Annotated in this window: 40 protein-coding genes; 26 read left to right on the top strand and 14 right to left on the bottom strand. The window is 61.8% G+C overall.

Annotation, left to right across the window (positions count from 1 at the left end; genetic code table 11):
- Positions 1-526: 526 nt before the first annotated feature.
- Positions 527-1675: an aldose epimerase family protein gene (locus tag ACTD9P_RS17790; RefSeq protein WP_438868723.1), complete on the bottom strand. Its 1149-nt coding sequence runs from the start codon at positions 1673-1675 to the stop codon at positions 527-529.
- Between the two features lie 138 nt (positions 1676-1813).
- Between ACTD9P_RS17790 and ACTD9P_RS17795 the strand changes: the two genes are divergently transcribed.
- Positions 1814-2581, top strand: coding sequence for an SDR family NAD(P)-dependent oxidoreductase (locus ACTD9P_RS17795; protein WP_438868724.1), 768 nt, complete (start codon positions 1814-1816; stop codon positions 2579-2581).
- Positions 2582-2586: 5 nt separating this feature from the next.
- Here ACTD9P_RS17795 and ACTD9P_RS17800 read toward each other — a convergent pair whose 3' ends face one another.
- Genes ACTD9P_RS17800 through ACTD9P_RS17810 form a run of 3 tightly spaced genes read right to left on the bottom strand, consistent with a single transcriptional unit; the run spans position 2587 to position 4616 of the window.
- The gene (locus ACTD9P_RS17800) at positions 2587-3189 is read right to left on the bottom strand and encodes a glutathione S-transferase (RefSeq protein ID WP_438868725.1); all 603 of its coding nucleotides are present in this window, start codon (positions 3187-3189) and stop codon (positions 2587-2589) included.
- Positions 3190-3219: 30 nt separating this feature from the next.
- Complete coding sequence (gene mug / locus ACTD9P_RS17805; protein ID WP_438868726.1) at positions 3220-3753, bottom strand: G/U mismatch-specific DNA glycosylase; 534 nt, start codon at positions 3751-3753, stop codon at positions 3220-3222.
- On the bottom strand, positions 3750-4616 hold the full coding sequence (locus tag ACTD9P_RS17810) for a LysR substrate-binding domain-containing protein (protein WP_438868727.1): 867 nt from the start codon (positions 4614-4616) through the stop codon (positions 3750-3752). Before ACTD9P_RS17810 ends, mug begins: the two co-directional genes overlap by 4 nt.
- A 134-nt stretch (positions 4617-4750) precedes the next feature.
- On the opposite strand from ACTD9P_RS17810, the gene ACTD9P_RS17815 reads away from it, so the two are divergent.
- From ACTD9P_RS17815 to ACTD9P_RS17830, 4 genes are read left to right on the top strand one after another with little or no spacing between them, the layout of a single operon-like run.
- Positions 4751-5803, top strand: coding sequence for an agmatine deiminase family protein (locus ACTD9P_RS17815; protein ID WP_438868728.1), 1053 nt, complete (start codon positions 4751-4753; stop codon positions 5801-5803).
- 4 nt (positions 5804-5807) lie between these two features.
- Complete coding sequence (gene aguB, locus ACTD9P_RS17820; RefSeq protein WP_438868729.1) at positions 5808-6689, top strand: N-carbamoylputrescine amidase; 882 nt, start codon at positions 5808-5810, stop codon at positions 6687-6689.
- Positions 6686-7768 (top strand): extracellular solute-binding protein, encoded by a 1083-nt coding sequence (locus ACTD9P_RS17825; RefSeq protein WP_438868730.1) that lies wholly within the window; start codon positions 6686-6688, stop codon positions 7766-7768. The genes aguB and ACTD9P_RS17825 overlap by 4 nt, the downstream gene beginning before the upstream one ends.
- A gap of 8 nt (positions 7769-7776) precedes the next feature.
- Positions 7777-8877 carry an agmatine deiminase family protein gene (locus ACTD9P_RS17830; RefSeq protein WP_438868731.1) on the top strand — a complete coding sequence of 367 codons (1101 nt, stop codon included), beginning with the start codon at positions 7777-7779 and terminating at the stop codon, positions 8875-8877.
- Here the strand turns inward: ACTD9P_RS17830 and ACTD9P_RS17835 are convergent.
- A complete protein-coding gene (locus ACTD9P_RS17835) occupies positions 8874-9344 on the bottom strand; it encodes a MarR family winged helix-turn-helix transcriptional regulator (RefSeq protein WP_256666241.1) in 471 nt (156 codons plus the stop codon). The two genes, ACTD9P_RS17830 and ACTD9P_RS17835, sit on opposite strands and share 4 nt — an antisense overlap.
- 275 nt (positions 9345-9619) lie before the next feature.
- Between ACTD9P_RS17835 and ACTD9P_RS17840 the strand changes: the two genes are divergently transcribed.
- From ACTD9P_RS17840 to yghU, 4 genes are read left to right on the top strand one after another with little or no spacing between them, the layout of a single operon-like run.
- A complete protein-coding gene (locus tag ACTD9P_RS17840; RefSeq protein ID WP_438868732.1) occupies positions 9620-12799 on the top strand; it encodes an efflux RND transporter permease subunit in 3180 nt (1059 codons plus the stop codon).
- 1 nt (position 12800) lies between these two features.
- Positions 12801-13970 (top strand): efflux RND transporter periplasmic adaptor subunit, encoded by a 1170-nt coding sequence (locus tag ACTD9P_RS17845; RefSeq protein ID WP_200434131.1) that lies wholly within the window; start codon positions 12801-12803, stop codon positions 13968-13970.
- Positions 13963-15408: an efflux transporter outer membrane subunit gene (locus ACTD9P_RS17850; RefSeq protein ID WP_438868733.1), complete on the top strand. Its 1446-nt coding sequence runs from the start codon at positions 13963-13965 to the stop codon at positions 15406-15408. Before ACTD9P_RS17845 ends, ACTD9P_RS17850 begins: the two co-directional genes overlap by 8 nt.
- A gap of 2 nt (positions 15409-15410) precedes the next feature.
- Complete coding sequence (gene yghU / locus ACTD9P_RS17855; RefSeq protein WP_438868734.1) at positions 15411-16247, top strand: glutathione-dependent disulfide-bond oxidoreductase; 837 nt, start codon at positions 15411-15413, stop codon at positions 16245-16247.
- A 221-nt stretch (positions 16248-16468) separates the two neighbouring features.
- Here yghU and ACTD9P_RS17860 read toward each other — a convergent pair whose 3' ends face one another.
- Positions 16469-17518, bottom strand: a complete 1050-nt coding sequence (locus tag ACTD9P_RS17860; protein WP_438868735.1) for a LacI family DNA-binding transcriptional regulator — start codon at positions 17516-17518, stop codon at positions 16469-16471.
- 161 nt (positions 17519-17679) lie between these two features.
- Here ACTD9P_RS17860 and ACTD9P_RS17865 point away from each other — a divergent pair, with 161 nt between their 5' ends.
- From ACTD9P_RS17865 to ACTD9P_RS17885, 5 genes are all read left to right on the top strand, one after another.
- Entirely contained in the window at positions 17680-18765 is a 1086-nt protein-coding gene (locus ACTD9P_RS17865) for a fatty acid desaturase family protein (protein ID WP_438868736.1), read from the top strand.
- Positions 18766-18880: 115 nt separating this feature from the next.
- Positions 18881-19201: a MocE family 2Fe-2S type ferredoxin gene (locus tag ACTD9P_RS17870; RefSeq protein WP_017134582.1), complete on the top strand. Its 321-nt coding sequence runs from the start codon at positions 18881-18883 to the stop codon at positions 19199-19201.
- A 2-nt stretch (positions 19202-19203) separates the two neighbouring features.
- A complete protein-coding gene (locus ACTD9P_RS17875; RefSeq protein WP_438868737.1) occupies positions 19204-20403 on the top strand; it encodes an NAD(P)/FAD-dependent oxidoreductase in 1200 nt (399 codons plus the stop codon).
- Between the two features lies 1 nt (position 20404).
- Complete coding sequence (locus ACTD9P_RS17880) at positions 20405-21220, top strand: sugar phosphate isomerase/epimerase family protein (protein ID WP_438868738.1); 816 nt, start codon at positions 20405-20407, stop codon at positions 21218-21220.
- A 53-nt stretch (positions 21221-21273) separates the two neighbouring features.
- Entirely contained in the window at positions 21274-22236 is a 963-nt protein-coding gene (locus tag ACTD9P_RS17885) for a Dyp-type peroxidase (protein ID WP_438868739.1), read from the top strand.
- On the opposite strand, the gene ACTD9P_RS17890 is transcribed toward ACTD9P_RS17885, so the two are convergent.
- Entirely contained in the window at positions 22233-23105 is an 873-nt protein-coding gene (locus ACTD9P_RS17890) for an undecaprenyl-diphosphate phosphatase (protein ID WP_065932133.1), read from the bottom strand. The two genes, ACTD9P_RS17885 and ACTD9P_RS17890, sit on opposite strands and share 4 nt — an antisense overlap.
- A 179-nt stretch (positions 23106-23284) precedes the next feature.
- On the opposite strand from ACTD9P_RS17890, the gene ACTD9P_RS17895 reads away from it, so the two are divergent.
- The gene (locus tag ACTD9P_RS17895; protein ID WP_438868740.1) at positions 23285-23791 is read left to right on the top strand and encodes a GNAT family N-acetyltransferase; all 507 of its coding nucleotides are present in this window, start codon (positions 23285-23287) and stop codon (positions 23789-23791) included.
- Here ACTD9P_RS17895 and ACTD9P_RS17900 read toward each other — a convergent pair.
- Positions 23769-24713: a GlxA family transcriptional regulator gene (locus tag ACTD9P_RS17900; protein ID WP_438868756.1), complete on the bottom strand. Its 945-nt coding sequence runs from the start codon at positions 24711-24713 to the stop codon at positions 23769-23771. The genes ACTD9P_RS17895 and ACTD9P_RS17900 overlap by 23 nt on opposite strands.
- 186 nt (positions 24714-24899) lie before the next feature.
- On the opposite strand from ACTD9P_RS17900, the gene ACTD9P_RS17905 reads away from it, so the two are divergent.
- The 3 genes from ACTD9P_RS17905 to ACTD9P_RS17915 all read left to right on the top strand — a co-directional run bounded on the left by ACTD9P_RS17905 (position 24900) and on the right by ACTD9P_RS17915 (position 27386).
- Positions 24900-25508 carry a TetR/AcrR family transcriptional regulator gene (locus ACTD9P_RS17905; RefSeq protein WP_438868741.1) on the top strand — a complete coding sequence of 203 codons (609 nt, stop codon included), beginning with the start codon at positions 24900-24902 and terminating at the stop codon, positions 25506-25508.
- Positions 25505-26182: a type 1 glutamine amidotransferase domain-containing protein gene (locus ACTD9P_RS17910; RefSeq protein ID WP_438868742.1), complete on the top strand. Its 678-nt coding sequence runs from the start codon at positions 25505-25507 to the stop codon at positions 26180-26182. The genes ACTD9P_RS17905 and ACTD9P_RS17910 overlap by 4 nt, the downstream gene beginning before the upstream one ends.
- Positions 26183-26261: 79 nt before the next feature.
- Positions 26262-27386 (top strand): alkene reductase, encoded by a 1125-nt coding sequence (locus tag ACTD9P_RS17915; protein ID WP_438868743.1) that lies wholly within the window; start codon positions 26262-26264, stop codon positions 27384-27386.
- Positions 27387-27851: 465 nt separating this feature from the next.
- On the opposite strand, the gene ACTD9P_RS17920 is transcribed toward ACTD9P_RS17915, so the two are convergent.
- Positions 27852-28850 (bottom strand): NAD(P)H-quinone oxidoreductase, encoded by a 999-nt coding sequence (locus ACTD9P_RS17920; RefSeq protein WP_438868744.1) that lies wholly within the window; start codon positions 28848-28850, stop codon positions 27852-27854.
- 186 nt (positions 28851-29036) lie between these two features.
- Here ACTD9P_RS17920 and ACTD9P_RS17925 point away from each other — a divergent pair, with 186 nt between their 5' ends.
- Positions 29037-29417, top strand: coding sequence for a DoxX family protein (locus tag ACTD9P_RS17925; protein ID WP_438868745.1), 381 nt, complete (start codon positions 29037-29039; stop codon positions 29415-29417).
- A gap of 61 nt (positions 29418-29478) precedes the next feature.
- Here ACTD9P_RS17925 and ACTD9P_RS17930 read toward each other — a convergent pair whose 3' ends face one another.
- The 4 genes from ACTD9P_RS17930 to ACTD9P_RS17945 all read right to left on the bottom strand — a co-directional run bounded on the left by ACTD9P_RS17930 (position 29479) and on the right by ACTD9P_RS17945 (position 33387).
- On the bottom strand, positions 29479-30297 hold the full coding sequence (locus tag ACTD9P_RS17930; RefSeq protein WP_438868746.1) for an alpha/beta fold hydrolase: 819 nt from the start codon (positions 30295-30297) through the stop codon (positions 29479-29481).
- An 88-nt stretch (positions 30298-30385) separates the two neighbouring features.
- Complete coding sequence (locus ACTD9P_RS17935; RefSeq protein WP_438868747.1) at positions 30386-31777, bottom strand: alginate export family protein; 1392 nt, start codon at positions 31775-31777, stop codon at positions 30386-30388.
- Positions 31774-32667, bottom strand: a complete 894-nt coding sequence (locus ACTD9P_RS17940) for a VOC family protein (protein ID WP_438868748.1) — start codon at positions 32665-32667, stop codon at positions 31774-31776. Before ACTD9P_RS17940 ends, ACTD9P_RS17935 begins: the two co-directional genes overlap by 4 nt.
- 147 nt (positions 32668-32814) lie before the next feature.
- Positions 32815-33387 carry a LuxR C-terminal-related transcriptional regulator gene (locus ACTD9P_RS17945; RefSeq protein WP_138815063.1) on the bottom strand — a complete coding sequence of 191 codons (573 nt, stop codon included), beginning with the start codon at positions 33385-33387 and terminating at the stop codon, positions 32815-32817.
- 130 nt (positions 33388-33517) lie between these two features.
- Here ACTD9P_RS17945 and ACTD9P_RS17950 point away from each other — a divergent pair, with 130 nt between their 5' ends.
- Genes ACTD9P_RS17950 through ACTD9P_RS17960 form a run of 3 tightly spaced genes read left to right on the top strand, consistent with a single transcriptional unit; the run spans position 33518 to position 37599 of the window.
- A complete protein-coding gene (locus ACTD9P_RS17950) occupies positions 33518-34696 on the top strand; it encodes an acetyl-CoA acetyltransferase (RefSeq protein ID WP_438868749.1) in 1179 nt (392 codons plus the stop codon).
- A gap of 3 nt (positions 34697-34699) precedes the next feature.
- On the top strand, positions 34700-36235 hold the full coding sequence (locus tag ACTD9P_RS17955) for a class I adenylate-forming enzyme family protein (RefSeq protein WP_438868750.1): 1536 nt from the start codon (positions 34700-34702) through the stop codon (positions 36233-36235).
- A gap of 38 nt (positions 36236-36273) precedes the next feature.
- On the top strand, positions 36274-37599 hold the full coding sequence (locus tag ACTD9P_RS17960; protein WP_438868751.1) for an MFS transporter: 1326 nt from the start codon (positions 36274-36276) through the stop codon (positions 37597-37599).
- 4 nt (positions 37600-37603) lie between these two features.
- Here the strand turns inward: ACTD9P_RS17960 and ACTD9P_RS17965 are convergent, their stop codons facing one another.
- A complete protein-coding gene (locus tag ACTD9P_RS17965; protein ID WP_438868752.1) occupies positions 37604-37915 on the bottom strand; it encodes a hypothetical protein in 312 nt (103 codons plus the stop codon).
- 202 nt (positions 37916-38117) lie between these two features.
- Between ACTD9P_RS17965 and ACTD9P_RS17970 the strand changes: the two genes are divergently transcribed.
- From ACTD9P_RS17970 to ACTD9P_RS17985, 4 genes are all read left to right on the top strand, one after another.
- Complete coding sequence (locus tag ACTD9P_RS17970; protein ID WP_438868753.1) at positions 38118-38774, top strand: secretin and TonB N-terminal domain-containing protein; 657 nt, start codon at positions 38118-38120, stop codon at positions 38772-38774.
- Positions 38771-39316 carry an RNA polymerase sigma factor gene (locus ACTD9P_RS17975; protein WP_438868754.1) on the top strand — a complete coding sequence of 182 codons (546 nt, stop codon included), beginning with the start codon at positions 38771-38773 and terminating at the stop codon, positions 39314-39316. The genes ACTD9P_RS17970 and ACTD9P_RS17975 overlap by 4 nt, the downstream gene beginning before the upstream one ends.
- Positions 39317-39353: 37 nt before the next feature.
- Positions 39354-40280, top strand: coding sequence for a FecR family protein (locus ACTD9P_RS17980; protein ID WP_438868755.1), 927 nt, complete (start codon positions 39354-39356; stop codon positions 40278-40280).
- 152 nt (positions 40281-40432) lie between these two features.
- A complete protein-coding gene (locus ACTD9P_RS17985) occupies positions 40433-40687 on the top strand; it encodes a hypothetical protein (RefSeq protein ID WP_219267436.1) in 255 nt (84 codons plus the stop codon).
- Positions 40688-40973: the final 286 nt, after the last annotated feature.

A 40973-nucleotide genomic window follows, 5' to 3' on the forward strand; every position in this document is an offset into this window, starting at 1 on the left:
GCGGTGGGTCAGTCAATTTATCTGTCACTGATACACCGCATTCGCGAGCAAGCCCGCTCCCACAGTTGACCGCATGCAGTTTTGAATATGAGGTCGGCTGCGGATTTTCAGGCTGAAGAGCTGCTTTTCTGTGGGAGCTGGCTTTGCTGTTGCTGTTGCTGTTGCTGTTGCTCTGGCCCTTACATCCTTTTCGATGACGAAGTCAGCGGTCTTTTGATCTGCGCTTTTGATCTTGATCTGAAATCGCCCCGTCAAACACGATGGCCGGAATCTGACAGGGATTTGGGGGCTAAACCGGCAGGGATGCCGGTTTAGCCGCGCTGGGCCAAGGATGGCCCATCGCGGCGGCCCCCCAAATCACTGGCGGATTGCGGGCATGCCGAGCCTAAGCGAGGCACCGAGTGTTGGGGCGAAGACTTTTTGGTTACTTTTGTGTCCTTGCGAAAGTGACCCGCTGTAAGAGCGGAACCAATAGAAGCCGTTACCGCAGCAACGGATATGTACTCAGCAACCCCGGCACCAACACTCAGTCGGCAGAAAACTTGAGCACAGTATTCTGGCTATAGCTCTGCCCAGGATTCAACCGAGTCGAAGCAAACTTGGGCTGGTTGGGCGCATCAGGAAAATGCTGAGTCTCCAGGGTAAAAGCACTCCAGTGCTGATACGTCTTGCCCGCCTTGCCCTTCACCGTGCCATCGAGAAAGTTGCTGGTGTAGAACTGCACCCCAGGCTCGCTGGTATAGAGCTGCAAACGCCGGCCAGACGCAGGGTCGTGTACTTCGGCGGCGAGTTGCTTGATATCGCCCTGGGTGTCAAGCGCCCAGTTAAAGTCAAACCCACCTTGTTTCGGCTCGGCAAATTTGAGCTGCGGATGCTCGTCCTTGATGTGCTGGCCGATCGGCGTGGGTTTGAGAAAGTCCATCGGCGTGTCCTTGACCGGTGCCAGCTCGCCGGTCGGAATCAGGGTGGCATTCACCGGTGTGTAATGGCTGGCATGCAAGGTCGCGACCTGCTTGAGAATGTCGCCGTTGCCCGCGCCTGCCAGGTTGAAATAGCTGTGGTTGGTGAGGTTGAGCACGGTGGGTTTGTCGGTGCTGGCTTTGTAGTCGATATGCAGTTCGTTGTTATCGTTGAGGCTGTAGGTGACCTCGGTTTTAAGGTTGCCAGGGAAGCCCATTTCACCGTCCTTGGACAGGTAGCTGAGCTTGACGCCGACCGAGTCCTTGCCTTTGACGGGTTCGGCTTTCCACACCTGCTTGTCAAACCCCTGGGCGCCGCCGTGCAGTGAGTTGGGCCCGTCGTTGAGCGGCACCTGATAGCGTTTGCCATCAAGTTCAAACGCACCGCCCGCCAGGCGGTTGCCGAAGCGCCCGATGGTCGCGCCAAAAAAGGCCGTGCCGCTCTGATAGCCCTGCACGTCATCAAAACCCAGTACTACGTCATCGACCTTGCCGTTTTTATCCGGCACTTTGAGTGACTGCAACACGCCGCCGTAGGTGATCACCGTGGCTTGCATGCCGTGGCTGTTGCGCAAGATGTACTGCTCGACGGCGGTGCCGTCATTGGTTTTACCGAAGGGTTTGTGCTCGCTGGTGAGACCCGCAGCCTGGGTGCCGCCGCTGGCAATCAGCAGGGACAAGGCGAGGCCGGAAAGCAGGTGACGAGGGTGCTTCATGGTCGAACTTCCTTTTGTTGTTTTCAGTGGAATAGTTCTACTAATGTGCGATATTTTGTCGCTGCAGCAGCAGATTTATAGCCTTTTACTGCCTGTTTGCAAAATAAAATAAGACTAATTAAGTGAGGCAACCTTTATATGACCACTCAGCAGGCTGTTTACCCCGACCTTGAGGGTAAGACCGTTCTGGTTTCCGGTGGTGCCTCAGGCATCGGCGAATTCCTGGTGCGCGCGTTCGCCGCACAGGGTTCCAAGGTGGGTTTTGTGGATCGAGCGCAAAGCCAGGGCGAGCGGCTGGCCGCGCTGTTGTATTCCCAGGGCTACAAGGTTGAATTCGTGTGTTGCGACATCACCGATGAAATCGCCTACAAGGCGGCGATTGAGCGCTTTGAACATTCGCTGGGGCCAATCACCGTACTGGTCAATAACGCGGCCAACGACGTGCGTCACACCCTGGAAGAAGTCGATTCGGCGATGTTCGACAGGCTGATCGCGGTCAACCTCAAGCACGCATTCTTTGCCGCCAAGGCCGTGGTGCCGATGATGAAACGCGCCGGTGGCGGGGCGATTATCAACCTGGGCTCGGTGGGGTGGATGATGGCGTCTGCCGGTTACCCGGTGTACGCCGCCAGCAAGGCGGCGGCCCATGGCATGACCCGCGCCCTGGCACGTGAGTTGGGGCCCAGCCATATCCGCGTGAACACCCTGGTGCCCGGCTGGGTCATGACCGACAAACAACTGGCGATGTGGGTCGATGATGCGGCCAAGGAACTGATCAGCCGCAGCCAGTGCCTGCCCGGCAGCGTGCTGCCCGAACACATCGCCAATATGGCGTTGTTTCTCGCCTCGGATGCCTCGGCAATGTGTTCGGCGCAGAACTTTATTGTGGATGGCGGCTGGGTCTAGGCCTGTTAATCGATGGGGTAGCGCTTGAACGCCGGGTGCTGTTCCAGCCGGTCGGCGTGACGTTGCAGGTTAGGGAAGGCCTTGTGGTCGAGCACCGACGGCAGTTTTAACTGGGTGAACGACCACGCAACTGCCGTGGTCAGCGCAGCCTGGGTCAGCGGCCCGTCGGTGGGTTGGGCCAAGTGTTTTTCCAGCAACGAATAGGCGGCCAGCAGTTGCCCGGTCACCCGCTCGATCCACGGTGCATGGAGTTTTTCTGCCGGGCGCAGATGATGCTCATACACGATCTGCACAGTTTTCTCGCAGGCCGCCAGGGCCAGCCCGAGCACGTGCAGCTCCTGGGCGCGGGCGCCGGCCGCTTGCGCCAGCAGCTTCTTGTCGGCGCGGGCCTGGGCTTCAAAAAAGTCCAGGATCAGGCTGGAATCCATCAGCAGTGTGCCGTCATCCAGCACCAGGGTCGGCGCTTTGACCACCGGGTTGATCGCGTGGAACTGCTCGAAGGTGCTGAACACCGATACCGACTGATGTTCAAACGCTACGCCGTACAGGTCCAGGGAAATTGCCACGCGGCGTACGTAAGGCGAGTCCAGCATGCCTACCAGTTTCATGAAGCCTCCGTTGCTCTCAGGTGAATGCTCTCAGGAGATTAAGGGCACTTGATTGCTCTGTGCAATGGCTTCGCGCAGTTGCTGATAGGCATCCACTAACTGCTCCAGGCTGAACGCCAAATTGCGCCCGCTGGGGTTGGGCAGTATCCATACCGCTGCGCCGCCCAATAACAGCGGCTGCAGCCCCCAGGCAACCTCGCGCTGGCCGGACACGGCGCTATAACCGACCTTGCCCAGAAAGGCCACGAAGCGTGGCTGCCAGCGGCGGATTTTCTGCTCAAACGCAACCGCTGCGTCGTTGAATTCATGCCGCGCCAATTCCCCCGCGCTCGCCGTCGGACGCTCCACCAGTGTGGTCAGGCCGCAGTGGTAGTCGAGCAAGGTGCGCCCCTCTTCGGGGTGAATTTCATGGGGTGTGAAACCGGCCAGGTGCAACGTGCGCCAGAAGCGGTTGCTGCGGTTGGCGAAGTGCAGGCCCAAGGCGGCGGAGCCTTTGCCGGGGTTGATGCCGCAGAACACTACGTTCAAGTGTTCGGTGAGGATGTCTTCGAGTCTGTCGCTCATGTCGGGTCTACCTGCAAACGCATCAGCAGCCATTCGGTAAAGCTGCGGGCCAGTGGGTCGTTTTCACTGTCACGGTGGGTCAACAGCGCCCAACCGGGACCGCGAATGGTGGCTTCGACCAGCGGCGTGAGCAAACCATCGGCCTGGGCCTGGCGGCTCAGCAGTTGGCTGACCAGGCCGATGCCCAGCCCGCTGCACACGGCATCGAGCAGTAAACCTGGATCGGAAAAATTCAGCCCCTGGTCCTGTTGGCCCACATCAATGCCGGCCTCCACGGCCCAATGGCTCCAGTCCATCTCTCGCTCGCCGTGCAAGGTGGTGCGCTGCGCCGCAGGCACAGACAGCAGCTTGGGATGGCACGCCGGAAACAGGCGGTCGGCATGCAGCACCTTGAAGCTGCATTCGGCCTGGGAACTGATGTCGTCACGTACGGCCAGGTCGATGGTCTGGCTGGCCATGTCAGGCACTTCATCGGTGCTGAAGATCCACAGGTCTACCTCCGGGTGCCGCTGACGAAAGTCCGCCAGGCGTGGCAGCAGCCAGTGGCGAGCAAAGGTCGGCGTGGTGTTGAGCACCAGTTGATTGGGTTTGCGGTACTGCCCCAGGCGCCGCACGCCCACCGCCAGTTGTTGCAGCAGCGCCTGGGTGGTGCTGAGGAAGTCATAACCTGCGTCGGTGAGGCTCACGCTGCGCCCGCTGCGTAAAAACAGCGGCTGCTCCAGGTAAGCCTCCAGGCTGCGGATCTGCTGGCTGATCGCCGATTGGGTCAGGTGCAGTTCTTCGGCAGCCTTGTGGAAACTGCCCAGGCGGGCGGCGGCTTCAAAGCCGCGCAGGGTGCCGAGGGGCGGCCAATGGTTAAGCATATCGATAAGCTCCGCTAATCAGTTTTCTACAAAATCCATCGTTTGTTTGGCCTTTGCAGCCTGCGTAGCATGTACGCCAAGACTCCGTGGGCAGTTTTCACTGAACACAATGACTTAACTCAAAGGTGCTTGTCATGCAGCGTAGTGAAATTTTAAGCAGTGGTTGGAGTATGCCCGCGGAGTGGTCCCATCATGTGGCGACCTGGATGGTCTGGCCGCATAACCAGGCGCTGTGGGAAAGCACTTGGGGTGTGACTTTGGCATTGGTGCAGCAGGATTTTGCGCGGGTCGCCAATGCCATCGCACGTTTTGAGCCAGTAAAAATGATTGTCGACCCTTCGGCAATCGCCAGTGCCAAAGCCCTGTGTGGCCCTGGCATCGAGTTGATCGCTGAGGCCGTCAATGACAGCTGGTGCCGCGATTCCGGTCCCACCTTTATTTGTCACCCGCAACAGGGTGCGGCGGGTGTGAGCTGGCGCTTCAACGCCTGGGGCGGCAAGTCGGCCCATGATTTGGACGAAAGCCTGGCGCGCCGGGTGCTCAATCACCTGGGGCTGGAGTGCTTAGGCACGCCGCTGAGCAATGAAGGCGGCGCGATCCATGTGGACGGCGAGGGCACCTTGATCACCACCGAATCGGTGCTGCTCAACCCCAACCGCAATCCCGATATGACCAAGGCCGAGATAGAAGAGGTCTTCGCGCGCCTGCTGGGGATCAAAAAGACTATCTGGCTGCCCGGCGACCCGGATTACGTCACTGGCGACATGACCGACGGCCACGTCGACGGCCTGTGTGCCTTCGCCCGCCCTGGCGTGCTGCTGGTGGATGCCACCCACGATCACCACTCGACCTACGCCCAAGTGGTACGCGAAAACCGTCGCGCCCTGGAACTGGCCACTGACGCCCAAGGCCGGCGTTTCGAGCTGATCGAACTGTATGAGGCCACCGACGCAGTGGACACCGATGCAGAAGTGTTTTGTGCCTCCTATACCAACTTCTACATCGCCAACGGCGCAATCATCATGCCGGCCTACGGCATTGAGGCTGATCAGGTTGCGGCCGAGGTGTTGGCCCAGGCGTTCCCGGGCCGTGAAATCGTGCCGGTGCAGATCAACCACCTGGCCCACGGCGGCGGCGGGGTGCATTGCATCACCCAACAGCAACCGGCCTGGCCGTTAAAGGGGTAATGCCATGACTGTATTGACGATTGCTACTACCCAGATGCCGTGTACCTGGGACTTGCCGGGTAACCTCGACCGCGCCGAGCGGTTGGTGCGCGATGCCGCCGCACAGGGCGCCCAGGTCATCCTGCTGCAGGAGCTGTTCGCCACGCCGTATTTCTGCATCGAGCAGCATCACAAACATTTGGCACTGGCCGAGGAGTATCAGCACAGCCACGTGCTCAAGCGTTTCGCCGCATTGGCCAAGGAACTGGGCGTGGTGCTGCCGCTGAGCTGGTTCGAAAAGGCCGGTAATGCCTACTTCAATTCCCTGAGTGTGGCCGATGCCGATGGGCAGTTGTTGGGCGTGTACCGCAAGACCCATATCCCCAACGCCATCGGCTACCAGGAGAAGGAATATTTCAGCCCCGGCGACACCGGTTTTCGCGTCTGGGACACGGCGTTCGGGCGCTTGGGTGTCGGTATCTGCTGGGACCAGTGGTTCCCCGAAACCGCGCGCTGCCTGGCGTTGCAGGGTGCTGAAGTGTTGTTGTTCCCCACGGCCATCGGCTCGGAACCCGGCTGCGCGGCGCTCGACTCCCGTGACCACTGGCAAATGAGCATGCGCGGTCACGCCGCCGCCAACCTGGTGCCGGTAGTGGCGGCCAACCGCGTAGGCCGTGAAGTGGCGACAACGGATGCGAACCTGCAAATGGATTTCTATGGCTCGTCGTTTATCTGCGACCACAAAGGCAAGCTGCTGGTCGAAGCGGATCGCGAATCCACTGGCGTACTCGTGCACTCCCTGGACCTGTCTGCGATGCGCGAAGATCGCCTGACCTGGGGCATCTTCCGCGACCGCCGCCCGCACATGTATGACGCACTGCTGACCCTGGACGGACGCCCATCATGAGACTGCTTTTGAGCTGTGCCCTGATCCTCGCCAGCGCCTGCGCCACGGCCGATGACAAGACGCTGAAACTCTATAACTGGGCGGACTATTTTGCGCCGGACACCTTGGCGGCCTTCACCGCCGAGACCGGCATCAAGGTGATCTACGACGTGATGGACGGCAGCGAAACCCTGGAAGCCAAGTTGATGGCCGGCGGCCGCGGCTACGACCTGATCTTCCCCGGCGACACCGTGGCCGAGCGCCTGATGCGCGCCGGCAGCCTGCAACCGCTGGACCCTGCCAAGCTGACTGCGCTGGATGATATCGAGCCGGGTTTGCAGAAGTTGCGCAGCCACTACGTCAACTCGAACAAAGCCACGGTGCCCTACACCTGGGGCACCATCGGCCTGACCTACAACACTGCACAGATAAAGCAGCGCTTGCCGAACGCGCCGGTCAACAGCCTCGACCTGCTGTTCAAGCCCGAATTTGCCGCCAAGTTCGCCGACTGTGGCATTTCGCTGATCGATTCACCGGATGAAGTGCTGGCCGTGGTGCTCAACTACCTGGGGCGCGACCCGCGCAGTGCCAAACGTGAAGACCTGGCCGCCGCCAGTGACTTGCTGCTCAAGCTGCGCCCCTACATCCGCAAGTTCCAGTCGCAACCGGTGACCGACTTGGTCAACGGTGATTTGTGCCTGTCTCTCGGCTACAGCGGTGACATGACCCAAGCCCAGCGCGCCGCCGATGCGGCCGGCAAATCGGTGACCTTTGGTTATCACATCCCTCGCGAGGGCACCACGGTATGGATGGATACCATGGCCATTCCCGTCGACGCCCAGCACCCGGAATACGCCTATGCCTTTATCAACTTCGTGATGCGCCCGCAGAACATGGCCGCCATCAGCAACTTCACCGGCTACCCTACGGCCAACGCCAAGGCCCGCCCGGCGGTGGAGGCAGCCATGCGTGATAACCCGCAAATTTACCCGGATGCAGCCACCTTCGAGCGGTTGATTGCCGGCAAAGACATCCCCCAGGCGGATATGCGTGCGCGCATGCGCATGTGGACTAAATTCAAGACAGCGACCACCAAGTAGAGAACCCCATGCCAACCCGTCGAACCTTCCTCAAACAAACCAGCGTGGTCTGTGCCATGACCCTACTCACCACTCACGTGCGCGCCGCCGTGAAAGGCCGGTTCTACATGCCCGACGAGGGCGAGAAACACCGCCAGGCTTTTATCGCCTTTGGCGCCCAGGACGCTATCTGGGAAGACTTTACCGCTGATGTGCAAGCGGCCCTGGGCCGTATCGCCCAGGCGATTGCCAACTATGAGCCGGTCACCGTGTTCTGTCGCGAAGACGAGCGCGCATTGGCGGAAAAACACTGCGGCACGCGCAATATCACCTTTGTCGAAACCGAGCTGGACGATATCTGGATGCGCGACACCGGCGCCAATTTCGTCATTGATGGCACCGGTGGCGAAGGCGCAGTGGATTTCAACTTCAATGGCTGGGGCAACAAACAACAACATGCCGATGACGCGCAGTTGGCGGCGCTGGTGGCCGAAGAAACCGGCGCGCGCCACATTCGCAGTGAGCTGGTGGGCGAGGGTGGGGCAATCGAAGTGGATGGCCTGGGCACCGGCATCATGACCGAAAGCAGTTGGATCAACCGCAACCGCAACCCCGACTGGAGCAAGGCCGACGTGGAGGCCGAACTTAAGGAACGCCTGGGGCTGCGCAAGATCATCTGGCTGCCGGGCATCAAGGGCAAGGACATCACCGACGCCCACGTGGATTTCTATGCGCGGTTCGTCGCGCCCGGTGTGGTGCTGGCCAACCTCGATACCGACCCGCAGTCCTACGATCACAAGGTCACCTTGGCGCACCTGGAAATCCTCAAGAACGCCACTGACGCCGACGGCCGCCCGTTGCAGGTGCACACCGTATCGCCGCCGCTGAACCCGCGCAAAAGCAAGTTCAGCAAGGGTAACGAGGACTTCGCCGCCGGCTATATCAATTATTTTGTGATCAACGGCGCGGTAATTGCGCCCGAATTCGGCGACCCGGTGGCGGATCGCAAGGCATTGGACTTGCTGTCCCGGCTCTACCCGAGCCGCAAAGTGCTGCAGCTCAATATCGATGCGATTGCCGCGGGCGGCGGTGGCATCCATTGCGTCACCAACCACCAACCGATGGCTTAGGCGTCCTTGGCCAACAGCGTACGGGCAAATTCGTCGGAGGCGATAAAGTCCAGGGTTTGACGCAGTTGCGCTGCTGCTTCGCGGCCGAATGCCTGATCGAAGCGTTCGGCCATTTGCGTCGAAATACGCTTGGCCGCCACGTGCGTGCGCTTGCCGTGTTCGGTCAGCAACACGCGTCGGGTACGCCGGTCGAGTTCGTCCACGCGCAGCTCCACCAGGCCGTCACGTACCAGCGGTTTGAGCGTGTGGCCCAAGGCGGACAAATCCATCACCAGAGTTTGTGCCAGCTCGCCCATTTTTGGCGTGCCGGCCTTGGCGATACGGTTGAGCAGCGCGTATTGCGTGGCTTTAAGCCCGCAGGGCGCGAATGCTTCGTCATAGATCTGGCCCAGGCGGCGCGAGGTGCGGCGCACGGCACCGTTGACGCAGGCACTGGGGCTCTCGGAGCAAGGCGGGGCAGATTTCAAGGGCAGATACTCTCTGATACAAAACACGACGCGGCTGATTATGCCTGCGCGACCTGTCAGGACAAGGCCTTTCGGACCGAACTGACGTTCCAGATGAAGACTGAGACAGCTTGAAACAAATTAGTTGCGTATGCCACTAAGTTCGATATCGTGGCATATGCCTCTTTGTGACCTGGATGTCGTTACAAAATCCCCAGGCAGTGCATGGGGCGAGGCGGGAAAACGGCATGGCGAAGCCTGCTTGACCGACCAATCTCCTGTCTGGATCACCTCCTATGCTCAACCTCGTGCGCATCGCCTTGCTGCGCCCCTATACCTTTTTGGTATTGGCCATTTTCATCCTGATTGTCGGGCCGCTGGCGGCCTGGCGCACGCCGACCGACATCTTCCCGGAAATCCGCATTCCGGTGATTGCGGTGATCTGGCAGTACACCGGTTTGCCGCCGGACCAGATGGCGGGGCGCATCACCTCGCCGTTCGAGCGGGTGCTGACCACCACCGTGAACGACATTCGCCATATCGAAGCGCAGTCGATGAACGGCTACGGGATTGTGAAGATCTTCTTCCAGCCCGGCGTCAACATCAGTACCGCCAACGCCCAGGTGACGTCGGTGTCCCAGGCGATCCTGCGGCAATTGCCGCCCAGCACCGTGCCGCCGCTGGTGCTCAACTACAGCGCCTCCACTGTGCCGATTGTGCAGCTTGCACTCTCTGGGCCGGGGCTGAGCGAACAGCGCCTGGGTGATATCGGCCTGAACCAGGTGCGCCTGATGCTCACCAGCGTGCCCGGCGCGGCCCTGCCATACCCGTTTGGCGGCAAGAGCCGTCAGGTGCAGATCGACCTCGATTCGGCGCGCATGCAAGCCCGTGGCCTGTCGGCGCAGGACGTCGCCACCGCCCTGGCCACGCAGAACCTGATCACCCCGGTAGGCACCCAGAAGATCGGCAGCTACGAATTCAACCTGCAACTGAACAACTCGCCGTCGGACTTCCATGACCTGGAAAACCTGCCGATCAAAACCGCCGACGGCACCACCGTGCTGATCCGTGACGTGGCCACCGTGCGCGACGGCAACCCGCCGCAAACCAACATCGTGCATGTGAACGGCAACCGCTCGGTGCTGCTGCCGGTGCTCAAGACCGGTTCGGCGTCGACCTTGGGCGTGATCGCCGGCATTAAGGAAAAACTTGCCGAGAACAAGGCTGCGTTGCCGCCCAACTTGAATATCGATTTGATCGGCGACCAGTCGCTGTTCGTGCGCTCGGCCATCAGCGGCGTGGCCCGTGAAGGCTTGATCGCGGCGGCGCTGACCAGCCTGATGATTTTGCTGTTCCTCGGCAGTTGGCGTTCGACGGTGATCATTGCCACCTCGATCCCCTTGGCGATCCTGGCCTCGATAGCCACGCTTTCGGCGCTGGGCGAAACCCTGAATATCATGACCCTTGGCGGTCTGGCGCTGGCCGTCGGTATTCTGGTGGATGACGCCACGGTGACCATCGAGAACATCAACTGGCACCTGGAGCAGGGCAAGCCGGTGCAGACGGCAATCCTCGACGGTGCGGCGCAGATCGTGACACCGGCGTTTGTCTCGCTGCTGTGTATCTGCATCGTGTTTGTGCCGATGTTCTTCCTTGATGGTGTGGCGCGCTTCCTGTTCGTGCCGATGGCCGAAGCGGTGATCTTCGCCATGATCGCCTCGTTCCTGCTGTCGCGGACCCTGGTGCCGACGTTGGCCAACTACCTGCTCAAGCCGCATCTACACGGCGACGACGGGCACGCACCGTCGCGCAACCCGCTGGTGAATTTCCAGCGCGGTTTCGAGAAGCGTTTTGAGGCCTTCCGCGAGCGTTACCACAGCGTATTGCACAGCGCCTTGCACCATCGTCGCGCGGTAGTGATCGGCCTGCTGGCGTTCGTCGCCGTGTCGTTTGCGTTGGTGCCGTTCCTGGGCCGCAACTTCTTCCCCGAGGTCGATTCCGGGCTGATCCTGTTGCACGTCCGCGCTCCGGTGGGCACACGGGTGGAGAGTAATGCGCACCTGATCGCCGACATCGAAAACGCGATTCGGCGCAAAGTCCCGGCCCAGGAACTCAAGGCCTTGGTCGACAACATCGGCCTGTCCATCAGCGGTATCAACGTGGTGTACAACAACACCGGCACCGTGGGTTCCCAGGACGCCGATATCCAGATCAGCCTCAACGAGGGCCACCGCCCGACGGCCGAGTACATGCGCCAATTGCGCGAAAGCCTGCCACGGGAATTCCCCAGCGCGGTGTTCTCGTTCCCGGCCTCGGACATTGTCGGGCAGATCCTCAACTTCGGTTCGTCAGCACCGATCGACCTGCAAATCACCGGCAATAACCTGGCGGGCAACTTCACCTATGCCAGCGCGTTGCTGCGTGATATTCGCCGGGTGCCGGGGGTGGTGGATGCGCGCATCCAGCAGTCGCGGCAATTGCCGACATTCAATATCGACGTGGACCGCACCCGTGCGCAGTTGGTCGGCCTCACCGAACGGGATGTGACCAACAGCCTGGTGGTCAACTTGGCGGGCTCCAGCCAGGTGGCGCCGACATTCTGGTTGAACCCGGCCAACGGCATTTCCTACCCGATCGTGATGCAAACCCCGCAATACAACCTGGACAGCCTCGCCGCGTTGCACAACTTGCCGTTGAGCGGCAGCAATGGTGCGGCCACCGACCAGACCTTGGGCGGCCTGGCGAATATCCAGCGCAGCCATAGCAGTTCGGTGTTCAGCCAGTCGGATATCCAGCCGGTGGTTGAGGTGCTGACCGCGATTCAGGACCGGGACTTGGGTGGCGTCGCCGCCGATATCCAGAAAATCATCGCGGCCCATGCCGGTGAAGTGCCGACCGGCTCCAAGGTGATTTTGCAGGGCCAGGTGCAGACCATGAACGCGGCCTTCAGTGGCTTGCTGTTCGGCCTGTTGGGCGCGGTGGTGCTGATCTACCTGCTGATCGTAGTCAACTTCCAGTCCTGGGCCGACCCGTTTGTGATCATCACCGCGTTGCCGGCGGCATTGGCGGGCATTGTGTGGATGCTGTTTGTCACGCATACGCCGCTGTCGGTGCCCGCCTTGACGGGGGCGATCATGTGCATGGGCGTGGCCACCGCCAACGCCATCCTGGTAGTGAGCTTCTGCCGTGAGCGCCTGGCTGTGCATGGCGATGCCGTGCAGGCCGCGTTGGAGGCCGGTTTCACGCGGCTGCGGCCGGTGTTGATGACCGCCATATCGATGATCATCGGCATGGCGCCCATGGCCCTGGGCCTGGGCGAGGGCGGTGAGCAGAACGCGCCGCTCGGGCGTGCGGTGATCGGCGGCCTGGCGTTTGCCACCATCGCTACGTTGATTCTGGTTCCGTTGATTTTCAGTCTGGTCCACGGGCGTCGCCAACGCGCCACGCTGGCGACTACCGTTTCCCAAGGGGTTTGACATGTCCGTTTCCATTGCTGAAAAAAAGTCGTCCCGTGGCCTGCTGTGGCTGATCGTGGGCGCGGTGACGGTCGTAGTCATCGTCGGTGTCGGCCTGAGCGTGCGTGCCAGTCAATCGCGGGATCTCAAGACCTGGACCGACGCGCAGGCGCTGCCCAGCGTCAACCTGGTCAAGCCGGTGGTGCAAGCGCAAGGCCCGGTACTCAACTTGCCGGGGCGTATGGAAGCCTATTCGCGCGCGTCGATTTTTGCCCGGGTCAATGGCTACCTGAAATCCTGGAATGTCGACATCGGCTCGCGCGTCAAAGCCGGCCAGGTATTGGCCGAAATCGACACCCCGGAACTCGACCAGCAACTGCTGCAAGCCCGCGCCACCCTGGCCTCGGCCCAGGCCGATGAACACCTGGCCGAAACCACCGCCAAACGCTGGCAGGCGATGCTGGCGACCGACTCGGTGTCGCGTCAGGACGTCGACGAGCGCACCGGCGACCTGACCGCCAAACAGGCCAAAGTGACAGCGGCCAAAGCCAATGTCGAACAGTTGGTGGCGACCAAGGGCTTCCAGCATCTGGTCGCGCCGTTTGCCGGTGTGGTCACCGCGCGCAGTACCGACGTGGGCGCGTTGATCAGCGCTGGCGGCGCCGCCGGCAAAGAGCTGTTTGCGGTGGCCGACGTCAGCCGCCTGCGTGTGTATGTGCAAGTGCCGCAGACCTTCTCGCCACAGATTCGCGAAGGCACCACGGCGCGCCTGAGTGTGCCGGAGTATCGCGGCGAAACCTTCACCGGCAAGGTGATCGCCACCGCCGATGCGGTCAACGCCGCGTCCGGCAGCACCTTGGTGCAACTGCTGGTGGACAACCCCGGCGGCCGCCTGTTGCCCGGTGGCTACACCAGCGTGCAGTTTGATTTGCCGGTGCAGGCCGACGTGCTGCGCGTACCGTCCAGTGCCCTGGTGTTCGATGACAAGGGTATGCGCGTCGCCACCCTCGACAGCCAGGACCATGTGCACTTCAAGACCGTTACCATCGCCCGTGACTTTGGCGACAGCGTGGAAATCGCCAGCGGCCTGCAAGCGGCCGACCGCGTGATCGATACGCCGCCGGATGGCCTGGCCGATGATGACTCGGTGCAGTTGGCTGCCGCTTCCGCCGAGGCCAAACCCCATGGCTAAGCGCAACCTGCTGGGCCTGCTCGTCACCTTGAGCCTGGGCGCCTGTTCGCTGGCGCCGCCGCTCAATGTGCCGCCAACACCCATCGCCGCGCAGTTTCACACCCAAGGCCCGTGGACCGTCGGTGCGCCCAACGACCAGGCCAACCGTGACGGCTGGTGGCGCATCTACAACGACCCACAACTGGACGCGATGCAGCAGCAGTTGCTGAAAAATAACCCGGACTTGAGCGCGGCACTCGCGCATTACCAGCAGTCCCAGGGGTTCCTGGCCCAGGACCGTTCGGGGCTGTTCCCCAAGCTCTCAGCCATCGGCAGCGGCCAGCGTATTCGCCAGTCGGACACCAAACCGCTGCGCTCGGCCACTTCGCCGGACGTTTACAATTCCGCCACGCTGGGGCTTGAGGTGGACTATGAAGTCGACCTGTGGGGCCGCGTGCGTGACACGGTTGCGGCCGGCACCAGCGACTCGGAGGCGGCCAAGGCCGACCTGGCGTCGGTGCGCCTGAGCCTGCAAGCGCAACTGGCCGACAGCTATATCCGCCTGCGTGGAATCGACTGGCAGAACCAACTGCTGGAGCAGACCCGCGACGCCTACACCAAAGCCCTGAGCCTGACCGAAGGTTTGCACGGCGGCGGCATTGTCTCCGGGCTGGACGTGGCGCGGGCGCGCACGCAGCTGTCGACGGTCAAGTCCCAACTCAACCAGAGCCTGGTTCAACGGGCGGTGCTGGAACATTCGATTGCGGCGATGCTGGGGGAGTCGGCATCGACCTATACCGTCGCCGTGAATGTGGCGCCGATTGCCTTGCCCAACGTGCCCACCGGCGTGCCGTCGAGCCTGCTGCAACGCCGCCCGGATATCGCCGCTGCCGAGCGCCGCATCGCGTCGGCCAATGCGCGTATCGGCGTAGCCAAGGCCGCGTGGTTCCCGCAGATCACCTTGAGCGCCCAGGGCGGTTATCAGAGTGATGAGTTTGCGCGTTTGCTCAGCGCGCCGAACCTGTTCTGGGCCATCGGCCCGTCGCTGGTCGGCACGCTCTTTGATGGCGGCGCGCGTCAGGCCCAGGTCGATATCGCCAAGGCCGCCACCGACGAAGCCGCCGCCAAATACCGCGGCGTGGTGCTGGGTGCTTTCGAGCAAGTGGAAGACAACCTGTCGCAGATCGCGGGCCTGGGCAGTGCCCTGGATGACCAGCGTGACGCGGCCGCCGCCGCGCAATACGCCGAAGACCTGTCGACCTCGCGTTATCGCCAGGGCGCCGTGGCCTATCTGGATGTGGTGACCGCGCAAGTGGCGGCGCTGGAAGCCAAGCGCAGTGTCCTGCAACTGCAAACCCAGCAATTAAGCGCTAATGTGGGCCTGATCAAGGCGCTGGGTGGCGGATGGAACGTGGCCCAACTGGCTGCATCGAACAGTATTGAAACCAAGGAGAAGTGAGTATGAGCGACTACGTACCCCCGAAGGTATGGACCTGGGACACCGAAAGTGGCGGCACTTTCGCCAGCATCAACCGGCCCATTGCCGGTGCGACCCATGAGAAAGAGTTGCCGGTCGGCAAACACCCGTTGCAGCTGTATTCCCTGGCCACACCCAATGGCCAGAAGGTCACCATCCTGCTCGAAGAACTGCTGGCCCTGGGGCACACCGGCGCGGAATATGACGCGTGGCTGATCAAGATCGGCGACGGCGACCAGTTCGGCAGCGGCTTTGTGGCAGTCAACCCCAACTCCAAGATCCCGGCCTTGATGGACCACAGTGGTGACACGCCGATTCGGGTATTCGAGTCGGGCGCGATCCTGCAATACCTGGCCGAGAAGTTCGGCGCGTTCTTCCCCACCGAGCCTGCTGCACGGGCCGAGTGTTTGTCGTGGCTGTTCTGGCAGATGGGCAGTGCGCCGTACCTGGGCGGCGGCTTCGGGCATTTTTACGCCTATGCGCCGAGCAAGATGGAATACCCGATCAACCGCTTTGCGATGGAAACCAAGCGTCAACTGGACGTGCTCGACCAGCGCCTGGCGGTGAGTGAATACATTGCAGGCGATGAGTACACCATTGCCGATATCGCGATCTGGCCCTGGTATGGCGGCTTGGTCAAAGGCCGTTTGTATGGGGCGTCAGCGGAGTTTTTGTCGGTGCACGAGTACAAGCATGTACTGCGCTGGGCCGAGGCGATTGAAGCCCGCCCGGCGGTGCAGCGTGGGCGGCGGGTGAACCGGGTGTCCGGGGCACCTGAGGAGCAACTGGCTGAGCGCCACAACGCCACCGACCTGGACTGAAACCCGGTCAACCTGTGGGAGCGGGCTTGCGCGCGAATGCGGTGGGTCAGTTGTGAAATTGGCGACTGACACTCCGCTTTCGCGAGCAAGCCCGCTCCCACATTTGGATCTGCATAGTTTTCCCAACTATTTGTAGCGCTGCTCAAACGGCACCCACACGTTGCGCTGGCTGAGGCGGTTGAAACACACCGATTTGGACTGAAACCCGGTCAAACTGTGTCTCAGTTGGACAGGTTCTCCGAGGTGACGATCTGCAGTGGTATATGCACTCTGTGCCGCAGTGAGTCAAACACCTCGGCCGTCTGCAATTGCACCAGCAATTCGATCAACGCCGTCGCCGTCTGCCTAGGCTGCGAGTCCATCACCACATCAATCAAACCCCGGCTCAGTGCCTCACGCGACAACGCGGTGGACTCCTGCAAAATGCAGCACAGCGCCGGCCGTTTGGGCAACTGCGCCAGGGCATTGATTACGCCGTCACCACCGCCGCCCACCACGCACAGGCCGCGCAGGTCGGTATGACGGGTGAGCAGGTCGAGGGTGGCTTCTTCAGTGATGTCGCTGTTGTCCAGGTTGATCAGCGGCTCCAATGGCTTGAGGCCCGGCGCATGCTCGGCCAGGTAGCTGTGCAAGCCCTCCACCCGCGCCTGGTGGCCGAGAAAACGATGGCCGCCCAACAGGATGCCGACGCTGCCTTTGCGTGCGCCGCAGGTGCGCGCCAGCAACCAGCCCATAGTGCGCCCGACCACGTGGTTATCCTGGCCCACATACGGCTCCAGGGCGTGTTCGTGAATATCCGACAGCAGAGCGACCACCGGCACGCCTGCTTCGCGAACCTGCGCCAGTGTGGCGTTGATCAACGGGTGGGCGAAGCTGACGACTGCCAGCGCGTCGCATTGCACCGCCAGTTGCTCGATTTGCGCAGCGATGGCGCTGGGTGTGCGGTCGAGAATGTACTCGAACTGGCAAGTGAGGTTGGCCGTGGCGTGATGCTGCGCGGCCTGGCTGATCGACGCTGCCAGGTTGGCGTAAAACGCTTGGGCGGTACCCAGCAGCAGGATGCCGAAACGGTAGGTGGGGCGCCGCTCACGAATGCGCTGGCCGATCAGCCGTGCGGCAAAATAACCCACGGCTTCAGCGGCCTGGAATACCTGCTCGGCAGTCTGCGGATTCACCGGCGCACGCGCGTTGAGCACACGGTCGACGGTGGCCACGCTCAAGCCTGCCTGGGCGGCGACAGTGGCGATGGTCGGGCGTTTATTATTGTTCATGACAGGCCTCTCAAGCGTCTTGATAGAAAACTATCAAGCCTCGCTGGGCCTGGATGATAGCTTGATAGGGAATGGATTCAAGGCCTTGAGGCGGATTTATCCGCGCTCTATGGTTTGTTCGCAAAGCACCTGTTACCCAACGCTTGCGGAGAACAATAACAATGCCTGAACACACCGCTCACCGCGCTCGGCGCGACTACAGCCTCACCGGCCCTGAAGCTGCCCGCGCCGCTGAAAAGGGCCTGGTCTCGGCCAGTTGGTATCAATCGCCGATCTCGCGAAAACGCATGAAAGAACTGATGCAGCGCCGCGACGGTCCGGCGTTGCTCGATACGGCCCTGTGGGTGTCGGCGCTGCTGGTTACGGGTTTTGGCGGCTACTGGTTCTGGGGCTCGTGGGCCTGTGTGCCATTCTTTATGGCTTACGGCGTGCTCTACGGCACCGCGTCCAACCCGCGCTGGCATGAGACCGGCCACGGCACCGCCTTCAAGACTCGCTGGATGAATGATGGGCTGTATCAGGTGGCAAGTTTCATGTGCATCTTCGAACCGCATGTATGGCGCTGGAGCCATGCGCGGCACCACACCGACACCATCGTGGTCGGGCGTGACCCGGAGATCGTCGAGCCGCGCCCGCCAAGCCTGTTGATGATGGGCCTGAGCCTGTTCAACCTGCCGCTGGCCTGGAAAACCTTCAGCGGCGTGGCACGCCATGCGATCGGCAAGATGAGCGCCCAGGAACAGGACTTCATCCCCGAATCCGAATGGCCCAAAGTGTTCCGTGCTGCGCGGATCTGGGTCGGCATTTATGCGCTGGTGATCGGCACCGCGTTGTACCTGCACAGTTGGCTGCCACTGATGCTGGTGGGCCTGCCGAGCCTTTACGGCGCCTGGCTCGGCTACCTGTTCGGTCTCACCCAGCATGTGGGCCTGGCCGAGGACGTACTGGACCATCGCAGCAACTGCCGCACCATCTACATGAATCGCGTGCTGCGCTTTATCTACATGGACATGAACTACCACCTCGAACACCACATGTACCCGATGGTGCCGTACCACGCGTTGGCGCAATTGCACGAAGAGATCCGCAGCGACTGCCCGCCGCCGTACGCGAATATTTTTGCGGCGTACAGGGAGATCCTGCCGACGATCTGGAAGCAGCGCAGCGACCCGACCTACTTCGTGCAGCGCCCCACTCACAGTGGCGAGCGAGCTTGCTCGCGCTGGGCTGCGCAGCAGCCCCAATAAAAACCACCGCATTCTTTCCGACACCACTCGACTGCCGAACATGGGGCTGCTTCGCAGCCCAGCGCGAGCAAGCTCGCTCGCCACAAGGAAGGCCATTCATAGAGAGAACAACACCATGAACGATCAATGGATCGACGTCTGTGCCGTGGGCGAAATAGACGAAGAAGACGTGCTGCGCTTCGACCATGGGCCGCACACCTACGCGGTGTACCGCTCGGCCGAGAATGAATTTTTTGCCACTGCCGGCCTGTGTACCCACGAGAAAATCCACCTGGCCGACGGCCTGGTGATGGACCATGTGATCGAGTGCCCCAAGCACAACGGACGCTTTGATTACCGCTCCGGCAAGGCGCTCGGCGCGCCGGTGTGCGTCAACCTCAAAACCTACCCGGTGCGGGTCGAAGCGGGGCGGGTTTTACTCGCCGTGACGGCGTGAGCATGAACGCACCCTTGATCATCGTCGGCGCCGGCCATGCCGGTGGCCGTGCGGCGCTGACCTTGCGCGAAGAAGGCTACAGCGGGCGCCTGATCCTGATCGGCGATGAACCGCACATGCCCTACGAGCGTCCGCCGTTGTCCAAAGGCTTGCTGCAAGGCCGCACGGACTTGGCGGGTTGCAGCCTGTGCGACAGCCAGCGCCTGGCCGCGCTGGGCATCGAACATATCCCCGGCAACCCGGTCACGCGCCTGGAGCCGCAACAACACCGGCTGCAACTGGCCGACGGCCAATGGCTGGACTTTGCCGGTTTGCTGCTGGCCACCGGCGGCCGCGCGCGACGCTGGCCTGTGGAACAGGCTAACGTGCTTTACCTGCGCACCCATGATGAGGCGCTGGCCCTGCGCGACGCCTTGCGCCCCGGCACGCGGCTGGTGGTGGTCGGCGGTGGTTTTATCGGCCTGGAAGTGGCGGCGACCGCGCGCGGCCTGGGTTGCCAGGTAACAGTGCTTGAAGCAGGCCCACGTTTGGCAGGCCGGGTGCTGCCGCCGGTGATCAGCGAAGCGCTGCTGAATTTGCATCGCCAGCAGGGCGTGGAGGTGCGCTTGAATGTGGCACTCGAATCCATCGACGCCGACGCCGTGCAACTGGTCGATGGGCAGCGCTTACCGTGTGATCGGGTGGTGGTCGGCATTGGCATGCAACCCAATCTCGAACTGGCCGCAGCGGCGGGGCTGGACGTAGGGCAGGGCATTCGCGTCGATGCGCAGCTGCGCACCAGTGCGCCGAACATTTATGCGGCGGGCGATGTGTGCGAATTTCGCCTGGGCGGCCTGTATCAACGCCAGGAAACCTGGCGCAATGCCGAAGCCCAGGGCCGCCACGCCGCACTGAATATGCTCGGGCGTGAGTTGCCGTTCGAGGCGCTGCCGGGTTTCTGGTCCGACCAATACGACTGGGGCTTGCAGACCGTCGGCGTGATGACCCCGCTGACGGTCAGCCGGGCACTGCCGGGCGGCGGTTTGCTTTTGTTCTACCTGGATGCCGACGGGCACCTGCAAGGCGCTTGCGGCTGGGCGCTCGGCAATGGCGTGGCCAAGGACATCAAGCTGTGCGAACGCTTGATCAGCGCGCACATTGCGCTCAATGCGGCCGACCTGGCCGACCCGGATGTTTCCCTTAAACATTTGCTGCGAGGCTGATATGCGCCAATTGCTGGTGTTCCAATCCCTCTGGGCCATGCAAACAGAACCCGGGCCGCTGGAAGCCCAGCTCGATCGCATCGCTGCCGCCGGCTTTGACGGCATCACCGACCATTACTGGAAACCCGCCGAGGTCGCGCGCCTGCACGCTGCCGCCAGCGCCAGGGGCTTGCAGATCGAAGGCCAACTGTTCCCGCAAACGGTGGATGACCTGGCCGCCGCGCTGGATGTGATCAGCCGCTACGGCTGCCACCATCTCACGCTGCAGGCCGATGTGCGCCCGCGCACGCTGGCTGAGGCGGCCCGGTTGGTCGAAGGCTGGCAGCGCCTGGCCGAACAGGTGGACTTTCCGGTCCTGCTGGAAACTCACCGTTACCGGCTTACCAACGACCTGCTGTTTACCCTCGACCTGCTTGCACAGATGCCCGACTTAAAGCTGTTGGCCGACCTGTCCCATTATGTTGTTGGCCGGGAATTGCCGGAGCCTGGCGCGGTTGAGGACGACGAACACATACGCACAATATTGCGCCACAGCTGGGGCTTTCACGGCCGGGTGGCCAGCAGTGAACAGGTGCAGGTCTCTGTGGGTTTTCCCCAGCACCAAGCCTGGGTCGAGCGCTTTACCGGCTGGTGGCGCTACGGGATCGAAGACTGGCTGGCCCGGGCCAACACGCCCGATAGCCTGTCATTCACCTGTGAACTGGGCCCGCCGCCCTATGCAATCACGGATGCAAACGGCGGTGAAATCAGCGACCGCTGGGCCGAGGCACTGAAGCTCAAAACCCTTATTCACCAGGTGTGGGAGAGCAGTCATTGATGATCTGCTAATCTGCGCGGGTTAAAACCGCCCTTAGCCTGTGGACTTTCATCATGAAGACTTGCCCTGTTCAGCCACCTCTTGAGCCGCAGTCCGTCTGCCACCCTATCACCAGCAGCGCGATCTTCATGGTGGCAACCGTCGCTCCCGGCAGTGAAGACCAGGTGCGCGCCTGGTGCGGCGATATTGCCGGGCTGGTGCGTTCGGTGGGCAAGCGCGTGCCGGCGGGCAACCTGACCTGCGTCTGCGGTTTCGGCTCGGATGCCTGGAGCCGGTTGTTCGGCGGGCCACGCCCGGCGGCCTTGCACCCGTTTCGCGAGTTCGGCGTGCCAGGGCGCATGGCGCCGTCGACGCCCGGCGATATCCTGCTGCATATCCGCGCCGAGCAGATGGACCTGTGCTTTGAGTTGGCCACGCAGCTGATGGTGGCCTTGGGCGACAGCGTCAAGGTGGTGGATGAGGTCCAGGGTTTCCGTTACTTCGATATGCGCAGCATCATCGGGTTTGTCGACGGCACCGAGAACCCGGTAGGGCGCAAGGCCGTAGGCTTCACCATCGTCGGCGATGAAGACGCGGAATTTGCAGGCGGCAGCTACGTGCTGGTGCAAAAGTACCTGCACAACATGAGCGCCTGGAACGAGCTGACGGTGGAAGCCCAGGAGAAGGTGATCGGCCGCACCAAACTGGCCGACATCGAACTGGATGAAGAGACCAAGCCGAGCAACTCCCACAGCGCCTTGACCGTGATCACCGACGAACACGGCGAAGAAGTGAAAATCCTGCGCGACAACATGCCCTTTGGCCGCCCAGGCGCTGGCGAGTTCGGCACCTACTTTATCGGCTACGCCCGCTCGCCGCAGCCCCTGGAGCTGATGCTGGAAAACATGTTCGTCGGCCGCCCGGTCGGCAACTACGACCGCCTGCTGGACTTCAGTACCGCCGTGACCGGCGGCCTGTTTTTTGTGCCTTCGGCCGATTTGCTCGAAGAGCTGGCCGACCGTCAGCCGGGGTCTTAACTGAGCAACCCGGTGCTGACCGCCACAATCAGGAAGATCCCCAGCAGCGCGCGATAAATCACAAACGGCCAGGTGGAGAACCGCTCCAGGAACTTCATCAGGCCCCAGATCGCGAAGAACGCCGAGATACTTGCCACCACCAGCCCGAAAAGCAAATGCGGCCAGGCGTGGGCGGGCATGTCGGCATGCAGCAGCACCCACAGCTCTTTCAAGCCGGCGAGTGCGATGGCCGGCAGGCCCAGCAGGAACGAAAAGCGCGCGGCCTCTTCACGCTTGAAGTTGAGGAACAGCGCGGCGGTCAGCGTCGAGCCTGAACGCGAGACGCCCGGAATCAACGCGCCAATCTGCGCAACCCCAACAATCAGCGCGTCGCGCAGGCGCATTTGGCCCATGTCGCGGGTATGGCGTGCACGCACTTCGGCCACCGCCAGCAGTACCGCCATTACCACGCAGGAAATGCCGATTACCATCAGGCCGCGCAACGGCGAGTTGCAGCTGTTGAGGGTCGAGGACAACGCCAGGCCGGCAATGCAGATAGGGATGGTCGCCAGCACAATCGCCACCGCCAGCTTGAACCACGGGTCGTTGTAGTCGCCCCGGCGTACCGCGCCGATGCTGCCCGTGGTGACCTGGCGTACATCGCGCCAGAAGTAACTGACCACCGCCGCCAGCGCTGCCAACTGCATCGCCGCCGAAAACGCCGAGCCCGGGTCTTGCCAGCCGAGCAGGGCGGGCACCACACGCATGTGGGCGGTGGACGACACCGGCAGCAATTCGGTAATGCCCTGGATCACGCCCAGGATGAAAATCTGCAGGTAATCCAGGGAGGCAAAGCCCACATCCAGGCCGGCGGAACACACGTTGGTCAAAGTAGAGGTCCTTGAGAAAAAGATCGAAGCCGACGAAGTTTATTCTAAATGTTTCAGGATTTTCGGTTGGACGCGGCAAATCCGCAATCGGTTCAGCAAACAGAAAGGTTGTGCAATGTATTGGCCTGCGCGCGTGTTTTGTGTTCAATGGCGCCCTGCGTTTTGTCACCGAGAGCCCCATGCCTGAAACCACCGTTGAATTGATCCAGACTGGCCCCGAAGAGTCCGAGCTGATCCGCAACCTTTACCAGTATTACGCCTATGAGTCCTCGGACTGGGAGCAGGAAGATGTCGAAGCGGATGGCCGCTTCTACATCCACGATGAGCACCTGACCCGCTACTGGCACGACCCGCAATGGAGCGCCAACCTGCTGCTGGTGGACGGTTATATCGCCGGCTTTATGTTGATTGAAGGCAGCGAACTGCCGGGCATCGATGCCCTGGAACTGGCCGACCTGTTCATTCTCAAGCGTTACCGCCGCAAAGGCATTGGCCGTGCCATCGCCACCCAGGTGTTGAGCAGCGGCCAGGCCGATTGGCTGGTGCGTTTCTATGACCAGGATGAAGTGTCCCAGGCGTTCTGGCGTGCGGTGCTGGATGATTTGCCGCGCCCGGTGCAGACCCTCGAGCTGGAGGATGACCCGCAGTTGGTGAGTTACCTGATTACCCGAGCGGTGCTGCATTAAAGGCCTGTTGCATGGCCTGCGGCGGCTGCCCGAAGGCACGCAGAAACGCCTGGCGCATGCGCTCGCGATCACCAAAACCGGTTTCGCGGGCCACCACTTCGATCGGGTGACGGCTGGTTTCCATCATCGCCCGGGCGGCTTCCACGCGCAGTGATTCGATGGCCTTGGCCGGCGTTTGCCCGGTTTCTTCGCGAAACACCCGGCTGAACTGGCGCGGGCTCAGGCGGGCGACGTCGGCCAGGGCTTCCACCGACAGGTCGTGGGTCAGGTTTTCGCGGGCATAGGCCAGGGCCAGTTGCACGCGGTCGGACTTGGGGTCCAGTTCCAGCAGGGCCGACAATTGCGACTGCTCACTGCCGCGACGTTGCGCAATCACCAGTTTGCGTGCGATGCGCCGGGCCAGGTCACCGCCCAGGTCGGCCTCGACCATGGCCAGTGCCAGGTCGACACCGGCGCTCATACCGGCGCCGGTCCAGATCTGGCCGTCGACCACGAACAGTTTATCTTCCTCAAGCTGAATGTGCGGGTAGCGCTTGCGAAAGGCGGGTGCGTGGATCCAGTGGGTGGTGGTGCGCTTGCCTTCGAGCAAGCCGGCTTCGGCCAGCACGAAAATGCCCATGCACAACGAGGCTACGCGCCGCGATTGGGCGGAGGCGGCCTTGACCAGTTCGAGCAGGTTGGCTTGCGGCAAGCGAAATTCCAGATAGCCGCTGACGATCAGCGTGTCATAACCCTGCGCGCGGATCGGCGTGGTGTTCACCGAAAAGCCTTGGGAGGTCATCACGGCGCCGCCGCTCTCCGACACCAGGTGAAACTCATAGGCCGGTTCGCCGCGCAGCAGGTTCGCGCATTCAAATACCGAGCCCAGGCTGAGGCTCAGGGATTGGAAGTTCGGGTAAACCATCAGCGCAACGCTGTGCATCATTATTCTCCTAAAAAACGCGGGCCAGGGCGCGGGAGTGGCGATTGTCGACGGGTGCCAGGTAAACGGCAACCGGCTTTGTGGCATGTCCGGAATCCTTGCGCATATGACATTGTTGAAGGTCTGCGTGGCGCCTAACATCCCCTCAACGAACTAGACGACTGGTCTAATCGGACGGGAAGCGTGATGAACAACCAAGCTAAAAGTACTCGGCAGGTCATTCTGGACACGGCGCAAGTGATTGTCGGCCGTAAAGGATTTTCTGCGGTGGGCTTGAACGAAATACTGCAAGCCGCAGAGGTGCCCAAAGGCTCGTTTTATCACTACTTCAACTCCAAGGATGCCTTCGGCGTTGTGTTGCTCGACAGCTACTTTGACCACTACGTCAACGGCATGCAGCAGTTGTTTAATCAGCCTGGGCTGTCCGGTTTTGCCAAGTTGATGCGCTATTGGCACTCCTGGGTCGACAACCAGACCAGCTGCACCGACACGGGCAAATGCCTTGCCGTCAAACTCGGTGCCGAGGTGTCAGACCTTTCAGAGCCGATGCGTTTGGCCCTGCAGCGCGGCACCGCCCGCACCATTGCGTTGCTGGCCGAAGCCTTGCAGCACGGCGTTGAAGACGGCTCGCTGCCCGCACAGTCACACCCCGAAAGCCTGGCCCGGCGCCTGTATGCGTTGTGGCTGGGGACCAGCGTCATGAGCAAGATCACCCGAACATCCGCGCCGTTTGATGAGGCGCTGCTACTGACTCAACACCTACTGCAACCCATCGATCGAGGCACTGGAAAATGAAAGTATTAATGGTACTGACCTCTCACGACCAGCTAGGTAACACCGGTCGTAAAACCGGCTTCTGGCTCGAAGAGTTTGCCGCTCCGTATTACACCTTCAAGGACGCCGGCGCCGAACTGGTGCTGGCATCGCCGGCCGGTGGCCAGCCACCGCTGGACCCGGTAAGCGACCAGCCGGATGCGCAAACCGACGATACCCGCCGCTTTGCCGCCGATTCGGCCGCGCAGCAGGCGCTGGCCAACACGGTCAAGCTGGATTCGGTGAATGCTGCCGACTTCGACACGGTGTTTTACCCAGGCGGTCACGGGCCATTGTGGGACCTGGCCGAATCGCAAACGTCGGTCGCGTTGATCGAAGCGTTTGAGCGCGCCGGCAAGCCTATTGGGTTTGTCTGCCATGCGCCGGGTGCGCTGCGTCACGTCAAGGCGGTCAACGGCGAGCCATTGGTGAAGGGCCGTCGTGTGACGGGTTTCTCCAACTCAGAGGAAGCCGCCGTGGGCCTGACCGAGGTGGTGCCGTTTTTGATTGAAGATGATTTCAAGGCCCTCGGTGGCCTGTATGAGAAGGGCGCCGACTGGCAATCCTTCGTGCTTGAAGATGGCTTGCTGGTGACGGGCCAGAACCCTGCCAGTTCCAGTGATGTGGCCAAGGCCCTGCTGAAACTCACCGCGTAAATTAACTAACCGTTGCAGGCATTGGCGGCTCTCAAGAGCCGCCAACGCTTTTGTTCGCCCTGAATTTGGACAGTGACTCATGACTATGCGTGTTTTAAATACCCCGGTAAAACTGGGGCATCACACCTTGAATAACCGGGTTGTGCTGCCGCCCTTGACCCGTCAACGCAGTGCGCAACCTGGCGACATAGCTACTGACCTGATGGCCGAGTATTACCGCCAGCGCGCCACTGCCGGGTTTATGGTCAGTGAAGGCACGCAGATCGAACCGCGTGGTCAAGGCTACGCGTGGACGCCAGGTATCTACACAGCTGCGCAGATCGACGGCTGGCGCAAAGTCACCGAGGCGGTGCATGCCGAAGGCGGGGTGATTTTCGCTCAGTTGTGGCACGTCGGTCGTGTGTCCCATAACGCCCTGCAGCCAGAAGGGTTGGCACCGGTCGCGCCCTCTGCGTTACCGGCTGAGCAGGCGAAAGCTTTTATCGAAACCGGCCCTGGCGTGGGCGAATTGAAACAGCCGCCGGTGCCGCGCGCATTGAGCGTGCTGGAGATCGAGGAACTGGTGGGGCACTACGCCCAGGCGGCACGCAATGCCTTGGACGCCGGTTTTGATGGCGTGGAAATCCATGCTGCCAATGGCTACCTGGTCAACCAGTTCATCTCTGCACATGCCAACCAGCGCGACGACGAATACGGCGGCTCATTGCACAATCGCCTGCGCTTTCTGCGCGAGATCGTTGAAGCCGTGACGGCCGTGGTCGGGCCTGAGCGCCTTGGCGTGCGTTTTTCACCGTTGTTCAGCGGCACGGATCAGGACCGCGTGTATATCGGTCTGGTGGAACAAGACCCGCATCACACCTATATCGAGGCGATCAAGGTGCTGGAGGCGTCGGGCATTGCCTACGTGTCCATCGCTGAAGCCGACTGGGACAACGCCCCAGACCTGCCTGAAACCTTCCGCCAGGCGGTGCGCAGCACCTTCAGCGGGCGCATCATCTACGCCGGGCGTTACACCGCTGAGCGCGGTGCAAAGCTGTTGGAGTCGGGGCTGGCGGACCTGATCGCATTCGGTCGCCCGTTCATTGCCAACCCGGACCTGCCACAGCGGCTTTTCAATGGCTGGCCATTGAACCCGCTGCGGGCGGAGGGCATGTACGGCGGCTCGGCGCAGGGCTATACCGATTACCCGGTGTACGCCGGGTAATCACGTCAAGCCACTGCGATGGCGGTGGTTCAGGTGATTTATATTTCGCCCGTGCCGCCGCCTTCGCAGCCTCGCTGGGGCTCGACAGCTCCCACATTTGAGCTTTGTCGCTGGGTGAATCTGCGTTCGATGCGATGGCCCTGCTGACAGAGAGCTGAGCAGCAAAGCCGATCTACTGTGGGAGCTGTCGAGCTTTAGCGAGGCTGCGAAAGCGGTGGGTCAGGCAACTTTTATGTCGCATGTGCCGCCGCTTTCGCAGCCTCGCCGGGGCTCGACAGCTCCCACATTTGATCTTTATCGCTAGTGAAATCTGCGTTCGACGCGATGGCCCTGCAAACCGAACCCCCAGCAACATTGCCGATCCCCTGTGGGAGCTGTCGAGCTTTAGCGAGGCTGCGAAGGCGGTGGGTCAGGCAACAAATGTATCGCCTATGCCGCCGCTTTCGCAGCCTCGCCGCGGCTCGATTACTTAACTTGCAACACGATCTTGCCGATATGGTCGCCGCCTTCCATTCGCGCATGGGCCTGGGCGGCGTCGGTGTATTCATACACTTTGTCGATGATCGGCAGGCAGCGCCCGGCGGACAGCACCGGCCATATGTATTCGCGCAGCTGCTCAGCGATTGCGGCTTTTTCGTCCTTGGTGCGAGCGCGCAGCAACGAACCGGTGATGACGGCGCGTTTGCCGAGGATGGTCAGCAGGTCGACGTCATTGGCTTTGCCGCCGCCGAGAAAGCCCAGCATCACCAAGTGCCCGTCCATGCCCAGGGCTTTGAGGTTGTTGTTCAGGTAGGAGGCTCCCATGATGTCGAGGATCACGTCGACGCCCTGGTCGTCGGTCTTCTTGGCGATGACCTCGGCAAAGTCCTGCTCGCGGTAATTGATCGGCTCGGCGCCCAGTTTGGCAATCGCCGCGCATTTGTCGGCGCTGCCGGCGGTGGCGAACGCCTGGATGCCGAACTCCTGGCAGAGCATCAGCGCGGTGGTGCCGATGCCACTGGTGCCGCCGTGGATCAACGCGCGTTGGCCTGTGTGCGCGCCACCCAGGCCGAACAGGTTGGCCCATACGGTGAAAAAGGTTTCTGGCACGGCAGCGGCTTGAATCCAATCCATGCCTTCCGGAATCGGCAGGGCCTGGCTGGCGGGTACGGCGCAGAACTGTGCATAGCCGCCACCGTTGGTCAGGGCACAGACCTTGTCGCCCAGGCTGTATTCACTGACGCCGTCGCCCAGCGCAACCACTTCGCCGGCCACTTCAAGGCCCGGTATCGGGCTCATGCCGGGCTTCATCGGGTACTTGCCGGCGCGTTGCAGGGCATCGGGACGATTGACCCCGGCGGCATGCACGCGGATCAGAATTTCGCCGGGGCCGGGCGAGGGCACTGCAACCTGACGGGGCTGGAGAACCTCGGGGCCGCCGAAGGTGGTGATTTCAATCTGGGTCATGTCGTGGGGCAGTGTCATGTTCTGGATACCTGTAGCGATGAGCGTATGAAGTAGGACCGCAGCCGGTGGTGGTTGATTCAACCGGGGCGGTTTGTGTGGCGCCCAGCATAGCCGGCTCTTCACCATAAGGTCAGCACAGGCTTGCAAGCCCGGGCTCGGCTCTGCGGACACAATCGACGTCGGTTTCTTTTATGGACGTTGCAGATGAATGAATCTAAAAGCCAGGCGCTTGGGCTGCTGTTTCTACGAGTGAGTGCATCGCTGTTCTTGCTGTGGGTGCATGGGTTGCCCAAACTGCTCGACTACAGCCAACAATTGACACTGATCGAAGACCCGTTCCACCTCGGCGCCAATGTCACGTTATGCCTGGCGATTGGCGCTGAAGTCCTCTGCCCGTTGCTGATTATCGCCGGGGTCTGGGTGCGCCTGGCCTGTTTGCCGATCCTCGCTGTGCTGCTGGTGGCTTTGCTGGTAGTGCACCCCGAGTGGTCGCTGTTTGAAGGCCAGTTTGGATGGCTGCTGTTGATCCTGTTTTCCAGCATTCTGATCGCGGGGCCTGGTCGCCTGGCACTTGATCGCGGTTGAGCCTGAACGAAAAAAGACCGGGCAAGCCCGGTCAAGGAAAGGAGAGGGTCACGCCGTTGCTTCAGCGGTTGAGGAAGGCCAACAAGTCTTCGTTCAACTGCTGGGTGTGAGTGGCGGCAAAACCATGGGGCGCATCCTTGTAGACCTTCAATTGCGCACCTTTGATCATCTGCGCCGCCACTTTGCCGGTGGTCTCGAACGGCACGATCTGGTCACCATCACCGTGGATTACCAGGGTCGGCACATCGACCTTGGCCATGTCCGGGCGGAAGTCGGTTTCGGAGAATGCCGTGACGCAATCAACCGTCGATTTGAGCGATGCCTGCAAGGCAATCTGCAAGGTCTGGGTGAGCACGCCCGGCGAGACCTTCTGCCCTTGGTTGATGCTAAAGAACGGGGTATTGAAGTCGCTGATAAACTGCGCGCGGTCCTTCAGCAGCCCGGCCTTGATACCGTCGAACACATCGGTGGGCACGCCCTGCGGGTAGTCGGCTTTCTGACCGAAGATCGGCGTCACGGCACCCAGCAGTACCAGGCCGGCTACGCGTGCATTGCCATGGCGGGCGATGTAGCGAGCAACGTCGCCGCCGCCCATGGAGAAGCCCACCAGGGTCACGTCGGTGAGGTCCAGGTGTTCAATCAACTGGGCAATGTCGTCGGCGAAGGTGTCGTAGTCATTGCCGGTCCAGGGTTGGTCAGACCGGCCAAAACCACGGCGGTCGAAGGCGATGGTGCGAAAACCGCGGCTGCTGAGGTATTCCATCTGGTATTCCCACATATCCGCATCCAGCGGCCAGCCATGGCTGAACACTACCGGTTTACCGCTGCCCCAGTCCTTGAAGTAGATCTGGGTACCGTCTTTGGCAACGAATGTGCTCATGCATAACTCCTTGATTGAGGGGGGATGACTGCGCGTTACTATCGCCCTGTACGCGTCGAAGGGCTTGTACGCGTGTGCTTGCTTGGGGTTACCAACTGAATTTGAGCTCGACTCCCAGGTAATTGCTGTCGTCACCACCGGCTTCGCGCAGAGTGCGGCCCACCGCGTAATGCACGGCTTCGACCGCGCCGGCAAGGTTCGGCGTGAAGGCGTAGTCGGTGCGCAATTGAGCGTAGGCGCCGGTCCAGCGTTCACCTTTGCCGGCGGTGCCGGCCACCGGCAAGTTCGGTTGGGTATAGACCGCGTCGTCGGTGGTCTGTCGCCAGAGCAGGCCGATGGCAGTCTGTACGCTTAGTTTGGCAATGGGCTTGACGGTGATCGACGGTTTGACGTGGATCAGGTTGCTGTAGCCGGTATAGCCGGCGAGTGAAAAATAGTAGCCGTTGGGAAACAGCGGGTTGAACGTGCCGACGGTAGCGTCACCCGCTTTGCGGTCGCCGGAGGCGATATCCAGCTGCACGCCGAACCGTGGTTTCCAGGCCAGGTCGTCGAACGTATAGCCCGTACGACTGCCAGCGGCCCAGGCGCGAATCGACTTGCTGCCCACCGACCCCCTTTGCAGCATCGCCTCGATATCCCAATCGAAGCCCTGGGCTGCGCCGCCCAGGCGGGCGTCGATGAACTGGCGGGTTTCCTCGCCGTCGGCGTCCAGGTAGTGCGCAGCGCTGCGTTCATACACGCCGTAGTAGGCCGACAACTCATTGCTGCCGCCCACCAGTCGCTCGACCCGCAGCAGGTGAAAGCGCGCGTTGCTGTTGGAGCGGTCGTCGAAGGAGCTCTCGTCCTGATACTGCACCGGCTGGCTGGCGATTGCGATAAACCGCCAATGGGTGGTTTCCCAGTCGGCCCAGAGCGCATCGAACGACTGGCGCACATTCGGCCCATCCCGCGACGAGATAAAACGCTGCAAGTCGAAGGCGAAGTCCTGGCGGCCGATACGGCCCTTGAAGGTGCCGCTGCTGAAGGTGTTCACGTACTCGGCAAACGCCAGCCGCAAGTCGACACGGTTTTGATCGGCACCGCCAAGCGTGGTTTTGTCGTACGCCCGAGCATCTTCGAGTTGGGTGAACACCCGCCAGTTTTCGTCCAGGTGCAGGTCTGCGTGGATCTCAAAGCGCTGGATCAGGTAGCGATCAGGCTTCACATCGCGCACGCCGAAGCCACTGGCATCGTTCATCTCGAAACGTTCGCGCAAGCTCGCGCCCAACGACAGGTACGTCAACGGGTTGGCGCTTGACAGCGGGATGTACTTCAAATCGTCCAAAGGCTGCGTGCGCAGCACCGGGTCTTGCAGCACCGACCAGTTTTCCTGCCAGCGGTTGGTTTTGAGCACCGGTCGGGTGGCTTGCTCCTCGGCGTGGGCGCTGGCGGTGAGCAACGGCCACAACACGGCCAGGCCCCAGGGTGTACGACGATTCATTTTGCCGCGCTGAGCTGGTGAATTTCCGCGACGTATCCACCGGGGAATTCGACCATTGCGCTGCGCCGCCCTTGGCTCGCGAACGCCGGTACCAGCACAGTCGCGCCTGAGCCTGTGGCTTTGGCCAGGGTCGCCGTCAGGTCGTCGACCTGGTAACCGGTGGTCTCATGGCCGAACGGGTAGGGCAGTTGACCGTTGGTCACCAGTACGGCCATGCGACCGAACGGCGATTGCAGATCGACACGCCGGTAGACGCCGCCCTGGCCGATATCGATACCCGGTGCGTGTTTATTGTCAGCCAGGACGTTGCCATGGGAAAAACCGAGGAAAGCTTTGATAAATGCCTCGGCCCGCTCGGCAGGCAGGTACACGCGGTTTTCCGGCACCGTCTGAAACCCGGCGTAGTTCGGGGCCTGGGTGTGCCAGTAAAGCTGCATGTTCACACCGCCTGGCCACTGCACCACGGCATCGCGGCCGATGGGGTCGGGAAAGTCACTGACAATCACGGCTGCACCATTTTCCCGCGCGGCCTTGAGTGCCACGTCCATGTCCTTGACCAGATAACCGTTGCGCTCCTGGCCAAACGGATGCGGTATGGGGGTGCTGAAGCCGAACAGTGACACCGTACCGACGGGCGTCTGCAGCAATTGCGAGGTGGTACTGCTTGGCACTGGCAGTACGTTCACCACTACCTGTGGGGTACTTTTGCCACCGAAGGTCGCCAGGAAGCTCGTGGCAAAGCGGTCCACATCAGCCGGTGCCACATAGACGTGGCTGGTGTCGTACTGTGGCGCCACTGCCACGCTCGGGGTTGCTGCAAACGCACTGTTCATCATGGCCGCGGCCAACAGTGTCAATGCCAGGGTTACCCTATTCGCTTTTCTGCCCATGCCTGCTCTCCAGCCGTTTTTGGAAAGTCAGGAGCTTAGGCGGCCGGCACGGATGCGAATTGTACGGACGTGCTCGATGGAACACTTGAGGCAGGAAAGTCACGGGGCATAACAGGCGCTTTTTTCAGCGCGCAACCCTCTTTATTATCACGCCACCATAATAATCTTCGACACCAACTCCACCACCGTCTTGGCCTGCAACTTTCTCATCAAGCGCGCGCGGTGCACCTCCACCGTGCGGTGGGAGATCGCCAGGCGCAAGGCGATTTCCTTGGACTTGAGGCCATTGACGATGTGCATGGCGATTTCCCGCTCCCGTGGCGTGAGGTCGCCGGTGCCCTGGTGGGTGCGGTCCAGGCGCTCGAAGTGCCAGATCATCAGCTTGAACGGGTCTTTGGGCGTGAGGGTGTAGCCGTGGGACTTGGCCCAGAACACTTCGCCGTTCTGGTGCTGCATGAAACGCTCGTCGGAGTAGAAGCCGTTTTCGCTTTCCAGCAGCCAATCATGGCTACGCTTGCCAATGGCGTGGTAGTCAGCCTGGGAAGGGTAGATCAGCAGCGTCAGTTGGTTGACCAGCGCGTCGCGCGAATAGCCGAACAACTGCAGGAAAGCCTCATTACAGTCGACCATCACGCGGTTGCGGGTGACCAGTTGCGGCGCGGGGGAGAGCTGGAACGCCAGGCGTTCTATGTCGTGAAACTGCTGTGCAAACGCGTTCATTGGGCATCCTGCCTCATCGCTTTTCTCAACTGGGGCTACTTAGCCATGTAAGTAGTTGCACGAATTGGCGCGCGCCCAACGGTGGGTCATTGTAGGTAAATGTCCGCACCAAAAATAGAAGAAATTGATTATGCCAACTGATTGCGTCTCCATTGTTGCCGCCGGTCATTCACGTTTTGGTCGCCTTGAAGGCACCAGCCTGGAGGATCTGATCGTACAGGTCACCCGCGAAGCCCTGAAAGACGCGGCAATTGACGCGAGCGAGATCGACGCGTTGTTCCTTGGCCACTTCAACTCCGGGTTGGTGCCCGACGGGTTCCCGGCCTCCCTGCTGCTGCAGGCCGACCCTGGGCTGCGCTTCAAACCGGCGACCCGCTGTGAAAACGCCTGCGCGTCCGGCTCGGCGGCGATCCTGGCCGGGGTCCAGGCGATCCTGTCCGGCAGCGCCGAGCTGGTATTGGTGGTGGGCGCCGAAAAGATGACCCACACCACCACCGCCGAGGTGACCCAGGCCCTGGCCGGCGCCGGCTATCAGAACGACCCGGCCGAAGCGGGTTTGAGTTTCCCGCAGCTGTTCGGCCGTGCGGCGCGCCAGTACGCCGAGCGCTACCACTGCCCGCTGGGTTCGATGGCGGCCATCGCCACCAAGAACCACTCCAACGCCATGGCCAACCCGTTGGCGCAGATGCACCGGGTGATGGATTTCGAGCACTGCAACAACGTGTCCCAGAGCAACCCGTTTGTGGCCGAGTCGTTGCGCCTGACCGATTGCTCGCTGATCAGCGACGGCGCCGCCGCGATCATCCTGGCTTCGCCCAAGCGTGCGCGGGCGTTTCGCCGTGATGTGCAGATTCGCACGCTGACCCAGGTCAACGATTGCCTGCCGATTGCCCAGCGCGACATCCTCGCGTTTGAAGGCCCGCAACGCGCGATCCACACGGCGTTGCGCGGGGCGAATATCACCTTGGCCGACCTGAGTTTCGCCGAGGTGCATGATTGCTTCACCATCGCCGAACTGCTGATCTACGAAGCCATGGGCCTGGCACCCAAAGGTGAGGGGCACCGTGTGCTCGACAGCGGTGTGGTGCGCGCGGGCGGGCGGTTGCCGGTGAACCTGTCCGGCGGGCTCAAGGCCAAGGGGCATCCGGTGGGCGCCACCGGTGTGTCGATGCACGCCCTGGCGTTTCGCCAATTGACCGGCGAGCTGATCGGCCTGGCGGTACCCAACCCCGAATTCGGCCTGGTGTTCAACATGGGCGGGATGGCCGTGGCCAACTATGCCTCGGTTCTGCAAGCGCGGCGGAGCTGAGGCATGAACATTGCCAACTGGCTGCACGACACCCAGCGCCGCGACCCGCAACGCCCGGCGTTGTTTGAGGGCGCGCGGCAAGTCGCCGACTACGCGACCTTCACCGCCCATGTCCGCCAACGCGCCGCGCAATTGGTCGATCAATATGGCCTGGTGCCGGGCGATGCGGTGGCGCTGCTGATGAAGAACAGCTGCGACTACCTGGAAGTGCTCTACGCCATCTGGTGGCTGGGTGGCGTGGTGGTGCCGATCAACGCCAAACTGCACCCGGCAGAAGCCGCGTGGATTGCCACCAATGCCGAGGCCCGCCTGATCCTTACTGACGGCGGGCGGGTGTTCGCGTCATCCCGGGACCTGCCTGCGCGCTGCAAGGAGCTGGACGCTCATACGCTACCGCCGACCCGTGGCTGGCCGACCCTGGAGCAGCCGGCGCCGCGCCAGGATCAGGACCTGGCCTGGCTGTTCTACACCTCGGGCACCACCGGGCGCTCCAAGGGCGTGATGTTGTCCCACGGCAATCTGGTTGCCATGTCGCTGTGTTACCCCACGGATGTCGACCCAGTCAGTGCCGACGACGCAGCCGTGTATGCCGCGCCGATGTCCCACGGGGCGGGGCTGTACAACTTTATCCATGTGCGCTGCGGCGCTCGGCATGTGGTGCCGGCCTCCGGCGGTTTTGATGCCGGCGAGCTGTTTGGCTTGGCTACGGAGCTGGGCAATGTGTCGCTGTTTGCCGCGCCGACCATGGTCAAGCGCATGGTCGAACAGGCACGGCGCCAGGGTTATGGCGGCGACGGCATCAAGACTATCGTCTACGGCGGCGGGCCGATGTACCTGGCTGATCTGCGCGAGGCACTCGACACCTTCGGCCCGCGCTTGGTACAGATCTACGGCCAGGGCGAAAGCCCGATGACCATCAGCGTATTGCCCCGCGCGGTGATTGCCGACCGCCAGTGTGCAGGTTGGTCAGCCCTGGCGGCGTCTGTCGGCCACGCGCAAGCCTGTGTCGAAATCCGCATTCTCGATGCCCTGCACCAACCGCTGCCCCCCGGCGAGCGCGGTGAAATCGCCGTGCGCGGCGCCACGGTGATGCAAGGTTATTGGCGCAACCCAGAGGCTACCGCGCAAGCCCTGGTGGATGGCTGGTTGCTCACTGGCGATATCGGCTTTCTCGACCCGGCCGGCTACCTGACCCTCACCGACCGCTCCAAAGACGTGATCATCAGCGGCGGCAGCAATGTGTACCCGCGTGAAGTCGAGGAAGTGCTGGCGCAGCATCCTGACGTGTCCGAGGTGTGTGTGGTCGGCGAGCCGGACGCGCAATGGGGCGAGTCCGTGGTGGCCTTTGTGGTCACGCGCAGCGGGCAGGCGCTGGATGAGGCCGAACTCACCGCGTGGTTTTTGCAGCGCATGGCGTCCTTCAAGAAACCCAAAAAGTACGTGTTCAGAGCTGATTTGCCCAAGAACAGTTACGGCAAAACCCTCAAGACCGACTTGCGGCAGTGGTTGAAAGCAGCGAGTATCGCCGCGCTTTCCTAGCTTTTCATGGACAGAACAACCGACAAGGAGTCCCTTCGATGGGCAATACAGCGCAAGACACGCAGCGCAAGCGCCGCCGTGCATTTCTCGGTGCCACCTCCGGCCACTTGATCGAGTGGTACGACTATGGCGTCTACGGCTTTCTCGCCGTGTACATCGGCCAGGCGTTTTTCGTCTCCGATGACCCTACCACCAGCCTGCTCGCCAGTTTCGCGGCGTTCGCCCTGAGCTTCTTTATCCGGCCTTTGGGCGGGCTGTTCTTTGGCCCGCTGGCGGACAAGATCGGTCGGCGCAAAACCCTGATCATGGCGCTGGTGATGATGACCGGTTCCACTGTAATGCTGGGCCTGTTGCCCACTTACGCGACCCTTGGCATCGCCGCGCCAATCCTGCTGATCCTGGTGCGCTGCGTGCAGGGTTTTTCGGCGGGCGGCGAAATCGGCACCGTCACCAGTTTTATCTCTGAATATGCAGGCCCCGGCCGGCGTGGTTTTGCCACGTGCTGGCTGATGGTCACCGCCGTGCTCGGCCTGCTGCTGGGTGGCGCCGTGGCTAACGGCATGACCTGGATCCTCGGCGCCGAGATGATGCAGGAATGGGCCTGGCGCGTGCCGTTCCTGATCGCGGCGCCGTTGGGCTTTATCTCCATGTACATCCGCCTCAAGCTCGAAGACAGCCCGGAGTTTCTGGCCCTGCAACGCGCCGGGCAAACCTCCCGCGCGCCGCTGCGCGAAGTCTGGCAGTGGAAGCGCGCCATCGCCCTGGTGTTCTTCATCATCACCTTGCACAGCTCGATCTTCTATCTGGTGCTGACCTTTGCCTCGACCTACATGGCCAAGATCCTCAAGTTCGACAGCGGCACCACCTTGCTCTATGTGTTTGTCGCCAGTTTCTCGGCGGCATTTGTAATGCCGTTTGGCGGCGCCTTTACCGACAAGTACGGGCGCAAGCCGTTTCTGATGGTGATCGGCACGTTGGCCACGCTGGCGATGTTCTGGCTGTTCAAGTCGGCACCCACCGCCACGCCCGCGTCGTTCTTTGCGCCGTTGATGGCGGTGGCGATCCTGTTTGGGCTCTACGCCTCATCCACCTACGCGCTGATGAGTGAGTTGCTGCCTACGCGCATTCGTTCCACCGGGATTGCCGTGGCCTATAACGTGCCGGTCGCGGTGTTTGGCGGCAGCGCGCCGCTGATCTCCACTTGGCTGATCAAGGTCACGGGCGACATCACCTCGCCGTGGTACTTCTACGTGGCCACCGGTGTGGTGTCGCTGATTGCCTTGGTGGTGTTGCGCAAAGAGGACTTTGTTGCCAGCGGTAGCCCGGTGGTTGTGCCGCCTGCGGCGGCAGCAGCGCTGGCCTGATTGCTCAGGGGCGTTGGGGTTTGACCGACGTCCCGAACGTATTGCCCATGCGGTTACTGGTCGCCGCCGGTGTGGCTAACCCCACCTGGTTTGGCGGCCGTTTGTGTACCGGGAGGTTCTGCGCCTCGCGGTTCTTTTGCGCGGCCTTGGCCGCGTCCGGGTCATTGCCCATCTGCTGGCTCAGGCAGCCATAGTCGGGCGCCTTGTAGCCATCCACAGTGACTTCCGTGCAGCCTTTGGCAGCGGATTCGGCGTGGGCGGCCAGTGGCAATGCGATGCACAGCAACAGGCCGGCGAGTAGAGTGAAACGCTTCATCGGAGCCTCCTGGCAGGCCCGCACAGAGGGGCCATTAGTGCTGCAAAGTGTAGTGCAGCGGGCTTGCCGTCACCGTGATGTTTTTTTTGCTATCACCGTAACATCAGGTTCATAAACTGGCCTCAGGATGACGGTTTTCAAGGACACGTCAGCCGTGCAGCGATGCCGCGTGGAGGGTGAACAGGGAGGCTGGAAGCGCGCCATGGGTGCCCTGGCCTTGCTGTTGCTGTTGGTTGGCGTAACGCCCGCAACTGCCGCGCCACCGCTGCTGACGCTGGACCTGCCGGCGCAGGACTTGGAGCACGCACTGCATGCCTACAGCCGCGCCACCGGGATGGCGGTGCTGGTCGACCGTGATTTGACGCGGGGCCGGCGTTCCATCGCTGTACGCGGGCGGTTCACTGCGCAGGAGGCGCTGGCGCTGTTGCTGACGGGGAGTGGCCTGATGGCGCGTTATGCCCGCGATGATGCGGTTACCCTGCAAGTCCCGCCGACCCCGGCGCCTTCGTTGCGGGGTGCGTCAGCGCGCAACACCGCGCACATCAACAACAGTTACGCCGCCGCGCTGCAACAGGCGATCGAGGCCAGCCTGTGCCGTTCGCCCCTGACCCGGCCCGGCAGTTTCCGGGCGTTGGTGCAGGTGTGGGTCAATGCCCAGGGAATGATTGAACACAGCCGGCTGGTCAGCTCCACCGGCGATGAACAACGCGATGAAGCACTGGTGCGCGGCCTTGGTTCAACCCAGGTCGAACGCCCGGCACCCAGTTCGCTGCGCCAGCCGGTGACTTTACTTTTGATGCCCGACACAACAGGAATACGCATGGAATGCACAGCAGGGACGGGAGCCGCGGGCGGATGAAAAACACCGGGCACAGTGCGATGGTCAGTTTGTTTCTGGCCTCCTATGAAGACTTCAAGGTGCGCCTGCGCAAACGTCTGGGTTCGGAGGACCTGGCCAATGATGTGCTGCACGAAACCTACCTGCGGGTCGACCGCATGGACGTGCCGCCGAACCTGCAACAACCCAACGCCTACCTGTACCGCATGGCCCTGAACATCGCCGCCGACCGCCGCCAGGCGGATGCGCGCCTGCTCACCGGCAGTGAGGTCGAGCAGTTGCTGCAAAGCGCCGACGAGGCCCAGGACCCTTCGCGAGTCGTGGGTGGCCAGAAAGAGATCCAGTCCCTGGTCAAAGCCCTTTATGAACTGCCGGCGCGCCGACGCAAGATACTGATCGCTGCACGCCTGGAAGAAGCGCCGCACCTGGAAATCTCCCAGCGTTTTGGCATATCCACGCGCATGGTCGAGAAGGAAATCAAGGCAGCCTTGGGCCACTGTGCCAAGCGTCTGGAAAGAAAAGTGATTCAGCGGTTCGGTCCCGGGGCCGGAAAACCGTCTTAGTGTCGAGTCCCTGATAAAACCGTGAGTATGTGCGCGCTTGAACATTTTCAGCTTCCCCTCCACTCGGCAATCGCCCGCTGACCCTGTGCATGATCAAGCCCGTGATTGGTTGCTGTTGCTGACCTCGGGCCGAGCCACCGTGGCCGATGCCAAAGCGTTGCAGGCCTGGATCGCGCAAAGCCCGGCGCATGCCCAAGCGTTCGAGCAGGCCAAGCTGCTGTGGCGGCAATTGGGCGCGGCCACTGAACAGTCGGCACCGTCCCGTCAGTTTGGGCGCCGTGCATTCCTGGGCGGGGCGATTGCAGCCACGGCAGCGGTGGTGATGGTGCGTGTTGGTGTGCCGGGCGGGTTTGCCGGGTTAACGGCCGACTATCGCACCGAGGTGGGTGAGCAGCGCCAGGTGGCGTTCAGCCAAGGCGTCAGCCTGGAGCTCAACACACAGACGCGCATCAGCCGGGTCGGGCAGGGGATTGAGTTGCTTGAAGGCGAAGTCGAAGTGCTCGCCCAATTGGCGCAACCGCTGAAGGTGCAGGCAGGCGAGGGCTGGGTAAGTGCGGCGCAGGCGCGGTTCAATGTGCGTAACACCGACCGCAATGTGTGCGTGACCTGTATCGAGGGTTCGCTGACGGTGGACGTTTCCGGGCGCAGTGTGCGCTTGGAAAATGGCCGGCAACTGACGTATGGCGCGGGCCGTGTGGGCGAGCCGGTTGCGGTGGATGCGCAGGCGGTAGTCGCTTGGCGTGAGCAGGTGCTGGTGTTCAACAACGCGACGTTGGCGACGGTGGTGGATGAGATCAATCGTTATCGGCCGGGGATGTTGGTGTTGCTTAATAAAGAACTGGGGCAGCGGCGGGTGCAGGCGCGGTTCAGTTTGCAGCAACTGGCGGGCGTGGCGCTGTTGATTCGGGATGCGTATGGGGCCAAGTGTACGGAGTTGCCGGGTGGGGTGGTGTTGCTCAGCTGAGATCGTTCCCGCGCTCTGTGTAGGATTTTTTCCTCGATGCCTGTAGGTGTCTTCTCGTTGTGTTTTTTCGGCCTCTTTGAACATCTGCCCAATCACACTGGCGGTGTTTATAGTCACTGCTGGGAAAAAACACGGCAGGGAGCCGATCATTCATGAATATCCGCAAAAAGCATCTTCAGGGGCAGGCAGTACAGCCAGCTTGTCTTTCACATTCGGGGCATCGCCTGCGGGTGGCGCTCAAAGCCTGCGAAATTCCTCCGACGGCGTTTGCCGAGTGGTTGCGCATCAGTCCGCAACGTTTGAACAATTGGTTTTTGCGGGGTTTGCCGGATGTGCATGTGGAGGAATTGGCGCGGCTGTTAAGTTTGAGCAAGGCGTGGCTTGAGACGGGGGAAGGGGAGCCGTAGGTTGGGCTGGAGGGGGCATATCCATTTGCTTTGTCATGGCCGCCCAGGCTCGGCATGCCCGCACTCCGGCCATCGTGGTTAACGGGGCGACTCTCAGATCTAAAGCAGAGCAAGATCAAGTTCTACAGCACGGCGGCCTGAAAGCCGACCTGAGTGGTTGAAGCAAGAGCCAGATCAAGTGCAAAGCAACAGCCTATCTACCTGATGCAACGCGGTCTGAATGTGGGAGCGGGCTTGCTCGCGAATGCGGTGGGTCAGTGACAGTTGAATTGACTGACCCACCGCA

It is taken from the genome of Pseudomonas onubensis, assembly GCF_965653655.1.
Lineage (GTDB): Bacteria > Pseudomonadota > Gammaproteobacteria > Pseudomonadales > Pseudomonadaceae > Aquipseudomonas.

Excerpts from the sequence above, each read along its gene's own strand:
- ACTD9P_RS17965 (WP_438868752.1), bottom strand. The coding sequence starts at position 37,915 with ATGAAGCGTTTCACTCTACTCGCCGGCCTGTTGCTGTGCATCGCATTG.
- mug (WP_438868726.1), bottom strand. The coding sequence starts at position 3,753 with ATGAGCGACAGACTCGAAGACATCCTCACCGAACACTTGAACGTAGTG.
- ACTD9P_RS17935 (WP_438868747.1), bottom strand. The coding sequence starts at position 31,777 with ATGAATCGTCGTACACCCTGGGGCCTGGCCGTGTTGTGGCCGTTGCTC.
- ACTD9P_RS17915 (WP_438868743.1), top strand. The coding sequence starts at position 26,262 with ATGACTATGCGTGTTTTAAATACCCCGGTAAAACTGGGGCATCACACC.
- ACTD9P_RS17875 (WP_438868737.1), top strand. The coding sequence starts at position 19,204 with ATGAACGCACCCTTGATCATCGTCGGCGCCGGCCATGCCGGTGGCCGT.
- ACTD9P_RS17895 (WP_438868740.1), top strand. The coding sequence starts at position 23,285 with ATGCCTGAAACCACCGTTGAATTGATCCAGACTGGCCCCGAAGAGTCC.
- ACTD9P_RS17960 (WP_438868751.1), top strand. The coding sequence starts at position 36,274 with ATGGGCAATACAGCGCAAGACACGCAGCGCAAGCGCCGCCGTGCATTT.
- aguB (WP_438868729.1), top strand. The coding sequence starts at position 5,808 with ATGACTGTATTGACGATTGCTACTACCCAGATGCCGTGTACCTGGGAC.
- ACTD9P_RS17845 (WP_200434131.1), top strand. The coding sequence starts at position 12,801 with ATGTCCGTTTCCATTGCTGAAAAAAAGTCGTCCCGTGGCCTGCTGTGG.
- ACTD9P_RS17905 (WP_438868741.1), top strand. The coding sequence starts at position 24,900 with ATGAACAACCAAGCTAAAAGTACTCGGCAGGTCATTCTGGACACGGCG.
- ACTD9P_RS17810 (WP_438868727.1), bottom strand. The coding sequence starts at position 4,616 with ATGCTTAACCATTGGCCGCCCCTCGGCACCCTGCGCGGCTTTGAAGCC.
- ACTD9P_RS17955 (WP_438868750.1), top strand. The coding sequence starts at position 34,700 with ATGAACATTGCCAACTGGCTGCACGACACCCAGCGCCGCGACCCGCAA.
- ACTD9P_RS17815 (WP_438868728.1), top strand. The coding sequence starts at position 4,751 with ATGCAGCGTAGTGAAATTTTAAGCAGTGGTTGGAGTATGCCCGCGGAG.
- ACTD9P_RS17790 (WP_438868723.1), bottom strand. The coding sequence starts at position 1,675 with ATGAAGCACCCTCGTCACCTGCTTTCCGGCCTCGCCTTGTCCCTGCTG.
- ACTD9P_RS17850 (WP_438868733.1), top strand. The coding sequence starts at position 13,963 with ATGGCTAAGCGCAACCTGCTGGGCCTGCTCGTCACCTTGAGCCTGGGC.
- ACTD9P_RS17795 (WP_438868724.1), top strand. The coding sequence starts at position 1,814 with ATGACCACTCAGCAGGCTGTTTACCCCGACCTTGAGGGTAAGACCGTT.
- yghU (WP_438868734.1), top strand. The coding sequence starts at position 15,411 with ATGAGCGACTACGTACCCCCGAAGGTATGGACCTGGGACACCGAAAGT.
- ACTD9P_RS17950 (WP_438868749.1), top strand. The coding sequence starts at position 33,518 with ATGCCAACTGATTGCGTCTCCATTGTTGCCGCCGGTCATTCACGTTTT.
- ACTD9P_RS17860 (WP_438868735.1), bottom strand. The coding sequence starts at position 17,518 with ATGAACAATAATAAACGCCCGACCATCGCCACTGTCGCCGCCCAGGCA.
- ACTD9P_RS17920 (WP_438868744.1), bottom strand. The coding sequence starts at position 28,850 with ATGACACTGCCCCACGACATGACCCAGATTGAAATCACCACCTTCGGC.
- ACTD9P_RS17840 (WP_438868732.1), top strand. The coding sequence starts at position 9,620 with ATGCTCAACCTCGTGCGCATCGCCTTGCTGCGCCCCTATACCTTTTTG.
- ACTD9P_RS17870 (WP_017134582.1), top strand. The coding sequence starts at position 18,881 with ATGAACGATCAATGGATCGACGTCTGTGCCGTGGGCGAAATAGACGAA.
- ACTD9P_RS17800 (WP_438868725.1), bottom strand. The coding sequence starts at position 3,189 with ATGAAACTGGTAGGCATGCTGGACTCGCCTTACGTACGCCGCGTGGCA.
- ACTD9P_RS17900 (WP_438868756.1), bottom strand. The coding sequence starts at position 24,713 with ATGCACAGCGTTGCGCTGATGGTTTACCCGAACTTCCAATCCCTGAGC.
- ACTD9P_RS17970 (WP_438868753.1), top strand. The coding sequence starts at position 38,118 with ATGGGTGCCCTGGCCTTGCTGTTGCTGTTGGTTGGCGTAACGCCCGCA.
- ACTD9P_RS17945 (WP_138815063.1), bottom strand. The coding sequence starts at position 33,387 with ATGAACGCGTTTGCACAGCAGTTTCACGACATAGAACGCCTGGCGTTC.
- ACTD9P_RS17880 (WP_438868738.1), top strand. The coding sequence starts at position 20,405 with ATGCGCCAATTGCTGGTGTTCCAATCCCTCTGGGCCATGCAAACAGAA.
- ACTD9P_RS17975 (WP_438868754.1), top strand. The coding sequence starts at position 38,771 with ATGAAAAACACCGGGCACAGTGCGATGGTCAGTTTGTTTCTGGCCTCC.
- ACTD9P_RS17865 (WP_438868736.1), top strand. The coding sequence starts at position 17,680 with ATGCCTGAACACACCGCTCACCGCGCTCGGCGCGACTACAGCCTCACC.
- ACTD9P_RS17825 (WP_438868730.1), top strand. The coding sequence starts at position 6,686 with ATGAGACTGCTTTTGAGCTGTGCCCTGATCCTCGCCAGCGCCTGCGCC.
- ACTD9P_RS17830 (WP_438868731.1), top strand. The coding sequence starts at position 7,777 with ATGCCAACCCGTCGAACCTTCCTCAAACAAACCAGCGTGGTCTGTGCC.
- ACTD9P_RS17985 (WP_219267436.1), top strand. The coding sequence starts at position 40,433 with ATGAATATCCGCAAAAAGCATCTTCAGGGGCAGGCAGTACAGCCAGCT.
- ACTD9P_RS17885 (WP_438868739.1), top strand. The coding sequence starts at position 21,274 with ATGAAGACTTGCCCTGTTCAGCCACCTCTTGAGCCGCAGTCCGTCTGC.
- ACTD9P_RS17930 (WP_438868746.1), bottom strand. The coding sequence starts at position 30,297 with ATGAGCACATTCGTTGCCAAAGACGGTACCCAGATCTACTTCAAGGAC.
- ACTD9P_RS17940 (WP_438868748.1), bottom strand. The coding sequence starts at position 32,667 with ATGGGCAGAAAAGCGAATAGGGTAACCCTGGCATTGACACTGTTGGCC.
- ACTD9P_RS17925 (WP_438868745.1), top strand. The coding sequence starts at position 29,037 with ATGAATGAATCTAAAAGCCAGGCGCTTGGGCTGCTGTTTCTACGAGTG.
- ACTD9P_RS17910 (WP_438868742.1), top strand. The coding sequence starts at position 25,505 with ATGAAAGTATTAATGGTACTGACCTCTCACGACCAGCTAGGTAACACC.